Source organism: Candidatus Arthromitus sp. SFB-turkey (assembly GCF_001655775.1).
GTDB lineage: Bacteria > Bacillota > Clostridia > Clostridiales > Clostridiaceae > Dwaynesavagella > Dwaynesavagella gallinarum.
Genome location: NZ_LXFF01000030.1, coordinates 1,593 through 59,263, shown reverse-complemented (window position 1 = coordinate 59,263; position 57,671 = coordinate 1,593). Strand labels below are relative to the sequence as shown.

At 25.9% G+C, this 57,671-nt stretch carries 49 protein-coding genes, 1 other RNA gene and 1 pseudogene (1 of these 51 only partly in view); 43 read left to right on the top strand and 8 right to left on the bottom strand.

Annotated features, from left to right (window positions below):
- From A6P36_RS05995 to ssrA, 16 genes are all read left to right on the top strand, one after another.
- Nucleotides 1–205, top strand: partial view of an ABC transporter permease gene (locus A6P36_RS05995; protein WP_066761964.1) — the end only. It extends 875 nt beyond the left edge of the window; 205 of the gene's 1,080 nt are visible here — the last part of the coding sequence; its start codon lies beyond the left edge, outside the window; its stop codon occupies nt 203–205.
- The gene (locus tag A6P36_RS05990; RefSeq protein ID WP_066761962.1) at nt 205–1,140 is read left to right on the top strand and encodes an ABC transporter permease; all 936 of its coding nucleotides are present in this window, start codon (nt 205–207) and stop codon (nt 1,138–1,140) included. The genes A6P36_RS05995 and A6P36_RS05990 overlap by 1 nt, the downstream gene beginning before the upstream one ends.
- Nucleotides 1,141–1,163: 23 nt before the next feature.
- Nucleotides 1,164–2,105, top strand: a complete 942-nt coding sequence (locus A6P36_RS05985; protein WP_066761960.1) for a hypothetical protein — start codon at nt 1,164–1,166, stop codon at nt 2,103–2,105.
- A 425-nt stretch (nt 2,106–2,530) separates the two neighbouring features.
- On the top strand, nt 2,531–3,538 hold the full coding sequence (gap, locus tag A6P36_RS05980; RefSeq protein WP_066761959.1) for a type I glyceraldehyde-3-phosphate dehydrogenase: 1,008 nt from the start codon (nt 2,531–2,533) through the stop codon (nt 3,536–3,538).
- A gap of 77 nt (nt 3,539–3,615) precedes the next feature.
- Entirely contained in the window at nt 3,616–4,809 is a 1,194-nt protein-coding gene (locus tag A6P36_RS05975; RefSeq protein WP_066761958.1) for a phosphoglycerate kinase, read from the top strand.
- Between the two features lie 17 nt (nt 4,810–4,826).
- Complete coding sequence (gene tpiA / locus A6P36_RS05970) at nt 4,827–5,573, top strand: triose-phosphate isomerase (RefSeq protein ID WP_066761957.1); 747 nt, start codon at nt 4,827–4,829, stop codon at nt 5,571–5,573.
- A 12-nt stretch (nt 5,574–5,585) separates the two neighbouring features.
- Entirely contained in the window at nt 5,586–7,118 is a 1,533-nt protein-coding gene (gene gpmI, locus A6P36_RS05965; protein WP_066761955.1) for a 2,3-bisphosphoglycerate-independent phosphoglycerate mutase, read from the top strand.
- A gap of 38 nt (nt 7,119–7,156) precedes the next feature.
- On the top strand, nt 7,157–8,452 hold the full coding sequence (gene eno / locus A6P36_RS05960) for a phosphopyruvate hydratase (protein WP_066761953.1): 1,296 nt from the start codon (nt 7,157–7,159) through the stop codon (nt 8,450–8,452).
- A 108-nt stretch (nt 8,453–8,560) separates the two neighbouring features.
- Nucleotides 8,561–9,031 carry a PTS sugar transporter subunit IIA gene (locus A6P36_RS05955; RefSeq protein WP_066761951.1) on the top strand — a complete coding sequence of 157 codons (471 nt, stop codon included), beginning with the start codon at nt 8,561–8,563 and terminating at the stop codon, nt 9,029–9,031.
- 193 nt (nt 9,032–9,224) lie between these two features.
- Nucleotides 9,225–10,061, top strand: coding sequence for a shikimate dehydrogenase family protein (locus A6P36_RS05950; RefSeq protein WP_066761949.1), 837 nt, complete (start codon nt 9,225–9,227; stop codon nt 10,059–10,061).
- Entirely contained in the window at nt 10,062–10,502 is a 441-nt protein-coding gene (gene aroQ / locus A6P36_RS05945; protein WP_066761948.1) for a type II 3-dehydroquinate dehydratase, read from the top strand.
- A 1-nt stretch (nt 10,503) separates the two neighbouring features.
- Nucleotides 10,504–11,283: a shikimate kinase gene (locus A6P36_RS05940; protein WP_066761947.1), complete on the top strand. Its 780-nt coding sequence runs from the start codon at nt 10,504–10,506 to the stop codon at nt 11,281–11,283.
- A 15-nt stretch (nt 11,284–11,298) separates the two neighbouring features.
- Entirely contained in the window at nt 11,299–11,529 is a 231-nt protein-coding gene (gene secG, locus A6P36_RS05935; RefSeq protein ID WP_066761944.1) for a preprotein translocase subunit SecG, read from the top strand.
- A gap of 111 nt (nt 11,530–11,640) precedes the next feature.
- Nucleotides 11,641–13,716 carry a ribonuclease R gene (gene rnr / locus A6P36_RS05930; RefSeq protein WP_066761942.1) on the top strand — a complete coding sequence of 692 codons (2,076 nt, stop codon included), beginning with the start codon at nt 11,641–11,643 and terminating at the stop codon, nt 13,714–13,716.
- An 11-nt stretch (nt 13,717–13,727) separates the two neighbouring features.
- Nucleotides 13,728–14,195 (top strand): SsrA-binding protein SmpB, encoded by a 468-nt coding sequence (smpB, locus tag A6P36_RS05925; protein ID WP_066761940.1) that lies wholly within the window; start codon nt 13,728–13,730, stop codon nt 14,193–14,195.
- Nucleotides 14,196–14,294: 99 nt separating this feature from the next.
- Nucleotides 14,295–14,654: a transfer-messenger RNA gene (gene ssrA / locus A6P36_RS05920) on the top strand.
- 59 nt (nt 14,655–14,713) lie between these two features.
- Here ssrA and A6P36_RS05915 read toward each other — a convergent pair.
- Nucleotides 14,714–15,433, bottom strand: coding sequence for a flavodoxin family protein (locus A6P36_RS05915; RefSeq protein WP_255363898.1), 720 nt, complete (start codon nt 15,431–15,433; stop codon nt 14,714–14,716).
- 488 nt (nt 15,434–15,921) lie between these two features.
- On the opposite strand from A6P36_RS05915, the gene A6P36_RS05910 reads away from it, so the two are divergent.
- The 15 genes from A6P36_RS05910 (at nt 15,922) to A6P36_RS05840 (ending at nt 37,441) form a co-directional block, all read left to right on the top strand.
- Nucleotides 15,922–21,645, top strand: a complete 5,724-nt coding sequence (locus tag A6P36_RS05910) for a DUF4214 domain-containing protein (protein WP_242861674.1) — start codon at nt 15,922–15,924, stop codon at nt 21,643–21,645.
- Between the two features lie 97 nt (nt 21,646–21,742).
- Nucleotides 21,743–22,264: a dihydrofolate reductase family protein gene (locus A6P36_RS05905; protein WP_066761935.1), complete on the top strand. Its 522-nt coding sequence runs from the start codon at nt 21,743–21,745 to the stop codon at nt 22,262–22,264.
- A 218-nt stretch (nt 22,265–22,482) separates the two neighbouring features.
- A complete protein-coding gene (locus A6P36_RS05900) occupies nt 22,483–23,934 on the top strand; it encodes an amino acid permease (protein WP_066761933.1) in 1,452 nt (483 codons plus the stop codon).
- A gap of 116 nt (nt 23,935–24,050) precedes the next feature.
- Nucleotides 24,051–24,545: a GNAT family N-acetyltransferase gene (locus tag A6P36_RS05895; protein ID WP_066761931.1), complete on the top strand. Its 495-nt coding sequence runs from the start codon at nt 24,051–24,053 to the stop codon at nt 24,543–24,545.
- 68 nt (nt 24,546–24,613) lie between these two features.
- Nucleotides 24,614–25,354 carry a DUF4097 family beta strand repeat-containing protein gene (locus A6P36_RS05890; RefSeq protein ID WP_066761929.1) on the top strand — a complete coding sequence of 247 codons (741 nt, stop codon included), beginning with the start codon at nt 24,614–24,616 and terminating at the stop codon, nt 25,352–25,354.
- 81 nt (nt 25,355–25,435) lie between these two features.
- The gene (locus tag A6P36_RS05885; RefSeq protein ID WP_066761927.1) at nt 25,436–25,975 is read left to right on the top strand and encodes an NAD(P)H-dependent oxidoreductase; all 540 of its coding nucleotides are present in this window, start codon (nt 25,436–25,438) and stop codon (nt 25,973–25,975) included.
- 17 nt (nt 25,976–25,992) lie between these two features.
- Nucleotides 25,993–26,790, top strand: coding sequence for an aldo/keto reductase (locus A6P36_RS05880; protein ID WP_066761925.1), 798 nt, complete (start codon nt 25,993–25,995; stop codon nt 26,788–26,790).
- 146 nt (nt 26,791–26,936) lie between these two features.
- Nucleotides 26,937–28,799 carry a PTS mannitol transporter subunit IICBA gene (locus A6P36_RS05875; protein ID WP_066761923.1) on the top strand — a complete coding sequence of 621 codons (1,863 nt, stop codon included), beginning with the start codon at nt 26,937–26,939 and terminating at the stop codon, nt 28,797–28,799.
- Between the two features lie 6 nt (nt 28,800–28,805).
- Nucleotides 28,806–30,923 (top strand): BglG family transcription antiterminator, encoded by a 2,118-nt coding sequence (locus A6P36_RS05870; protein WP_066761921.1) that lies wholly within the window; start codon nt 28,806–28,808, stop codon nt 30,921–30,923.
- Complete coding sequence (locus A6P36_RS05865; protein ID WP_066761919.1) at nt 30,924–32,069, top strand: mannitol-1-phosphate 5-dehydrogenase; 1,146 nt, start codon at nt 30,924–30,926, stop codon at nt 32,067–32,069.
- 155 nt (nt 32,070–32,224) lie between these two features.
- On the top strand, nt 32,225–32,854 hold the full coding sequence (locus A6P36_RS05860; protein WP_242861673.1) for an N-acetylmuramoyl-L-alanine amidase family protein: 630 nt from the start codon (nt 32,225–32,227) through the stop codon (nt 32,852–32,854).
- 8 nt (nt 32,855–32,862) lie between these two features.
- Nucleotides 32,863–34,203 carry an MATE family efflux transporter gene (locus tag A6P36_RS05855; protein ID WP_066761915.1) on the top strand — a complete coding sequence of 447 codons (1,341 nt, stop codon included), beginning with the start codon at nt 32,863–32,865 and terminating at the stop codon, nt 34,201–34,203.
- 239 nt (nt 34,204–34,442) lie between these two features.
- Nucleotides 34,443–34,727 carry an ArsR/SmtB family transcription factor gene (locus A6P36_RS05850; RefSeq protein ID WP_066761914.1) on the top strand — a complete coding sequence of 95 codons (285 nt, stop codon included), beginning with the start codon at nt 34,443–34,445 and terminating at the stop codon, nt 34,725–34,727.
- 325 nt (nt 34,728–35,052) lie between these two features.
- Complete coding sequence (locus tag A6P36_RS05845; RefSeq protein WP_066761913.1) at nt 35,053–35,760, top strand: hypothetical protein; 708 nt, start codon at nt 35,053–35,055, stop codon at nt 35,758–35,760.
- 22 nt (nt 35,761–35,782) lie between these two features.
- The gene (locus tag A6P36_RS05840) at nt 35,783–37,441 is read left to right on the top strand and encodes a hypothetical protein (RefSeq protein ID WP_066761912.1); all 1,659 of its coding nucleotides are present in this window, start codon (nt 35,783–35,785) and stop codon (nt 37,439–37,441) included.
- A 33-nt stretch (nt 37,442–37,474) separates the two neighbouring features.
- On the opposite strand, the gene A6P36_RS05835 is transcribed toward A6P36_RS05840, so the two are convergent.
- Nucleotides 37,475–37,882, bottom strand: a complete 408-nt coding sequence (locus A6P36_RS05835; protein ID WP_066761910.1) for a carboxypeptidase-like regulatory domain-containing protein — start codon at nt 37,880–37,882, stop codon at nt 37,475–37,477.
- Between the two features lie 162 nt (nt 37,883–38,044).
- Nucleotides 38,045–39,946: an NAD(+) synthase gene (locus tag A6P36_RS05830; protein WP_066761907.1), complete on the bottom strand. Its 1,902-nt coding sequence runs from the start codon at nt 39,944–39,946 to the stop codon at nt 38,045–38,047.
- Nucleotides 39,947–40,060: 114 nt separating this feature from the next.
- Here A6P36_RS05830 and A6P36_RS05825 point away from each other — a divergent pair, with 114 nt between their 5' ends.
- From A6P36_RS05825 to A6P36_RS05790, 8 genes are all read left to right on the top strand, one after another.
- The gene (locus tag A6P36_RS05825; RefSeq protein WP_369815434.1) at nt 40,061–40,729 is read left to right on the top strand and encodes a uracil-DNA glycosylase; all 669 of its coding nucleotides are present in this window, start codon (nt 40,061–40,063) and stop codon (nt 40,727–40,729) included.
- A gap of 66 nt (nt 40,730–40,795) precedes the next feature.
- Nucleotides 40,796–41,851: an alanine racemase gene (locus tag A6P36_RS05820; RefSeq protein ID WP_066761904.1), complete on the top strand. Its 1,056-nt coding sequence runs from the start codon at nt 40,796–40,798 to the stop codon at nt 41,849–41,851.
- 3 nt (nt 41,852–41,854) lie between these two features.
- Complete coding sequence (locus A6P36_RS05815) at nt 41,855–42,478, top strand: hypothetical protein (protein WP_242861672.1); 624 nt, start codon at nt 41,855–41,857, stop codon at nt 42,476–42,478.
- Nucleotides 42,479–42,558: 80 nt separating this feature from the next.
- The gene (gene dapF, locus A6P36_RS05810; protein ID WP_066761902.1) at nt 42,559–43,395 is read left to right on the top strand and encodes a diaminopimelate epimerase; all 837 of its coding nucleotides are present in this window, start codon (nt 42,559–42,561) and stop codon (nt 43,393–43,395) included.
- Nucleotides 43,395–44,141, top strand: coding sequence for an SDR family NAD(P)-dependent oxidoreductase (locus A6P36_RS05805; protein WP_066761898.1), 747 nt, complete (start codon nt 43,395–43,397; stop codon nt 44,139–44,141). Before dapF ends, A6P36_RS05805 begins: the two co-directional genes overlap by 1 nt.
- A gap of 124 nt (nt 44,142–44,265) precedes the next feature.
- Nucleotides 44,266–44,970 (top strand): TraX family protein, encoded by a 705-nt coding sequence (locus tag A6P36_RS05800; RefSeq protein WP_066761896.1) that lies wholly within the window; start codon nt 44,266–44,268, stop codon nt 44,968–44,970.
- An 89-nt stretch (nt 44,971–45,059) separates the two neighbouring features.
- Nucleotides 45,060–46,313, top strand: coding sequence for an AAA family ATPase (locus tag A6P36_RS05795; protein WP_066761894.1), 1,254 nt, complete (start codon nt 45,060–45,062; stop codon nt 46,311–46,313).
- A gap of 156 nt (nt 46,314–46,469) precedes the next feature.
- Nucleotides 46,470–49,196, top strand: coding sequence for a hypothetical protein (locus A6P36_RS05790; protein WP_066761892.1), 2,727 nt, complete (start codon nt 46,470–46,472; stop codon nt 49,194–49,196).
- A gap of 39 nt (nt 49,197–49,235) precedes the next feature.
- Here A6P36_RS05790 and A6P36_RS05785 read toward each other — a convergent pair whose 3' ends face one another.
- A complete protein-coding gene (locus tag A6P36_RS05785; protein WP_066761890.1) occupies nt 49,236–50,621 on the bottom strand; it encodes an aldehyde dehydrogenase family protein in 1,386 nt (461 codons plus the stop codon).
- Nucleotides 50,622–50,762: 141 nt separating this feature from the next.
- On the opposite strand from A6P36_RS05785, the gene A6P36_RS05780 reads away from it, so the two are divergent.
- The 4 genes from A6P36_RS05780 (at nt 50,763) to A6P36_RS05765 (ending at nt 55,264) form a co-directional block, all read left to right on the top strand.
- Complete coding sequence (locus A6P36_RS05780) at nt 50,763–52,577, top strand: glycoside hydrolase family 10 protein (protein ID WP_066761888.1); 1,815 nt, start codon at nt 50,763–50,765, stop codon at nt 52,575–52,577.
- Nucleotides 52,578–52,645: 68 nt separating this feature from the next.
- The gene (locus tag A6P36_RS05775) at nt 52,646–53,377 is read left to right on the top strand and encodes a glucosamine-6-phosphate deaminase (protein ID WP_066761886.1); all 732 of its coding nucleotides are present in this window, start codon (nt 52,646–52,648) and stop codon (nt 53,375–53,377) included.
- Between the two features lie 139 nt (nt 53,378–53,516).
- A complete protein-coding gene (locus A6P36_RS05770) occupies nt 53,517–53,915 on the top strand; it encodes a hypothetical protein (RefSeq protein ID WP_066761885.1) in 399 nt (132 codons plus the stop codon).
- Nucleotides 53,916–54,070: 155 nt separating this feature from the next.
- Nucleotides 54,071–55,264, top strand: a complete 1,194-nt coding sequence (locus tag A6P36_RS05765) for an Ig-like domain-containing protein (protein WP_066761883.1) — start codon at nt 54,071–54,073, stop codon at nt 55,262–55,264.
- A 309-nt stretch (nt 55,265–55,573) separates the two neighbouring features.
- Here A6P36_RS05765 and A6P36_RS07975 read toward each other — a convergent pair whose 3' ends face one another.
- From A6P36_RS07975 to A6P36_RS05750, 4 genes and pseudogenes are all read right to left on the bottom strand, one after another.
- On the bottom strand, nt 55,574–55,912 hold the full coding sequence (locus tag A6P36_RS07975; RefSeq protein WP_197487226.1) for a hypothetical protein: 339 nt from the start codon (nt 55,910–55,912) through the stop codon (nt 55,574–55,576).
- A 21-nt stretch (nt 55,913–55,933) separates the two neighbouring features.
- Nucleotides 55,934–56,134, bottom strand: a pseudogene (locus A6P36_RS08505) (hypothetical protein); the annotation flags it as partial.
- A gap of 2 nt (nt 56,135–56,136) precedes the next feature.
- Nucleotides 56,137–56,425 (bottom strand): TetR/AcrR family transcriptional regulator (locus A6P36_RS08255; protein ID WP_207644324.1); only part of this gene is annotated, 289 nt, incomplete at its 3' end.
- A 10-nt stretch (nt 56,426–56,435) separates the two neighbouring features.
- Nucleotides 56,436–57,671, bottom strand: a 1,236-nt coding sequence (locus tag A6P36_RS05750) for an ABC transporter permease (protein ID WP_207644323.1), incomplete at its 5' end; no start/stop codon positions are given.

The following is a 57,671-nucleotide window of genomic DNA, read 5'->3' as shown; positions in this document are numbered from 1 at the left end:
TTTAGTTGCTAGAAATAATCCTATTTTTATAATTATTACCTCTATTTTGTTTGGAGCGCTTAATGCATCTTCTTTAGAACTTCAATTTAATGGAATTCCTAAGGATATAGTTTTTTTAGTTCAAGCAGTTATAATCATATTTATATCAGGTGAATATTTATTTAAATACGTTCTAGATAAATTTAGAAAAGGAGGTAGTAAATAGTGGAAAATACATTTTTATCAGAAATAGCGTTTATTTTAGCTACTACATCAAGATTTGCTACTCCGCTTATATATGCATCTATAGGAGGTGTTTTTTCAGAAAAATCCGGTGTTATAAATATAGGACTGGAAGGTATGATGATAATGGGAGCGTTTTTTGGAGTTTGGGGAACATATATATCTAATAGTTCTTTGGTTGGACTTATATTTGCTATTATATTTGCAGGATTAACAGCAGTTATACATGCTATATTAAGTGTATTTCTTAGAGCTAATCAAGTAATATCAGGTATTGGTATAAATTTATTTTCTACTTCTTTGACTAGCTATTTAATACAAAAATTTTTTGGAAGTCAAGGTCAAACTAGTATAGTTAAGGTAGCTCCTTATCCTAAAGAATTATTTAGTAAAATTCCTATAGTTGGTACATTTTTATCAGAGATTAACTGGTTTGTGTTGGGAGCTTTATTGTTAGTTGTAGTTTCATGGTTTGTTTTATATAAAACAAGTATAGGATATAGAATAAGGGCTGTAGGTGAACATCCTAAAGCAGCTGATACACTTGGGATTAATGTTTATATAACTAGATTTTTGTGTGTGTTGTTATCGGGAGTTTTAGCAGGTATTGGAGGAGCTTCTTTATCTATTGCAAATGTTAATCTTTTTAGAGTTGGAATGGTTAGTGGAAGAGGATATATAGCTCTTGCAGCTATGATTTTTGGAAATTGGAAACCTCATACTACATTTTTAGCGTGTTTGATTTTTTCATTATCTCAAACATTTGAAATTGTGTCTCAAAAATTTGGATTCAATATACCAACAGAAATTTATTTTATGATGCCTTATATACTTACTATGTTAGCACTTGCTTTTTTTGTTAGAAAAAGTAATTCTCCTTTGTTTCTTGGAGAGTATTATGATAAAGGTAAAAGATAATAGTATTTTAGGAAAGGTTAATTATGAAAAAAATATATGTGGTTATTTTTGTTATTTTACTTTTTAGTATGAAATCTTGTATAAGTACAGAACATGAAGTTATATTTTTACGTAATGAAAAATTAAGTACAATAAGAGAAAGTTCGCTTATAAACAGCATTCAAGATTCAAAATTTAAATTTAAGAGTGTTGTTTTAAATAGTGAAGAAGAATTTGGTGAATATGTAAAAGAGAATTTAGAATCGAAAAAAATTAGAAGTAAAACCTTTATTATTTCAGAGGAATTTTCAAATCTTGTCAATATTAACGATGAATCTATTTATTCAAATCTAGTATACATAAATGGTGTTGAAGAAGGTAGAATTAATTTAAAAATTGATCAAAGACATTTAAGTTATATATTTGGTGTTATTAGTGGTATGTTAACTAGAACAAATAACGTAGCTATTATATATGAAAGTGAATTAAAGGATTCTTTTGAAAATGTTTTATCTTTTGTTGCTGGTGTTAAAAATGTAAATTTAAGAGCTTATGATTTGCTTTTAAATGGTGAAAATGTTTTAAATTTAAATTCATCATCGGAAGAAGATAAGATTTTAAATTTGGAAAGTTTTATAAAGAATAATAAAAGTGATGTAATATTTTATTTAGATAATCAGCTTATAGATAATGCTGTTAATATTTCTGAGGAAGTGTCAAAAACTTTATTTACATTGAATGAGTTTCAAGAAGAGTTATTTGTAAGTGTTTCTTATTTATATGAAGATATACTTAGTGGAATTATAAGTAGTAATGTAGAATTTAGAACGTATAATGTTAATATTTTAGATAATACGATAGACATTAACATAGATAATTTACCTGAAGAGATAAATCAAGTTGTTAGAAATACTTTGGATAGGATGAAAAATGGAAATGTTACATTTCCTTCCACTTGGGAAGAATTGAAAATTATATCAAATTAATTTAATATGATGATTTAAAAAAGTCTTTAAACTTAAAGTTTAAAGACTTTTTTATTATAAAATTAAAATAAGTTTAATTATAAAGTGCAAAATAAGTGTTTAAAAATTTTGTTTTATGTTTTATAATGTACCTGTTAGTTTAAAATATAACAAACTTTTAGAATTCAGGTTTATTTTTATTAAAATTTTAGTTGAGATTTATTTAAAGTAAGTTTGTTTTACACAAATTTGTAATAATTATATTGTTTTTAAATTTTTACGATTGTTATAGAATTATTTCGTAATGTTTGTATTAGTTTAAAATATTTTAATTGTTTTAATGTAAATAAATAGTGTTAATAAATATTAAATAGTTAAGAATATTTTTAACAAATTCGTTAAAAATATTATTATATTTTAGTGATAATATTTTGGGAGGATTTTTAATGGTTAAAATAGGGATTAATGGTTTTGGAAGAATAGGTAGAAATGTGTTTAAGGCTATATTAGAGAATTATGGTAATGAGTTACAAATAGTAGCGATAAATGATTTGACTGATGCAAAAACACTTGCACATTTATTAAAATACGATTCTCTTTTTGGAAAATTTGACGGAAGTGTTGAAGTAAAAGGTGATTCAATAGTTGTTAACGGAAATGAAATTAAAATATTTGCTGAAAGAGATGCGGCAAGTATTCCTTGGTCAAGTGTTGGGTGTGAAATTGTAATAGAATCAACAGGATTCTATACAGATGGTAATAAAGCAAAAGCACATATTTCTGGAACTGTAAAGAAAGTGTTAATTTCTGCACCAGCAACAAATGAAGATATAACAATTGTTATGGGAGTTAACCATGATAAATATGACGCATCAAAGCACAATATTATATCTAATGCGTCTTGTACAACTAACTGTTTGGCACCGTTTGCTAAGGTTTTACATGAAAAATTTGGTATTGTAAAAGGCCTTATGACCACAGTTCATTCATATACAAATGATCAAAAGATTTTGGATGCTCCACATAAAGATTTAAGAAGAGCTAGAGCGGCTGCAGAATCTATGATACCTACTACTACTGGAGCTGCTAAGGCTGTTGCATTAGTGTTACCAGAGCTTAAAGGAAAACTTAATGGATTTGCTTTAAGAGTTCCAACTCCTACAGTTTCTTGTACTGATTTAGTTGCTGAAGTTTCTAGAAGTGTAACTGTTGAAGAGGTTAACGCAGCGCTTAAAGAGGCAGCAGAGAATAATTTAAAAGGTATTCTTGGATATGAAGAAGAACCATTAGTTTCAATGGACTATAGACAAGATAAGAGAAGTTCTATAGTGGATGCTTTATGCACGATGGTTATTGAAGGAAATATGGTTAAAGTTGTTTCTTGGTATGATAATGAATGGGGATATTCAAATAGATTAGCTGATTTAACAAGTATGGTTGGTAAAAGTTTATAAAAATTATCTTTAAAAAGGCTGATTTTGAAATATTAAGATCAGCCTTTAGTTGATATTAGTTTTTAGGGGTGTGTTTTATGACTTTTAATAAAAAAAGTATAGAGGATGTTTCTTTAAAAGGAAAAAGAGTACTTATACGTTGTGATTTTAATGTGCCTATAGTAGATGGTAAAATAACTGATGAAAATAGATTGGTTGGAGCTCTTGATACTATTAAATATGCTGTTAAAAATGGTGGTAAGGTTATACTTTGTTCCCATTTAGGGAAAGCTAAAGGCCCTGATGAAACAAAAAGTTTAAGAATAGTTGGTGAGAGATTATCTCAGCTTTTAGGTATGAATGTTAAATTTGTTCCAAGTGATTTAGTTGTAGATGATAATGTAAGAAAAGAAATAAGCATGATGAATGATGGAGAAGTAATTCTTATTGAAAATACAAGATTTAGACCAGAAGAAGGAAAGTGTGGAGAGGAGTTTTCTAAAGATTTAGCTTCAATATGTGATGTTTATGTAAATGATGCTTTTGGAACTGCTCATAGAGCTCACTGTTCAACTGTTGGTGTTACTAAATTTGTAGATGAAAGTGTATGTGGATACTTAATTCAAAAAGAGTTGAAATTTTTAGGAGATACTATTTCAAAACCAAGTAGACCTTTTGTTGCTGTTTTAGGAGGGGCAAAGGTTTCAGATAAAATAAATGTTATTAACAATCTTTTAGATAAGGTTGATACTTTAATAATTGGTGGTGGGATGGCTTATACTTTTTTAAAAGCTCAAAGTTATTCCATAGGAACAAGTTTAGTTGAAGAAGATAAATTAGATTATTCAAGAGAAATGGTTGAAAAAGCAAAACAAAAAGGTGTAAACTTGCTTTTACCAGTTGATCATGTTATAGGTGATAAATTTGATAATAATGCTGTAAGAAAAGAAACTATTGATCAAAATATAGAAGATGGATTTATGGGATTGGATATTGGAAGTAAAACTTGTAAATTATTTTCTGATGTTTTGAAAAAAGCTAAAACTATTATATGGAATGGTCCTATGGGAGTTTTTGAATTTTCTAATTTTAATAAGGGAACAATTGAAGTTGCTAAAGCTATGGCAGAAGCTGACGCTACAACAATAATAGGTGGTGGAGATTCTGCTGCGGCTGTTAATATTTTAGGTTTTGGTGATAAAATGACTCATATATCTACAGGTGGTGGAGCTTCTCTTGAGTTTTTAGAAGGTAAAGTTTTACCAGGGATAGATGCGCTTAATAATAAATAAAAATAGGAGTTTTATTTATGAGAAAAAACATTATAGCTGGAAATTGGAAAATGCATTTTTCAAGTGAGGAAACTAAAAAGTTTTTAAATGAACTAGTTCCTAAAGTAAGTGATGCTAAGTGCGAAGTTGTGGTGTGTCCACCTTTTACTTCTCTTCAAGTGGCTAGTGATATTTTGAAAAATTCAAATATAAAATTAGGAGCTCAAAACATTCATTTTGAAGAAAAGGGAGCTTTTACTGGGGAAATTTCAGCTGATATGCTTAAAAGTTTCAATGTAAGTTATGTTATAGTTGGTCATAGTGAAAGAAGAAGTTATTTTAATGAAACAGATGAAGATATTAATAAAAAAATATTTACGTGTTTGAAGAATGACTTTGTTCCAATATTTTGTGTTGGAGAAACTCTTGAAGAGAGAGAAGCTGGAAAAATGAAAAGTGTTTTGGAATCTCAAATTAAAAATGCTTTTTTAGGAGTTTCAAAGGAAGATGTTAAAAAAATAGTTGTAGCTTATGAGCCTGTTTGGGCTATTGGAACTGGAAAAACTGCAACAAGTGAAGATGCTAATAATGTAATTGGTTTTATTAGAAATGTTGTTGAAAATATTTATGATAAAGAAGTATCTGAAAATATAGTTATTTTATATGGAGGTTCGGTAAAACCTAATACTATAAAAGAACAAATGTCTATGGAGAATATAGATGGGGCACTTGTTGGAGGAGCAAGTATTGTTGTTAGTGATTTTGAATCAATTGTTAAATTTTAGGAGGAAAAACTTATGGCAAAAAATGCCTGTGTTTTGTTAATATTAGATGGTTATGGGATGTCTCCTCAAAAAGAAGGAAATTCTATTGAAAAAGCTAATACTCCCAATATGGATAGAATTTTAAATGTATATCCTAATACTACTTTACATGCGAGTGGTTTGAAAGTTGGACTTCCTGAAGGGCAAATGGGAAATTCAGAAGTTGGACATTTAAATATTGGTACTGGAAGAATTGTTTATCAAGAATTAACAAGGATAACAAAAGCAATTGAAGAAGGAGAGTTTTTTAATAATGATTCTTTAAATTTTGCTGTTGAGAATTGTAAAAAAAATAATTCTGATTTGCATGTAATGGGTTTATTATCTGATGGTGGTGTACATGCGCACATTGATCATTTAAAAGCGTTATTAAAATTTGCTAAAGAAAAAGGGGTTAAACAAACTTATATTCATGGATTTATGGATGGAAGAGATGTTTCACCAACTTCTGGAGTAAATTATGTAAAAGATTTACTTAAATATATGGAAGATATTTCTTATGGAGTTATTTCAACATTATCTGGAAGATATTACTCTATGGATAGAGATAAGAGATGGGATAGAGTTGAAAAGGCATATAATATCATTGTTAGAGGTGAAGGTGAAAAGGCTTTAGGCAGTGATCCAGTAGAATTTATAAAAAAATCTTATGATAATGGCATAACTGATGAGTTTATTGTTCCAACTGTATTTATAGATAATGGAAATTTAAAAACTGGTGATTCATGTATATTTTTTAATTTTAGACCTGATAGAGCTAGGGAATTGACTCATGCAATAGTAAATAAAAAATTTGATGGTTTTAATGTTTGTGACATTGATGTAGTTTTTGTATGTATGACTTTGTATGATAAATCTTTAGAAGGTTGTTTGGTGGCATTTAAACCGGAGAGTTATCCTAATACTTTTGGGGAATATTTAAGTAAAAATGGGAAAACTCAGCTTAGAATAGCTGAAACTGAAAAGTATGCTCATGTAACATTTTTCTTTAATGGAGGAGTTGAATTGTCTTACGAGGGAGAGGATAGAATTTTAATTCCTTCACCTAATGTTAAAACCTATGATTTAAAACCGGAAATGAGTTTACCTGAGCTTACAGATACTCTTGTTAAACAAATTGAATCTAGAAAATATGATTTTATTGTTTGTAACATAGCTAATCCTGACATGGTTGGTCATACTGGAAATTTTGATGCTGCTGTTAAGGCTATTGAGGCTGTTGACCTTGCTATTGGGAAAATTGAAAGCAAAGTGATAGAATTTGGAGATAATATGTTTATAACAGCGGACCATGGTAATGCTGAAGTTATGGTTGATGAAAAAGGAGGACCAATGACTGCGCATACATGTAATAAGGTTCCATTTATTTATATATCTAAAAACTGTGAGAGTATAAAATTAAAAGATAATGGTAAACTTGCAGATATAGCACCTACTATTTTAAATGTTATGGGATTAGATGTTCCACAGGAAATTAGTGGAGATAATTTACTTTATAGGGTTTAATAAAAAATTTTTATATATAAAAATGGAGGGTTTATTTAATGAAAAATTTTGTAAAAATAGTTAATGTTCATGCTAGACAAATTCTTGACTCAAGAGCGTTTCCAACTGTTGAGGTTGAGGTTACACTTGAAGACGGTACTGTTGGAAGAGCAGCTGTTCCTTCAGGAGCTTCTACAGGTGAATATGAAGCAGTTGAACTTAGAGATGGAGATAAATCATACTACAACGGTAAGAGTGTTTTAAATGCAGTTACTAATGTAAATGTAACTATTGCTCAAGCTTTGGAAGGTTTAAATATATTTGATCAAGTTAAAATAGATACAACTATGATTGAACTTGATGGTAGTGATAATAAAGGTAATTTAGGGGCTAATGCAACTCTTGGTGTTTCTTTAGCTTGTGCACAAGCAGCAGCTAATTATTTAGGATTATCTTTATACCAATATATTGGAGGATGTAACGCAAAAGTTTTACCTGTTCCTATGATGAACATAATAAATGGTGGAAAGCATGCTGATAATAATGTAGATTTACAAGAATTTATGATAATGCCAGTTGGAGCAGATTCTTTTTCTGAAGGTTTAAGAATGTGTTCTGAAATTTATCATTCTTTGAAAAAATTATTACATGATAAAGGATTATCAACAGCTGTAGGAGATGAAGGTGGATTTGCTCCAGATTTAAAATCTAATGAAGAAGCTATTCAAATTATTTTAGAAGCAACTACAAATGCTGGATATAAGCCAGGAGAAGAAATATTTATAGCGCTTGATCCTGCTTCATCTGAGTTTTATGAAGATGGAAAATATAATTTATCAGGAGAAGGTAGAGTTTTAACTCCAGCTGAAATGGCAGATTTTTATGTTGATTTAGCTAATAAATATCCAATTATATCTATTGAAGATGGTATGGCTGAAAATGATTGGGAAGGATGGAGTATATTAACTGAGAAGTTAGGAGATAGAGTTCAACTTGTTGGTGATGATTTGTTTGTTACAAATGTTAGCAGATTGTCTATGGGAATTGAAAGAAGAGTTGGTAACTCAATACTTATAAAAGTTAACCAAATTGGTACTTTAACTGAAACTTTAAATTCTATTGAAATGGCTCAAAGAGCAGGATATACTGCTGTAGTTTCTCACAGATCAGGTGAAACTGAAGATACAACTATTGCGGATTTAGTTGTTGCAGTAAATGCTGGTCAAATTAAAACTGGTGCTCCAGCAAGAAGTGAGCGTGTTGCAAAATATAATCAGCTTTTAAGAATTGAGCAAGAATTAGGATCAATGGCTGAATATAGAGGAGTAGGAGCCTTTTATAATTTAAGAAAGTAAGTTTAAATTTTTATTTTGTGGGGTATGCAAATGCCCCACCTTTTTATTTATGGTATAATTGAAAAATATATATTAGATATAAAAATTATTTGGATAGGAGTAATATAAATGGGGTTATTTAGTTTTAAAAATAAAAAATCAGTTGTTGTTTGTCCTGTAAATGGAGAAGTTTTACCTATAACTTCAAGTGAAGATAAGGTTTTTGCAGAAAAAATGATGGGAGATGGATTTGTAGTAAAGCCTAAGAGTGGAGAATTTTTTTCTCCTGTAAACGGTAAAGTTTCAATGGTATTTGAAACTAAACATGCTATAGCTTTTACAACAAATGACGGATTTGATGTTTTAGTTCATATTGGAATGGATACTGTTAAACTAAATGGAGAGGGATATGAAGTATTAGTTAGTGCTGGTGATAAGGTTAAGATTGGTCAAAAAATTGCAAATGTTGATTTAGATGTTATAAGGAAAAAAGGATATTTAACAGATACGCCTGTTGTAATAACAAATCTAGATGGAAAAGAAATTTCTCTTTTAAAAACTGGAGAATGTAATGTTTCAGATGAAATTATAAATTTATAATATTTAGGATATGTTTTAATGCATATCCTTTTTATTTGTATAAAAATTATTTAAAAAAGTTATACTTTTTATAAGTATTAGAAAAATTTAATTGAAATTTAAATGTTATTTATTTTAATTTATATTTGTGATATTATCTTTATTAAGGAAGTATTTTGGAAAAATTTATAATAATGTTTTCAAGGAGATTATAATGAGTTTTATGATTGATTTTGAGCAATACTCTGTTATAGGAGATCCAGTATATCATAGCCTTTCTCCTTTTTTACATAAAATTATTTTTGATTATTTTGGTGAAAAAAATAAAATATATTCAAAACTTAAAATTACTTGTGATGGTCTTGTTTATAATTTTAGTTTGCTTAAAAGTAATTTTAAAGGTTTTAATGTAACAGCTCCACATAAGATTAATATAAAAAAATATTTAGATGAGTTAGACGATTTTTCTAAAAAAGTTGGTAGTGTTAATACGGTGAAAATTTTAAATGGAAAATCTTTTGGATATAACACAGATTCTTATGGATTTTTAAAGGGACTTAAGCATTTTAAAGATGAGATTAAGGGAAAAAATATTTTAGTTTTTGGAAGTGGAGCTACTTCTAGAGTTGTTATAAATGTGTTAATTGATTTGGGTGCAAATGTAACTGTTGCAGCTAGAGATTTTGAGAAATTAATGGATTTAAAGCAGTTTATATGTGATACTTGTGGAGGATATAATATAGATATTTTGTCTTTAGATAAAGTACAAGGTGATTATTTTGGAATTGTAAATACTACAAGTGCAGTGAGTAATTTTAATATTAGTAGTTTAAGAATTTCAGATTTTGTTTACGATGTAAACTATGATAAAGATGGAGTTACGGATTTTTTATATAGGTTTTTGAATATGGATGTTGATGTAATAGATGGAAAGGATATGCTTTTTTATCAAGCAATAAAGTCACAAGAAATTTGGAGAGATGAAATTATTAAAGAAGAAGATGTTTTAAATATTTATAGTGAATTTAAGAAGGTTTTTTCGGAGGAATAGTTGAAAAAAGTACTTGTAATAAATGGTGCGAATTTAAATTTTTTAGGTGAGCGTCAGAAACATATTTATGGAAATGAAAGTTTAGACGATATTAATGAGTATATAAAATCTGAAGGTAATAAGATTTCTATTTGCGTGGATTTTTATCAAAGTAATTGTGAAGGAAGTATAATTGATAAAATACAGAGTGAATATAAAAATTATGATGGATTTGTAATAAATGCTGGAGCTTTTACTCATTATAGTTATGCTATATATGATGCTATACTTTCTGTTGATAGAAAATTTGTTGAAGTTCATTTGTCAAATATATTTAAGAGAGAAGAATTTAGGAAGAAAAGCGTTATATCAGGAGCTTGTGTAGGGCATATATGTGGTTTTGGAAAATATTCTTATGTGCTTGCACTTTATGCTTTGAGACAAATATTTTTAGAGGTTTAGCATGGATTTAGATAATTACAGAAGTAAGATTATTAGTTGTGATTATAAAATATTAAGAATTTTAGAGCAAAGATATAATTGTGTGCTTAAAGTTTCTAATTATAAACAAAGGAATAGGAAACCAATTTTAGATAAAAAAAGAGAAGAAGAAGTTAGAGAAAATTTTTTAAATAATATGAATCATACATATTTTAAAAAATATCATGAATCAGAATTTTTAGATATAATAAATTCTATAACTGATGTTAGTCGAAATATACAGTATAGAAAAATTTATAGAAAAAATATAGTGTTAATTGGTTTTATGGGATGTGGTAAAACTACTATTGGAAGAATTTTAGCTAAAAAAATTGGAGTTAAATTTTTAGATACGGACTATCAAATTGAAAAAAGAGTTATGATGAAAATAGGTGATATTTTTGATAAACTTGGAGAAGAATATTTTAGGAAAGTTGAAAGTGATGTAATCAAAAATATAACTGAAAAATTTTGTGGTGTAATTTCAACAGGTGGAGGAAGTGTTTTAAATAAAGTAAATGTTAAAAATTTAAAATCTTCTGGGAAACTTATATATTTAAAATCTTCTGCAGAGAATATTTTATATAATTTAAAGAGAAGTACAAAGGTAAGACCTATGCTTCGTCAAAACCTTAATATAAATTACATACAAAAATTTATAAAATCTCGTAGTGAGATTTATAACAGGGTTAAAGATTTTGAGATAAATGTTGATGATTTATCCATAGATCAAATTATTAATGTTATAATTAAGTTAATGTGAGGAGGTTTGTAGTATATGAAAACTATTTTATATACAATACAGTTTATAGTTGTAATTGGACTATTGATTCTTATATTAATGCAGCCAAGTAAGGCAGATGGTCTTAAAGGTTTTATGACTGGAACTCAAGAGACTTTTTTCAATAAAAATAAGTCAAAGACGAGAGAAGCAAAGCTTGTAAAATGGACTGTAATATTTACTATTTTATTTGCACTAAATACGATTTTAATAGGTGTATTATTATAAATTTTTATTTTTTAGATTAAACTTTATTTAGATTTTTGAATTTAAATAAAGTTTTTGATTTTTTTAATTTTGAAGGAGTTTAAATAGCTTAGGTTATTTTAAAAATGTGTTATGATAGAACAAATATTAAAAAATATTTATATAGATAATTGTGAGTTAACTTATAAAGAAATGATTAAGTATTTTAATATTTCTAATAAAAAATCCTTTAATAAAGATTTAGATAAGCTTCAGAAAGAAAAAATTATTTTAAAAGATTTAAATGGTAAGTTTGTTAAATCTAAAGATGAAAATATTTATTTTGGAGTTTATGAGGCATCAAGAAAAGGTTTTGGATTTCTTTTAATGGATGAAGAGAAAGACATTTTTATTGGTAGAGATTATTTAAAAAGTGCTATGGATTCAGATAAGGTAATTGTAAAATTAATAAATGAAAAGTGCACTGAGAGAAGAAAAGTTGGAGAAATTGTTTACGTTGTTGAAAGAAATAATAAAGAAATTATAGGGGAGTTTCAAAATTCTAATTCTTTTGGTTTTGTTATACCGAAAAATTATAATATAAATTATGATATTTATATTCCAAATAAATATAAATTAAGGGCTAAAGATGGAGATATAGTTGTTGTTAATATTTATAAATGGCCTAATAAAAATAAAAATCCTGAAGGTAGAATTGTAGAAATTTTAGGAAAAAAAGATAGTAATAATATAAATATTTTAACCTTAATGAAAAAATATAAATTAAGTAGGGATTTTCCAAATAAAGTTCAAAAGGATTTAGAAAAAATTGATTTTGAAATACAAGAAAATGTTGTTAAAAAAAGAAGAGATTTAAGAAATTTAAGTATAGTTACAATAGATGGAAAAGATGCGAAAGATTTAGATGATGCAGTTTATGTAGAAAAACAAGGAGAAAATTATAAATTAGGAGTTCATATAGCAGATGTTACTCATTATGTGAAATATGGAACAGCTTTAGATAAAGAAGCATTTAAGAGAGGAACTTCAATTTATTTAATTAATAATGTAATACCAATGCTTCCAAAAGAGTTGTCTAATAATTTATGCTCTCTTAACCCTAATACTGATAAATTAACTTTAAGTTGTGAAATGGTAATTGATAAGAATGGAAAAGTTATTAGTTATGATATTTTTGAGAGCGTTATAAATACAAAGTATAGACTAACTTATGATGATGTACAAAATATAATTGATTACAAAATACATAATTTTAAAGATATTGAAGACATGATTTTTCATATGAAAGATTTAGCAGAAATTCTTAAAAATAAACGTATTAAAAGGGGAGCAATTAATTTAGATTTTACAGAATGTAAAATACTTTTAAATGAAAATAATAATGTTGTTGATGTTTTACCTTTTAATAGGAGTTTTTCACATCAAATAATTGAAGAGTTTATGCTTGTATGTAATGAAACTATTGCTGAACATATGTTTTTTTTAAATTATCCATTTGCATATAGAATTCATGAAGAACCTGATATGGAAAAAATCTTTAATTTATCAGAGATTCTCAATAATTTAAATTATAGTTTAAAAATTAAAGATAAGATTTATTCCAATCAACTACAAAAGGTTTTAGATTATTTTAAAGGAAAAGATGAGGAAATATTTTTAAGTAAATTTATACTTAGAAGTATGGCAAAAGCTAAGTATTCTCCAAATTGTGTTGGACATTTTGGACTCTCAACAAAATATTATTGTCATTTTACATCTCCAATTAGAAGGTATCCAGATTTAATAATTCATAGAATTTTAAAGCTAGTTATAAAGGGAAAATTAACAGAAAAATTGATTCCTAAAATAAAAGAAGAGGTAGTTTTAGCTTGTGAAAATTCATCTTTAAAAGAAAGAGAAGCTGAGGAAATAGAGAGAGAAGTTTACGATATTAAAAAGGCTGAATTTATGAAAGATAAAATTGGAGAAGAGTATTTAGGAATTATATCTTCTGTAACGAGTTTTGGTTTTTTTGTTGAATTAATAAATACTGTTAGAGGTCTTGTACATATTAAAGATTTAAGTGATGATATTTATTATTTTGATGATAAAAATATGTGTTTAATTGGACAAAACACTAAAAATATATTTAGAATTGGTATGAAAGTAAATGTTAAGGTAGATAATGTTATACTTGATAATAGTGAGATTTACTTTACATTATTATAGGGGGTGAGAATTTGGGAGTAAAAAAGTCTTCTTCAACAATTGCACAAAATAAAAAGGCTTTTCATGATTATTTTATAGAGGAAAATTATGAGGCAGGAATTGTTTTAGTTGGTACAGAGGTTAAATCAATTAGAAATGGAAAAGTAAATTTAAAAGATAGTTACGGAGTATTTAAAAATGGAGAGCTTTTTCTAATTAATATGCATATAAGTCCCTACGAAAAAGGAAACATATTTAATAGAGATCCTCTTCGTGATAGAAAACTTCTTCTTAATAAAAAGGAGCTTTCAAAACTTTTTGGTAAAAAAAATCAGGAAAGATATGCCTTAATTCCAACAAGTTTATATTTGAAAAATGGAAGAATAAAAGTGAATTTAGCTTTAGCTAAAGGAAAGAAAAATTACGATAAAAGAGATTCTATGCTTGAAAAAGAGCATAAAAGAGATATTGCGCGTGCTATGAAGGAAAAATATAGATAAATTATTAAAAATTTTGGAAAAAATTCGAAGATATATTCTATGGATTGAAAAATAATTTGTTAAGTGGTATACTTTTACTTTAGTGTAAGTCGTTTATATGGGGGCGTATTTTGGTTTCGACGGGGGTAATGGAGTCTTTAAATAGCGAGTAAAGTTTTCGTAGATTCTTTTAAAAAATTTACGGAAAAAAGTAAACGACAAAGATTATTCTTTACAAGCTGCTTAATTAATCGCAGCTTCATTCTTTCTGTGAGTCCTACGGCATAGATAAGAGTGTTAAATTTTAGTAGGGAAACGAGCCTTGATAAGCTTTGCTCAGGGAACGGGATTTTATGAAGCTACTTTAAATAAATTTTGTTTATGGAAGGTATTTAAGGGAAATTAAATCATAAACTGCACTCGGAGAAGTTTAAGGATGACTGCTTTCGGACAGGGGTTCAACTCCCCTCGCCTCCACCAAAAATTATAAAAGGCATTAGCTTATAAGCTGATGCCTTTTTACGTTCATAAAGTTGCATTTAATTTTCAATTGGTTTTATAACTTTACATAGAAATTTATAGAGAGCATTTCCGTAAAATTTTTTAATAAGGTTTATTTTAGCACTTTTAAAGTAAACACTATCTATTAAATTATTTTCTTCCCAATATTTTTTATCAACAGGAAAAACATTAGTTGCTAAAGTTCTCTGAACATTATAAGTATATATTTCTTTAAAACTTGGAATATATTCATATCCATTTAGGTTTACTGAGGTAATAAAATTTTTAAGTTCATGTCGTTTAATTGGTTTATTAAAATTTCTTCCATTTCTTGAAATACTACCTGTTAAACAAACTCCCCATTGAATCATAACTTCTTTAACTGAATTAAGAGTTTTTTTAATTCCAGATCCTTGAGTGTTTGCAAGAAGAAGAGTTGGCTTTTGAGAAACGGGAGTTCTATGAAACCAACTACAAGTTCTATCAAAAAAGTTTTTTAAAACTCCACTCATATTATTTAAATAAACAGGAGTCCCTATTATTAATCCATCACATTCAATTACTTTTTTCATAATTTCGCTGCATTTATCATTTATAAAGCAACCATCTTTTAAGATACAAACTTCACATCTAGTACAAAATTCTAGTTTTTCTTTATAAAGATTAATTATTTCCGTTTCAAAATTTTCATTTATTAAAATTTCTTCAATTGATTTTAAGAGATAATAAGTGTTTTTTTTTCTTCCACTTCCATTTATAAGTAATATTTTTTCATGAAATCCTCCTAAAATTATTAATGAACTTTAAAAATTTCTAACTATATGAGTATGAGTTTATTTTATTATTTAATTGATTATATAGAGTTGTTTTATTAATACATAATAGTTTAAAAAAGCGTAAGTTTAATATTAATTTGAAAAAATTCAATTTTTATAAATTAGTATAATTTTACAATTTCATAGACCTTTCAAAGTTCAATTTTAATAATTGAACTTTTTATTTTTTTTTAATTAATAAAGGATTATAAATATTAATTAATCATGAATAAAAGAAATAAAAACAACAATACTAATAACTGTTGACCCAGAAATTTAAAAAAATTTAATTTTACATAACAATAAAAAGTTATGTTTCGTAATTGTTTAAAGCTTAAGGAGTAGTTATATATTTAACATGATTGGGGGATTTGTTCGGATAAGATTTTTAAGAAAATTTATCAAAAATGGGGAAAAAGGAGGAGAAAAATTTGTTTGATAAATTTAAAAATTTAGCTAGATTATTGAGCTTTGTTTTCATTTTTAATTTTCTAGTCTTAAATTTCGGTATAAAGCCTAAGGAAGTTAAGGCTGCAGAGATAAGTTCTATAAAAACTATAATTTATGATGTTAAGGTAATTGATAATTATATTGTATTTGATTTTTCTAAATATTTATCCGAAGGTGACAGTATAGAAGAATTAAGTTTATTGAAAGGAAATACTGGGATTGAAATACAAGCAAGTGATTCTAGTAAAAAATCTTGGCGTACTAGAGAAGTATTAATAAATGGAACTACTTATCAGCTAAATATTAAAGCTAATATAGGTGGAGATGTAAGAAAGTTGGTATCTACTTTTGTTTATAATGATTATGATATAAGTTTCAAACCAACTATGGCTATTTCAGGAAATAATATAGAGTGCGATTTAAAGACTTGGGCTGCAAAATTTCCTGAGGATTTAGATATTGATGTTGATATTTTATTAACTAGTGGAAGTGTTGCTATAGAAAAGGTTACTAAGACTATAAAATATGCTAAATCAAACAAAATAGTATTTGAAAATAAAAAGTCTTCTCTCGATACTAGGGGATATGTTGTTAGAGCTAGAGTTGCTGGAAGAGAATACCTTAGTAAGTTTTATTATAGTGGTAAGTGGGCTAAAAATTTAAATGTGGAATTAGTTTCAGGTGAGTCAAAAGGAAATAATTTATTTAATATAAAACTTAAGATTAATATGGGATTATCAAATGGAGATACTTTAAGGTTATATGCAGGAGGAAATAGACATAATGAAGGAGTTCATGAAGGAAATAATGTTTATAAATTTGAAAATGTTGAGATGAGTTTTAATCGTGATTATCATATAAGAGTTGAATCTCAAGATAGAGAGAGAATTAGGGAATCTATGTTTAGTTTTTGTTCTCTATCTAAAATTGAAAAATTAGGATGTAAAGCTGATTTATCAGGTGATTCAAGTTTAAATTTTGATTTATCAACTTTGGATAAATTTTTATCCATACAATCTACAAATAATAAGATTTATGTTTATGAGTTAGGTGATAATTTTTCAAAAGGTACTAAAATTGGAGAGAAGGTTGGAGGGTTAACAGCTTCAAATAATAATGTTGTTAATTTAAATAATGGAGTTTCTCTCTCAACAAGTAAAAATTATTTAGTTGAATTAACTAATGGTTCTAATACCATAAGTACACCTTTTTTACATGTTACAATGAGTACATCTGGTACAGAAGTTAAAGAGACTTCTGTAAAAATAAATTGGATTTATCCTACTGGATATACTCCAGAGTCAGGACATAAGGTTGAAATATATTTAAGAGATAAGCAAAATAGTAAAAGTTATTCAGCTATACCAGATGCTGCGTTAGTTCATGGTACTGGTAGTGGTAAAGTTGATTTAAATAAGACAACATCTACTCTATTAACAGGTCTTGCACCGGGTACAAATTATGAAGCTAAAATTATTTTGAATAACCAAAGGGGTTCGGTAATAAGTTTTACAAATTTTACAACTAAAACATTTGTATTAACTGGACCAATAGAAATTAAAGATGCAAATGTTGGAAATGATAATTTTAGGTTGGTTTATCCAAGAAGTAGAACAATTACTATTCAATGGGATTTTGAGCCTAGTAATATGGAATTTTCATCTGGTGATAAGTTAGAAATTTTTGTAAAGCCTAATACTTCAAGTGAATTTTCTGGTTATCCTAAAACAGATAAATATACTAATCCTCTGTTTATTAAGACAGAAAATTTAAATTCTATTAAAAGTGCAACTGTGAGTATTCCCAGCTGGATGGTGAATTTTCATGTTGATTTGATTTATACAATAGGTGGAAAAAAAGTAATAACTAGTAAAAAGAGTGGAGAACAGGGAGAGGTTGCTTATAATAGACGTACAGTTAATGCTAAAGTTAATAAACCTAAATTAGAAGTTACAGATATAACTCAAACTACTGCTAAAGTTAAGTGGGAGTATGATAGAGATCATAGTGGAACTAAGAAGTATGAACCTGAGAATGGTCAAGTTATTGAAGTAAATTTAAAGAAAATTAATTCATTAAATGACAGGACAACAGGTGGATTTGTAGAAAGTAATAGAGTATTATGGTTTGAACATGGTTCAAGTGGTGAAAATATGGGAGATTTATTAACTAAAAAAGAGTTTGATTTAACGGGACTTGAAGTTGGTCAACATTATAGAGTTCGTGTGAGACACATATTACAAAAGGGTGGATTTGATGGTACATGGAAATTTGTAGAAGAATTTTATAATTTTCAAACAGGTGCATTTACTATTGAAAATTTAAAAGCAGAACAACAAACTGAAGATAGTAGACAAATAAAACTTACATGGGGAACAAATGGTACTCCAAATTTTGGAGAAGGTGGAGAAGATGAAAATATAAAGGTTTATTTAAAAGAGAGTAATACATCAGATTATCCTCAAAATCCAGAAACAGTTACTATACAACCTTATAGTGCTAAAAATTCTATACAAAGAAATGACGATACACAAATATTTACTCCAACCAAACAATGTATTATAAATCTTCCAAAGTATAATACTCCTTATACAGCGAAGGTTGAGTATAATCTTAGAGGTAAAAAAATAGAGGAGCATGTTTTAATTGAAGCTAGAGGAGATATTAGTCTTAATATTAGTAATATAACTATAGCAGGAGCTACTGTAACTTGTAATTTGCCATCAGGATATAAGAAAAAAGATACTGATAAGGTTAAAATAACTGTTAATAAAGAGTTAGAAAAATCTAATGTGATTAACGATATTGATATGATTATAAGTGATAAGAATGCAACTTATGATATAAATAGCAATGTTTCTCAAAATGATATTTGTAATGTAGTTGTTAAATTTGAAAATAGTGGTAAAATAGTGGGAAATGCTAATGGGAGTTTTAAAGCAACAACCGATTTTCAAATTACAGATATAAATGTATCTGATATTAAAGCTAATACAGCAAAGCTAAATTGGGATTTCACACCATCGGGTAAGTTAGATAGTGCCGTACAAGATGAAAAAGTAGAGATATATTTAAAACGTAATGATAATAAAAAATCTTCTGATCCAGATGATGCTTTAACAGAGTTTACTAAGATATACACATTAAAACAATCTTCTTTAAGTCGTTCTTATGAAGAACAAGAAAATGAAGTTTTTGTACGTTCAGCAGATCAAATTCATAGTCAACATAAAGAAGAAGAAGGTAATATAAAAGATTTTAAGAAATTGGATTTAAAGAATTTAAAAGTTGGATCAGACTATTCAATTAAAGTTAAATATGTAGCAGATACAACCTTATCGACTGATACTAATGCAAAAAAAGAAGCAGAGTTTAGATTTAAAACAGTATCGGATGTATTTAAAGCAACGGTATTTACGTCTAATCAAACGACAGCTACTTATGGTTGGGAATATCCACCAGGATATGAACTTCAAAAAGGGGATAAAGTTGATATATTTATTAAAGAACTTAAGGAAGATGGTCAGAGTAATGCAGAAACTCAACCTGACGGATTGGGATATACTAATCCATTATTAACTTTAGTTCATGGTATAGAAGAAGGAAAGTATAATTTAAATGAAGTGACTCGTGTTGATGTATCGGGACTTACTCCAGAGAAAAAATACAAGTCTAAAATTAAATTTACTATGAGTGGTGGCCATGAAACAGAAACAGAAGTTGACATTTCCACAAAATCATTTGAGATAAAATCCTTTGAAGTAGATAGTTATGAAGAGTATGATATTTTAGTTAAATGGGAAATAGAACCTGAAAATATGATATTTAATCCAGCTGATAAGGCAGAAATATTTGTAAAATTAGCAAGTAGTGATGCTTATCCAGAAGAACCATCTTATAGATTAACATCAGATGGGGAGAATAATATTTCAAATACTTTTAGTGACTATGTTCTTGCAGAGTCTATTGGAGTAGAACAAAATATGAAGCTTGTTTATACTGTTGGAGATAAAAAATATGAAAAAGAACTTACATTTAAAAATAGCATAGACCCACTTAAGGCGAAAGTTTTTTCAGTTAATGAAACAAGGGCTTTAATAGAAGTTGAAACACCATCAAACTATGAGTTTGTTAATGGTGATGCACTTCTTATTTATGCAAAAGATGAGTTTTCTGATGGAAATGTACAAAGTGATGGTTTTTTAGTGTTTGAAGGTGTTCAGTCAGATACTTTAAGTATAGCTGATGATATGAAACTTATAGAGCTTAGTTATTTACTTCCAGAAGCTAAGTATGATATTGTAGTTGCACTTGATTTAGAGGATGGAACTGTAGAGCCAGTAAAATTAGAATTATTTACAGAAGCATTACCAATTACAGATATTAAATTAGAATCTATAAATTATGATGGTAGTACAATTTCTTGGGATTATGGAGAAAATCCTATAGACTTTTATAAAGATGAAAATGATGATTTTACAGATAAACTTCTTGTAGGAGTTAAAGAAAGTGATGGTACTCCTATACCAGATGATTTTAATGCCATTAAACAAATAGCTGTTGAAGAGCATTCAGGTAAAGATATAGCAAATGTCAAGAATGCAAAAATAAAGGTAGAAGATAAAACAAAGGATTACGAAGTAGCTATTTGTTGTGATATTGGAGGATTATCATATATTAAGAAAACTAAATTATCATTTTTATCAGTTTCAGTTGATGAAACTTCTGTATTAAGTGATACAGCAAAAGTTATTTGGAAATATCCATCTAATATAACTTTTGGTGATAGTGATAAGACTGAAGTTTTTGTAAGAAAGAAAGATGAATCTAATTATCCGGAGTCTCCAGCATTTAGTTCTACAGGTTCAGGTACTACTTCTTATGATTTAACAGGTTTAGAAGGAAGTACAGAATATATAGTTAAAGTTCAAATTACAAAAGAAGGATTAACAATTGATCCAGTTGAAGCTGAATTTACTACAAAAGGTGCAGCATCTTCTGAGGTGGTAGTTGATCAGCCAGAATACGAAATAACAGGAACAGCAGCAGAAATTGCTATACCTAATGCAGAGGAACTTGATATAGATTTAGAGCAACCTATAGGACTTGTGATGGGTGATGAGGCATTTACAGGATTTAGTATTAAATTTAACGAAAGTGGAACAGGATTTACAATAGAGCCAACAATACCTAAGAAAAAATATGAAAATATAGAAGTTGAAATACCTTTAAAAGATGGAACAACATTTAAAATGTCTATAAAAGAATTTACAACACAGCCTGCTGATACAGCACAAGATTGGCTAAGTAATGCTTATTGGTTCGCTTTTGAAAGATTCCCAGATGAAGAAGGATATAATTATTGGTATGCTCACAGAATATTACCTAAAACTTTAAATGGTGAGTATTTCCTCAATAATTTATTATTTGCTGAAAATGAATTTACAAATAGAAACTTACAAGATAAAGAGCTTATAGCAGCATTATATCAAATAGTTGTTAATAGAGAATATGATGAGGAAGGTTTAAATTTCTGGGTAGGAATTTATAATGAAAATTTACAAAATGCTCAAGGAGATAAGAAGCTAGCTCAAGAAGTTCTTGTTGATAGAATGGCTCATGAGCCAGAGTTTGGAAAGCTTTGTGAAAGAGTTGGAATATTCTGGAGACAGTCAGACCAAGATGCAGCAGGAGTTCCTTCTTAAAAATTAATTTTAAGTTAAGTGGTAAATCTATTTTACCACTTAATTTTTTTATGTTAATATTGTTTATTGTAAAATTTAAATTTTGGGAGAAACTTTTATGAAAGGGAAAATTATACTCAATTTAGCTATGAGTATTGATGGATATATTGCCGATGTAGATGGAAATTATCATTGGATAAAGGGAGATGGAAATACAAATTTAGATACTTTTGAAAAATGGGATTTTGATTTATTTTTAAAAGATATTGATATTATTTTAATGGGAAAAAATTGTTATGATGAAGGTTTTCATAAAGAATTTGAAAATAAAAAGGTTTTTGTTGCAACTAATAAAAAATTAAAAAATTATGATAATATAAATTTTATAAATGAGAATATTGAATCTATTTTAATTGATGAAAAAAATAAAGGTAAAAATATTTATTTATTTGGTGGAGGAGTTACAGTTGCTCCTTTTATAGAGAAAAATTTAATAGATGAGTATATTATAGGAATAATACCAATAATTTTGGGAGACGGGAAAAAACTTTTTGTATCACAAAATAATTTGGTACAATTAAAATTAACTAAATATTTAGTTAATGAGGGAGTAGTTATTTTAAATTATGTTAGAAGATAAGTAGTTTTACTTATCTTTTATTTTTATGCATTTTAAAAACGATTACATTAAAAAATTATACAAAATTGTGAATTATATCTTTTAATATTTAACATAAGGTTATAAAATTATTCTTAGTGTGAAGTTTAAAGTATTATTTAGAGTTGTAGATTTTAGATTATACGGGAAAATTATTTTAACTATAATAAAATTAAAATTTTAAAAGGAGAATATTAAACATGATAGAAAATAGAAGAAAGATAACTTCCTTGTCATTACTTTTAATGACTTTTTCAGCGGTGTTTTCTTTCCCTAATATAATTAATAATAGTATACAAATTGGACTTAGAACAATACCTGCATTTTTATTTGGTTCTATATTTTACTTTTTGCCTTTTGCTCTTATGGTTGGGGAATTTGCATCAGCGAATTCTGAAAGTGAATCTGGAATACATAGTTGGATTAGAAATTCTTTGGGAGAAAAGTGGGCATTTTTAGGAGCGTGGTCTTATTTTTTTGTTAATATGCTCTTTTCAATATCATTAGTTCCCAGTACTTTAATTTATACATCTTATACTTTTTTTGGAGGAAATGTATTTGGAGGAAATAAAGGAACTTTAGTTATATCAATTTTAAGTGTTATTGTTTTTTGGATAATAACTTATATTGGCATGAAAGGTATAAGTTGGATGTCAAAGGTTACAAATGTTGCTGGTGTTGCAAAGATATTTATGGGAATAGTTTTTATAATCTTAGCTTTTGTAATTGTATATGGTTTTAAAAATCTTCCGGCACAAGAGTTTACTTATAAAAATATAACTCCAAATGTTAATTGGACTTTTTTTATGACTATGGCATGGATACTTCAAGCTTTTGCTGGAAATGAAAGTATTGGAGTTTATGTGTCTAATGTTAAGGGAGGAAATAGGGTTTTTATAAAAACCATGATAATTTCAACTATTGTAATTGGGGGGCTTTATGTTCTAGGATGTATTGCTGTAGGATTTATAGTACCAGATGAGGTACTTCATAATAATTTTTCAAATGGTATATTTGATGTGTTTTCAATTTTAGGTGGTCATTTTGGAGTTAGTAAACAAATTATAACTAGAATAGTTGGACTTATTTTAATGTTATCAAATTTAGGCTCTCTTGTTATTTGGTCATCAATTCCTGTTAAAGTTTTATTTTCTGAAATTCCTGAAGGAATTTTTGGAAAATGGATTACTAAAACAAATAAAGAGGGAAATCCTAAGAATGCATTAATTGTACAGGCTACTGTTGCTACAATATTTTTGTTGATTCCTGCTTTGGGAATAGGATCATTAGATAATTTTTTAGAAACTCTTATAAATATGACAGCGTCAACTACATTAATACCCACACTTTTTTTAATTATAGCTTATATTGTTTTAAGATATAAAAAAGATAATATGAAAAGAAGTTTTAAGATGGGAAGTAGAAAGTTTGGAATATTTGTAGGAGTAGTAATGCTTTTATTATTTTTGTTTGTATTTTTTATGTCAACAGTTCCAGATCCAGTTTTAATTCTTCAAGCATTAAATGGAACACTTCCAGAAGGTGAAGGAAATCCGATTTTAATATTTTTATATAATGTTTCAGGACTTGTTATATTTTTAGGTTTTGCTCTTGTTTGTTGGAATAAACATGTGAGGAAACTTTCAAATTAAAGAGCATTTTAAAAGTGAAATTTGGGAACACTTTATAAAAAAAGGATAACCAAAAATTTTATGAAAATTTTAATTAATATAATGAAGAAATGATTTAATAAGGAGTAAGTAAAAAGGTGTTAAGAAGAGCTGCTATTCAAGATTTAGATAAGATAATGTATATTGTAGATGAAGTTAAAGAAGAAATGAGGCAAGAGGGTAGTGATCAGTTTGATGATACTTATCCAACAGAAGAGCATTTTCGTGATGATATAGAAAATGGACACTTGTATATAAGAAGTATTGGAACTAATATAGCAGGGATTATTTGTATAAATAATAAGGAAATTTCAAATTCATCTCATTTAAATTGGAGTAAGTGCACTCCTTGCACAGCATTTTATAGATTAATTGTAAATAAATTATATAGAAGAAGTGGAATTGGAAAAGAGCTTGTGCTTCTTGCAGAAGATATTTCAAGAAGACATAGACTTAATTATGTAAAAGCTGCTACATATGAACTTAACAAATCTATGATTTCTTTATTTGAAAAACTTAATTATAGGTTTGTTGGTAAAATTAATGTTGAAACAAGAAAGTATCCATTTTATTGTTATGAAAAACTTTTGTAAATCCTATTGAATTTTTTCAATAGGGTTTTTTATTATGATAAAATATATTTAATTAAAGGAGGGAGATTATGATTTTAGGAATTATTCTACTAGTATTAATTTTGATTTTAATTTTTAGAGACATTGTAGTTAAATTAATTAAAGGGAAAAAATTGAGTTTTTTAAGGGCTAAAAAAATTATAACTAAAGAATATAAAATACATGATGTTACAAACAAGAAATTAGTTATAGATGTGCTTGATACAGATGTGAAAATATTATTTGATAAACATATAAATGAGATAAATATTAAAACCATGTATTTAATTGAGGAATTTTCTTATGATGTAAGTTATGATAGGGAAAATATAAGTATTGAGAGAAATGATAGAGAAAATTATAAAAAGTTAGGAAATAGTGGAAGAATTTTAATAAAAATCCCTGAGAAAAGTATAATAAATGATTTGAATATTTTAATTACAAATGGAGATGTTGAAATTTATGATACGAATATTAACAATATGGTAATTAAAGGTGATAATGGAGTAGTAAAAATTGATTCTTTAAATGCAAAAAATATTAATATATTTAAATCCCATGGAGAAGTTAATTTAAGTCATGTAAATTTAAATACTTTGAAATTGGATATTAAAGATGGTAATGGGGATTTTGTTGATGTTTATGGAGAAAATATAAATGTAAAAGTAGTAAATGGAGATTTTGTATTTGCAAATGTTTGTGAGGAAGATTATAAAATTGACTTTTTAAAAGTAAATACATTAAATGGTAAACAAAAGATAAATGTAAATGCTAATGTTTTGTGTGAATAAATAAAATTTAAAATTTATCTAGTAAATGTAAAAATAAAGGTTTAAAATTAAATTATAAAGTATATAAAGGGGGTATTTTTTATGAAAATATTAGTGGTTTTAGCGCATCCACATATAGATAATTCTAGAATAAATAGGACTTGGAAAGAAAGATTACTTAAAGAAGATAATGTTACAGTAGTAGATTTATATGAGCTTTATAGCGATAAAGAGGTTGATGTTGAATTAGAACAAAAGAAATTAGTAGAGCATGATAGAATAGTTTTTCAATTTCCAATTCATTGGTATACTAGTCCAATACTTCTTAAAAAATATATAGATTCAATTCTAACTTATGGTTTTGCATTTGGTGAAGGTGGAGACAAATTAGAAAATAAAGAGTTTTTACTTGCAGTTTCAACAGGTGGAGAAGAAGAAACATATAGAGCTGGTGGATACAATAATTACACAATGAGTGAAATTTTAAGACCATTTCAAGCCATATCAAACTTTGTTAGAATGAAATTTCTTCCAACTTTTGTTCTTCACGGAGCTGTTGGTAAAAGTGATGAACAAATAAAAGAAAGTGCTGAACAGTATGTAAAGCACGTTAATAGAGATTTTTCAAATAAAAAATATTAAGATAATGGAGAAAAATTATGAAAGATAAAGTAATAAAGCTTAGTAATGGTGTTGATATACCTGTTTTAGGTTTTGGAACTTATAAAATGGAGAATGGAAAAGAAGCTTTTGAAAGTATTTCTTATGCTTTAGAAGTTGGATATCGTCATATTGATACTGCTAAAATATATGAAAATGAAGAAACTGTTGGGGAAGCTATTAATAAAAGCGGTATTAATAGAGAAGAAATATTTTTAACAACTAAGGTGTGGGATACTGATAGAGGATATGATAATACTTTAAAAGCATTTGAAACATCACTTAAAAAACTTAATACAGATTATATAGATTTGTATTTAATTCATTGGCCTAAAGACTTAAATGTAGAAACATGGAGGGCTTTAGAGAGGCTTTATAAAGAAAAGAAAGTTCGGGCAATAGGAGTTAGTAATTTTAAAGAACATCATTTAGAGGAAATATTTGAAAATTGTGAAATTACTCCTATGATAAATCAAGTGGAATTTCATCCAGAACTTACTCAACCAGAACTTTATGAATTTTGTAATTCAAGAAATATAGTTCTTGAAGCTTGGTCTCCACTTATGAAAGGTAAAATATTTTCTATAGATTTATTAAAAGAATTAAGTGAAATTTATAACAAAACTATTCCTCAAATAGTTTTAAGGTGGAATATACAACTTGGAGTTGTAACAATTCCAAAGTCAGTAACTAAGGAGAGAATTAGAGAAAATTTTAATGTATTTGATTTTGAATTGTCAAAAGAGCATATGGAAAAGATTAGTTCTTTAAATAAAAATTTGAGTGTTGGTTTTTAAATTTTAAAGTAGCTTTAAGCTACTTTTTTTATTTGTAAAAATGTCATTAATATATGTTGACATTTTTACAATTTGTTTTAATTGTAAACCTTTAAATTTACTCGATATAATTAACATATAAGATAAACGTTTTAGGAGGGGAGATTATGCTTACTTTTAAAGATAGAGTTCAGAAATTTGGTAAATTTTTAAGTGGAATGGTAATGCCAAATATTGGAGCATTTATTGCTTGGGGATTAATAACGGCACTTTTTATACCTACTGGATGGTTTCCAAATGAAACTTTTGGAACGTTAGTTGATCCTATGATAAAATATCTTTTACCACTTCTTATAGGATTTACTGGAGGAAAAATAGTAGGTGGTGTTCGTGGAGGAGTTATTGGAGCTGTTGCAACAACAGGTGTTATAGTTGGATCAGATATTCCAATGTTTATAGGAGCTATGATTGTTGGTCCTATTAGTGGTTATATAATTAAAAAATTTGATGAATATGTTGAAGATAAAATACCTTCAGGATTTGAAATGCTTGTAAATAATTTTTCTATAGGTATTTTAGGATTAATTTTATCAATTATTGCTCTTTTAGTTGTAGGTCCTGTAATCACAACTATAACAGGTTTTTTATCTATTGGAGTTGCTTTTATTATAAGTAAAGGTTTATTACCACTTGTTTCGATTTTTATAGAGCCTGCTAAGGTTTTATTTTTAAATAATGCAATAAATCATGGTATACTTGGACCAATTGGAATTGAGCAAGTTCAAGAAGCTGGAAAATCTGTTTTGTTTTTATTAGAATCAAATCCAGGACCTGGACTTGGAGTTATTTTAGCTTATTTTTTCTTTAGTAAGGGTATGGTAAAACAGTCAGCAACAGGTGCAGCTATAATACATTTTTTTGGAGGAATTCATGAAATTTATTTTCCTTATATTTTGATGAATCCAATACTTATACTTAGTGTAATTTTAGGTGGAGCAGCTGGAGTTTTTGTATTTTCATTATTTTCAGTTGGACTTGTGGCAACGCCTTCTCCGGGAAGTATATTTGCTATACTTGCATTGGCTTATAAGGGAGATGCTTTAAAAATACTTTTAGGAATTGTTGTTTCAACTATTGTTAGTTTTGTAGTTTCATCATTTTTCATGAAAAGAAATAGTTTAAGTGAAGAAGATTTTAATAATGCAAAAGATACTATGAAAAATTTGAAACAATCTAAAGAAAATAATAGTTATGAACATGTGAAAAAAATTGTTTTTGCTTGTGATGCTGGAATGGGTTCTAGTGCTATGGGAGCTTCTAAATTTAAAAATAGGTTGAAAAAACAAGGAATTGATATTAATGTATCTTATTCTTCAGTTGATAATATTGAAGGTGATACACAAATTGTTGTAACTCATGAAAATCTTAAATCAAGGGTTATTTCTAATAATAAAAATGTTAGAGTTATAGGAATACAGAATTTTTTAAATGATGTTAATATAGAGAATTTATTTAATGAGATTATAGAATTTTATAAAAGTAGTGAAAAAAGTTATGATATAAAAGAGGAGCAAAATTTTAAGGAGCATTCTTATAATAATGAAATTTTTAACGAGAATAATATAATTTTAGATGTTAAAGTTTCATCTAAAGAAGAAGCTATAAAAGTTGCTGGAGAGTTATTGTTTAAAAATGGGTATGTTGAAGAAAAATATATATCTGGAATGCTCGAGAGAGAAAAATTAATTTCAACTTACATTGGTATGGGAGTTGCTATACCTCATGGTGAAAATAATGTTAAAGATAGTGTTAAAAAATCTGGAATAGTATTACTTCAAGTAAGAGATGGTGTGTATTTTGATAATGAGAAAGCTTATTTAATTTTTGGAATAGCTGGAATTGGAAATGATCATATAAAAATACTTTCAAATATTGCATCTATTGTTGAAGATGAAAATAGTGTTAAAAAATTAATAGAGACAAATGATAAAAAAGAGATAATAGATATAATTTTGAAAAATGTTAATTGAGGATAAATGAGTAGAATAAAAGTTACATTTAGACAAAAACAAATAATTTTAATGCTTATTGAAAACGGTAATGTACCTAAAACAATTAAGGATATATCAATTGAATTGAATGTAAGTTCTCGAACTATTGTGAGAGAACTTCCTTTTATTGAAAAATTTTTATTTGAAAATGATTTTAAATTTATTAAAAAAAGTGGAGTTGGAATTTTTATAGATGAGAGTTATGATAAATTAAATTTTTTAAAAGAATTGTTAGAAAATGAGTACTCAGTAAATAAGCTTTCAAAAAACAATAGAATTACATATATTTTAGAAAGTATTTTAGAAAGTAATTCTCCTATAAAAAGCGCTTATTTCTTAAATAAGTTTAAAATTTCATATTCAACTTTTATTAAAGATTTAAATTCTCTAAAAAGTATATTGAAAAAGTTTGATCTTTTATTAATTCAAAAAAAAGGATTTGGAATTTATATAAAAGGAACAGAGGAAAAAATACGTGAAATATTATCATATTTGATTTATGAAAAATTTTCAGATGAGAATTTATTTTTAAATATAAAAAATGTTTTGACTTATAATTACGGAAATGAAGGAATTTTAAAATTTATAGATGAAGATACAATTGAATTATGTGATTTAATTGTAAATAAGGCTTTTGATAATTTTAAATTATGTTTCTCAGAAAAAGTATATGTTTCTCTTATTATTCACTTATCTTTAAGTGTAGAAAGAATTAAGAAGAAATTATATTGTGATTTTAAAGAAGAGGTTTTAAATAAATTTAAAAAATATTTTGAGTTTGATGTATCAAAATTTATAATGAATGAAGTTAAAAAAGAATTTTTAGTTGATATAAACGATAGCGATATATGTTATATTGCTATGCATTTAAGAGCACATAAAATTTGTGAAAATAATTTTAAAGATAGTGAAGATTTTGATTTTAAAAATTTAGATAAAATAAAAATAGCTGGAGATATAGTTAGTAAAGTTGAAAAAATTTTAAATATATATCTTGGGGATTGTGAAGGATTAATTAAAAATTTAAGCACTCATGTAGGACCTGCAATAAGTAGGCTTGTAATGAAAATGAATATTAGAAATCCATTTTTACACATGATGAAAACTCAATATAAAGAAATATTTGATGCTACATATTTAGCTTGTGAAGTTTTAGAAAATATAGTTTTGTGTAAAGTTCCAGAGTCAGAGGTTGCTTATATTACTATGCATATAGTTGCAGCCTATGAAAGTAAAATGAGGTTAAAATTTAAGTTTAGAGTTTTAGTTTGTTGTGAAACGGGAGTTAGGGTTTCTAGATTTTTAAGTAATAAAATTATGAAAGAATTTCCAAATATTTTAGTTGTTGGAATTATACCTTCTTCTAATGTTATTTATGAAGTGAAAAATAAGATGGTGGATTTTATTATATCCACAGTTGATATTGAAAATTATGATAACTATATAAAGATTAATCCTAAATTTACTCTTAAAGATATTTTAGTAATAAATAATAAGTTAGAAGAAATTTTTAAAATAAAGAGTAAGATTAAGAACACTTGTTATGAAAAAAATAAATTTATTGATATTGATTGCATAAATGAAATGGGAAATATTATTAAATTTATTGAAAAAGAGTTTCAAGTTAAAAGATTGCATGTTAATGGGGATCTTAAGGATTTAATTAGGGAGTTTGTAAATAATACAGTTGATGTTTATAGAGATGAAATTTACAATGAAGTTTTAAATAGAGAACTTTTATCAAGTACATTTGTTAAAGAGTTAGGAATTATACTTCTTCATACTGTTAGTGAATTTTCGGAAAATATATTCATAGGAAGTTACTTTTTAAAATGTAATTTAAATATTTACGATGGAGAAGTTGAGATTGTATTTTATTTTATTATTCCTAAAAAGTTAAATACAAAAACTTTAAGAAACATAATTGGAGAGCTTACATCTAGTTTGGTTAAGGATAATAATTTTATAAATTTAATAAAAAGTCAAAATATTTATAATGTGAGAAAGCACATTCAAAATATTTTATTTAATTATTATGTAAATGAGCTTAAAGAGCATATAAAAAACTTTGAAAATGTTATTTCTTTTGAGGAGGAGTTTTAAATGAAAAATGCAATTCAGTTTGGAGCTGGAAATATAGGAAGAGGCTTTATAGGAGCTGTACTTAGAAAATCTTCTTATAATGTTTTGTTTTGTGATGTAAATAGGGAAATTATAGATAAAATAAATGAAAAGAAAGGTTATAAATTATTTATAAAAGATAGTGAATCTAGAGAGGAAATTATAGATAATGTAAGGGGTATATATGCAGATGATAATAATTTAATTAATGAAATAGCTCAAAGTGATATTATAACAACTGCTGTTGGAGTTCTTGTTTTACCTAAAATTTCTAAAAGTATAGCAGAGGGTATAAAAAATAAAATTAAATTAAATGACAAAAAGTATTTAAATATAATAGCCTGTGAAAATGCGATTAATGCAACTGAGATATTAAAAAATGAGGTTTTAAAATATTTAAATGATTGTGAAAAAGAATTTTGTGAAAAGTTTGTTGGATTTGCTAATTGTTCAGTTGATAGGATTGTTCCACCCTGTGATGTAAATTCAATTGATGTTTTTGTAGAAGAATTTTATGAATGGAATGTTCAAAAAGATCAAGTATTAGGTAATTTAAATATTGATGGAATGAATTTAGTTGATAATTTATCTTCTTATATTGAAAGGAAGTTATTTACATTAAATACAGGTCATACAATGACTGCATATTTAGGATTTTTAAAAGGATATGAAACAATTTATGATAGTATAAATGATAAATTTATATATGATAATGTAAAAGAAGCTATGATTGAAAGTGGAGAAGGGCTTATACAAAAGTATTCTTTTAATAGAGAGAGTCATTTAAACTACATTGATAAAATAATTAATAGGTTTAAGAATCCACATTTAATTGATAATGTGTTAAGAGTTGGTAGAGAACCTATGAGAAAACTTTCTAAAGATGATAGATTTGTAAAACCTATTTTAACTGCTTATAATTATGGTAAAAAAATTGAAAAACTTTGTTTAGGAGCAGCGTGTGCTTTAAAATTTAATTCACCTAAAGATGATAGTAGTTTAAAAATGCAGGAAATAATAAAGGAAAAAGGTGTTTTAAATGCTTTTAGAGAGATTTCAGGAATTAGTGAAGAGGAGATTTTAAATAAAGTTGTAAAATATTTTAATGAAATTAAAGACATTGTTTAAAAATGGAAATTATATAAATAATTTCCATTTTATTTTTGCGTTTAAAGGTATATTTGTAGTATTATGAGGTAATCAATATATTTTACAAATGGTGATTTATGAAAATACTAAAGATATTAATTTTTTTAAGTTTATTTGTTATGGGAATAATATTTATGAATTTCTTAATTTCTAAAGAAAAAAGAGAAGTTGTTTCAATAAATGAAGAGATTTATAGTGGAATTATTGTTATAGATCCAGGTCATGGTGGAGAAGATACTGGTGCTATTAGTCAAAATAATGTTAATGAGAAAGACGTTGTTCTTGATATATCTTTAAAATTAGGAGAAAAACTTGAGGAAAATAATTTTAAGGTTTATTTTACAAGGAAAAGTGATAAGGCTCTTGGAAATACTGTAAGAAGTGATATAATTAACAGGGCAAAATTTATAAATGCACGAAATGCAGATATATTTTTATCTATTCATTTAAATGGATCAGATGTAGAAAGTGCAAAAGGAGTTGAAAGTTACAGTAGATTTTTAGATGATAAAAGTTATTTATTAGCTGAAAGCATACAAGATGAATTATCTTCTATTGAATACACAAAAGATAGAGGAATTAAAGAGACTAATGAAAAAAGTTTAGGAATTTTAAGATACACAAACATAACAGGAGTTTTATTAGAGCTAGGTTTTATTACAAATAGTGAAGATGAAAAATATTTGATTTCGGAGGAAGGACAAGATATTATAGTTTATTGTATATTAAATGGAATTTTAAATTATTTTAATGAAATTAAGTAGAGGTTAATATGAAAAAAATTGATTTATTAAGAGATGACTTAAGAAAAATATTTATTAGATATTTAATTCCAGGTGTTTTATCGTCTATTGCAATATCTTTATATATATTTGTTGATACTATGTTTGTTGGAGTTGGAGTAGGAAGATATGGTCTTGCAGCACTAAATATTTCAGTTCCACTTTTTACTTTATTTACATCACTTTTTTTGTGTATTGGTATTGGAGGATCAAATATACTTTCCATAAATCGATCTGAGAAAAATGGTGAAGATGGAAATAAAATTTTTACTAATGCTATGGTCTTTACTCTTGTTTTAGGAATTATAATTTCTATTTTAGGGGTAATATTTGTTGATGAAATAGGAGTTCTTTTAGGAACAAGTGAAGAAATAAAGGGTTTATTTCGTGAATATTTTTCGATTCTTGTAGGTTTTACTTGGGCTTTTTTAATTGCTGGAGTTTTAGGATGTTTTATAAGAAATGATAAAAATCCAAAGCTTGCTATGATTGCAACTATTGTTGCTAATCTTGTTAATGTAATTTTTGATTATATTTTTATATTTGAATTTAATTTAGGCATGAGAGGAGCTGTTATGGCTACTGTTATGTCTCCTATAGTAAATATATTAATTCTTTTGATTCATTTTAAAACAAAAAATAATTCTCTTAAACTTTGTAAAATAAGATTTGATTTTAGGCTTATTAAAAAAATTTTAGGTAATGGATTTGGAACTTTTATACTAGAGTTTTGTCGTGGAATTACCATATTTTTGTTTAACAATGTGTTAGTTAGATTAGGTGGAAATACTTATGTTGCAGCTTATGGAATTTTATTAAATGTATCATATGTTTTAATTTGTATATTTTCAGGAATTGCACAAAGTATTCAGCCTATAGTAAGTTTAAATTATGGTGCAAACATGTTAAAGAGAGCTAAAAAATCATTTGTGTATGGATTTTCAACTTCAGTTATATTTGGAATTTTATCTTATATTTTTGTTTATATATTTGCAGAAAATTTATCAAAACTTTTTACAAAAGATGATATTGAATTAATAAATATAACAGCTCATGGAATGAGAGTTTATTTTATAGGATGTATGTTCATGGCTTTTAATATTGTTACAATATATTTTTTTCAGTCTGTAAATAAAGCTAAAAAATCAATTCTTATATCTATGTCATCTGGAATAGTATTTGTTATTTTAGGATTTTTAATTTTAGTTCCTAAACTTAATATTTTAGGTGTTTGGCTTGTATTTCCGTTTGCAGAGATGTTAGGATTTTTAGTTTGTATAATTGTTATTTTTAGGAATAATTTAAAAAATAAAGAAGAGTTAATCGTATAGATTAACTCTTTTTGTTTAAAAAATTAATTTATGTAAAAGATAAATGATATAAATAAAAATTATGGTAAAAAATTCAAATTTTAGTAATTATTTTTTAAAAAATAAAATAGTAAATCATGAATTTAAGTAAATAATTTGTTTTTATGAATATATATTCATTTACAAACATACGTTTTAATATTATATTATATAGTAATAAGTTTCAAGAATTATAAAAATGAAAGAGGATTAAATGCTTTATGATGATTGCAAATGTTAAAGAAGTAGCAGAAATTTTAAGGGTTTTATCGAATGAAAATAGACTAAATATAGTTTGTTATCTTTTAGAGAGACCTATGACAGTAAGTGAGCTTCATAGTAGGCTTAATCATGTAACCCAATCAGCACTATCTCAACATTTATCAACGTTAAAGGCCCATAAGATATTAGTTTCTCATAAATCAGGATTGGCTATTACATATTCTATAAATGATAAAAATTTAGGGAAACTAATAGAAGTTTTAAAGGAAAATTATGGGTATTAAAATGAATTAGTGTTCATTTTTGTTTCGTAACAATTTAAGAGGTTATAATTTAGTTTTATATAGATTTTATATATATAGATTTATTAGTTAATTTTAGTAAATATTTAAATTGAATTAAGCATGTATTTAAACTTTTTAAGAGTTTATTTCCATGCTTTTTTTGTTTTTTAGGTTAATTTAAAAAAAGTTGACAAAAAATTTTATTTTATTTAGACTATAGTTCAGATATTTTAACTAAATGTGAATTATTTTTAAATTTTTAAAATATTTGAATTTAAGATTCACATATTTATATTTTGTATGTTGTGGGGATGTTAGTGAAATTATGTTGAAAAGTGTTTTTGATAAAAAAATGTTAACATTTTCAGCTTGTTTAGGTTCTGCTTTAATTTTGGGAAGTAAATATGGTGCAAGTGCGGTTATTAAGAAAACTGTAACATCAGGTGTGAGTACATATAGTAGTTATGTGGTTAAAAGAATGGCTTTAAAAAATTCATCAAAAAATTTGAATCCTTTAAATCTCAGTAATGGAGATTTTGGTAATGTTGCTCATAAAATAGGTGAATTTCAAGTGCCAGGCGGTAAAAGTGTAAGGTTGCCAATTTATACTCGCAAAAATTCTGAAGGATTAACTATTAATTTTACAAAGGTTGAAGAAGGCGATGAAGAAATTTTAGTTACAAACTTAGGAAATGGTAGTTATTCAAAGACGTTGTCTGTTCCAGAAATGAAAATTTTTGACAGAATAAATCATGGTGTTTTACAGACAGCTATTGATAAGTTGGGTAATGAAAGAGTTGTTTTTGTTTTAAGTGGAGACAGTGGGTCTGTGGCTGTTGATGTTGGAAATGGTATTTTACGTGACGTATTACCAGTTGGTGGTAGAAATAATACTAAATATTATTTGGGACATCAAATAGATGAAAATTCTATTTCAATTGATTTAAAAAATAAAGTTAGTGAATTGAAGCAAGAAGTTTTTAATTACGCGGCACCTGTTGTTTCAAGTATTAAAGCTAAAGTTATTGATTGAAATTTATGAGGTTAAGATATATATGAGAAATAAAAAAAATATGAATTTTAAAAAGTCTGCAGTAGTTTCATTATTGTCTGGAGCATCAATATTATTTTTACAAAGTCATGAGTCTAAAGCTATGTTCGGAAAGAAGTCATTGACATCTATATTTGGTTCTTCATCTAAGACTTCAGGAAAGTCAGGTAGATTAAGTAATATTACTAGCGTTAAGTGGGATTCTCCTAAGGAATTAGGTAAAAGGAATAGTTTGTTGAGTAGTTTGGAAAATCAAGTAAGTATTAGTGATAGGAAAATACCTATGCAACCTATTGTTGATTTGTTAAAATATGAACCGGATAAATATAAGAGAAACACTCAAACTGGAGAAAAAATTTATACTCATAGGAGTGAAGGAAATGATTTTAAAGTTAAGGTTAATATGGATGGCAATACAGGTGAAATTCATAAAGTTCAATTAAAAATTAGTGGTAGGAAAATTGATTTTAATAAAACTAGAGGGAATTATATATTTAATGATGGAGAACAAACACTTCCTAAAACTAGTACTATAAAAACTGGTGTGCCGGAGTCATCTGCTGGAGGTGACCCTGCTGTAAGGAAAAAAGTTCCTTTGAAACAATCTTATAAAGTTCAAGAGGATAGTCAAGAATTAATAGATTTAGTTCATAAGACCAAAGGGTTGAATCACGAAATTTTGTTTGAGGCACTAGATAAATATGATGCCGATATTCAGGGGGATGGATTGGAAAAAATTTTTGTATTTACTGGGGAAAAAGGTAATTTAATGCAAGCGTTTTTATCAAATGATAATGAGTTAAAATCTGTTATGGTTTATAATAAAGGTTCTAGGTTAGATAAGCGATATCATGATGTTATTTATTATAAGAAATCTGCTTCAATTGTAGAAAAAATAGATCTTAATCCTCAGACAGATAGTCAAGAGTTAATAGATAAAGTTTTTAAAACTAAGGGTTCAAATAAAAAAATATTACTCGATGCGGTAAGAGATTATAGTGGAGATGTTGAAATTACTGGAGTTGAAGATATTTATAGGTTTAATGGAGACGGAGAAAATCAGTTGTCAATATATATGAATGAATTTGGTGACATAACTAGTATTAAACTTAGGAATAATGGTGAAAAAATTGAAAGATCTTATCAAGGTAATACTATATATACTTTTTATAAAACAGGATATTTTGAAACAGAAGGAATTAAGGAAGTAATTGAGAAACCTGTATATAAATATATAAGTGATACAGGAGAAGAAAAATTTGCAGTTTTAGAAAAAGATGGAGAGTATCGTAATGTTTTAGAAAAAGGAGGAAATATGTTTGCTTATATTTTATCTAGAGAGCAAGCATCAATATATAGAAAAATTAATATTGTTGAAGCTAAGAATAAATGGGGTGAGACTAAAAGAGTTATACTTGAAGAAATAGAAATTAATGGTAAATCTCAAACAGTGGCATATCAATTAGATGATGGTATTTGGAGAGGGGTAACTAAGTCTAAAGCAGGGGTGCTATGGTTAGGAGATGTTATAAAATATGAAAATTTAGTTTCAGAAGTTGCATCAAAACTTAGAAAGGCAGCTAAGTTGTATAGTAGATATGCAGCACCAGTTGTAAGTGGTGTTTCAAGTATGAGTAAGACGTTATCTGGATTGAGTAAATAAAAAAGAGACTTTATATAAAGTCTCTTTAATTTTTTAGTCATTGCAAGGACAATCTGAACATGGATCATATGATGCTTGTGATGTAGGACAGTTTCCTGAGTTGTGCATTGTTAGTTCTGCACCTGCATTTGATTTAGATGCGAGTATTTTGTATTCAGCACCATCATCTGGACATAAATCAAATTGATAAAATCCTTGACAGTCTGCTGTTGTGTGTGCAATTCCGCAGTAATCATTTCCATTTGTAGATTTAACTAATTTTAGTAAAGCATATGGAATTGGGTTTCCAGCAGAATCTCTTACCTGTCCCCAAAGACGAATTGATCTGTATTGGCTAACTGGTATATCAGCTCTTATTTCAGAGTAATTTCTTGTTATATTATCTGTTAATTTTACATCAATAGAATTACCAAGTACATTTTGAAGATTACTATTTTTCATAGTAAGAAGTCCTCCTTAAGATCTTAAACATAATTTATTTAAGTTAGTTTTTTATAATTTTTTTAATTTGTTTATAATGCATAATATTCATTTTTTATAATTTGTGATAAAAAATTTTTTTATTTTATAAAAAATAAAAAGTTATACTTAAAGCATAACTTTTTAAATAAATGAATTGTATGAAGAGTCTGAACTCATTTTTAAATCTCCTCTTGGAGATAAGGAAATTTCTGTAATTTTAGGGCCGTCTGGCATTGATGATCTTTTAAATTGGTTTTGAAAAAACTTCTTAATAAATACATTTAGAGAAGCTTCTATAAGTTTTTCATTATAAATTCCATTGAAACCATTAAGAGCTAAAAATTTAATTTTTTCAAAAGATAGGTTATTTTTAATGAAATGGTAAAGAAAGAAGTCATGTAGTTCATAGGGACCTATTATTTTTTCTGTTTTTTGAAGTATATTATTGTTTTCATCAGTTGGAAGAAGTTCAGGAGATATTGGAGTATTTATTATATCAATTAATATATTTTGAACAATTGTAGATTCATTATAATTTTCATAGTAATGTTTTAAAAGATGTTTAATCAGTGTTTTTGGTATGGAACAATTTATATTGTACATACTCATGTGGTCGCCATTATAAGTTGAGAATCCTAAAGCTATTTCTGATAAATCTCCAGTACCAATTAAAAGTGCATTTTCTTTATTAGCAAGATCCATAAGTATTTGAGTTCTTTCACGGGCTTGTGAATTTTCGTATGTTGTATCAAATAAATTTTCATCTTGATCTATATCTAGAAAATGTTGTTTTATTGCTTTTGTAATGTCTATTGATTTTAAAGTTACATTTAACTCATTACAAAGATTTATTGCATTATTTTTTGTTCTTGAAGATGTTCCAAGACCTGGCATAGTTATAGCTAATATGTTTTTACTTTCAATGTTCATAATTTTAAATGCATTATGGCATGAAATTAGTGCAAGAGTTGAATCAAGTCCTCCACTTATACCTAAAATTATTTTATCTTGTTTTATGTGATTTAATCTTTTTCTTAGAGAAGCAGCCTGCATTAAAAATATTTCTTCAAATATTTCAAAATTTTTGTTTTCATCTTCATGTAAGAAAGGAGTTATATTTATTTTTTTGTCAAAAACTCCAAAGTCCATGTTTTCAAAATCCACTTCAATTACTTTCATGTCCCTTTCGTAATATTTAAATGAATCCCTGAAAGTTATGTTGTTTACTCTGTGAGTGTTTAAAGAATCAATATCTATTAGTCCAGTTATAAGAACATTTTCATCGCTAAATCTATCTGATTCAGAAATCATTTTTCCATCTTCATATATACATGCGTAAGAAGAGAAAATTAAATCTGTAGTTGATTCAGTTGAATTTGAATTTGAATAAATATAGGCACAATTTAATTTGTCGCTTTGAAATCTAATTAGGTTTTTTCTTGAGTCATGTTTAAAGTTCGTTTCATTTGATGCTGATAGATTACATATTATGTTTGCACCATTTATTGATAAGTAAGAACTTTTAGGTATTGGCGCCCACAAATCCTCACATATTTCCACTCCAATTTTAATGTCTTTATAGCTAAATAAAATATCTGTTCCAAAATAAGTTTCTTCATTTAAAAATTTAACTTTAGTTAATTTAATAAAGCCTTCTGTGAAATACCTTTTTTCATAAAATTCTTGATAATTTGGAAGATAAGTTTTTGGAGTAATTCCGAGAACTCTTCCTTTATGTATTATAAAAGCTGAATTGAAAAGTGAATTGTTGTACTCAAATATTCCACCTAAAATTATTAAAATATCTTTTGATTTTGAAAATTCTAAAATATTTTTTATTCCCTCATAACTTTTTTCAAGGGTAGTTCTTTTTAAAAATAAGTCGAAACATGTATAAGAAGTTATAGATAATTCAGGGAAAACAACAATTTTAGATTTTTTATTTAAAGCTTCATTTATACATTTTTTTATGTTTAAAACGTTAAATTCTATATCGCAAATATTAGTTTTTGGGCTTGCAGCACTAACTCTTATAAAATTCATTTAATTCTCTCCTTGTAATTCATAAGTATAGTTTTTATACTAAATATGTAGAAAAAAATTTTTTTAAAAACATAAATTAGAGGTAAGTTTGTGGATTTATTAAAGGAATTTGATATTTTTAATATACATGAAAAATTTAGACAAATTATTTTAGATGAATATAATCAAAAATATTTTAGAGAAATATTTCAAACTTTAAATGAGGAATATAAGAATTTTAAAATTTTTCCTTCTAAAGATCAGGTATTTAATTCATTTAAATATAAAGATTTTGATGAAATTAAGGTTGTAATACTTGGACAAGATCCTTATCATGGTGAAAATCAAGCTCATGGTCTTTCTTTTTCTGTTTTGAAAAATTCTAGTATTCCCAGTTCTCTTAAAAATATTTTTAAAGAGTTAAAAACAGATATTAACATTAATATCCCTAATCATGGTAATTTAAGTTCATGGGCAAATCAAGGGGTACTTCTTTTAAATTCTGTTTTAACAGTTAGGAAAAGTTGTGCTAATTCTCATAAATCAATTGGATGGAGTAGGTTTACAGATAAAGTTATAAGTTTACTTTCTTGTGAAAGAGAAAATTTAGTTTTCATTTTATGGGGTAATTTTGCTATAAAAAAGGAAAATTTAATAGATAAAAATAAACATTTAATTATAAAATCCTCTCATCCAAGTGGTCTTTCTGCTCATAGAGGATTTTTTTCATCTAAACCTTTTTCAAAAACAAATGAATATTTGAAGAGTAATTCAATAGAGGAAATTAATTGGGAAATTGTTTAAAGTATAAAAACTTTATAAGATGATATAACTTTAAAAAATTTTTATTATTAGGAGTTATGATTTTAAGTGGAAAATTTATATTTAAAAGTTAATTTGAGTAAGATTGAGAAAAATATTAGTATAATTAGAAATATTTTGGGGAATAAAAAAATTATAGCAGTTGTAAAAGGCGATGCTTACGGACTTGGACTTCAAAAAATTTGTGATTTTTTAGAAGATAAAGTTGATATGTTTGGAGTATCAAATTTAGAAGAAGCAATTAAACTTTACGAAATGGGAATACAAAATGAAATCATGATACTGACTCCTATTATAAGTGAGGATTATTTTCAAAATGAATTTATAGAAAAATTTACTATAACTATAGATAATTTTGAAATACTTTCTTCAATTCCTAAAGATTTAAATATAAATGTTCACATTTATGTTTGTACTGGAATGAACAGAAAAGGAATAAAATTAAAAGAATTACATAATTTTATAAATTATATAGAAAATGAATATAAAAACATAAATATAAAAGGTATATATACTCATTTACATAATGTGAAAGATGAAGAATACACATTAAATCAAATACATAATTTTCATGAAAGCATAAAAGTTTATGAGGATAAATATTTTATACATATTTTAAACTCTGGTGGATTTATAAATGAAAAAATAAGAAATAAAGCTAGTTTTTCCCATGGTGTAAGAGTTGGAAATTTAATTTATGGATATGATGGATTAAATATTGGAATTGAGCAATCCTTTAGTTATTATGCAAAGGTTTTGGGGTTATATGATGTAAAAAAAGGTGAAAATGTTGGATATGGAAACAAGGTTAAACTTAAAAATGATATGAAAATTGGAATACTAGAAATTGGAAATATACAACATTTTGGATTTTATAGAGAGTATAGAAAAAGTTTTTTATATGATGTTTTAAAATTTGTTTATAGGTATTTTGTTAAAGCTTATGAAATATATAAAGATGATATGGGGATAAAAATTATTGGCAGAAGTAATATGAATTTAACACTTATAGATGGGAATAATTTGTGTGTAGGTGATTATGTAAAAATAAATATATCTCCTATACTTGGAGATAGTTCTATATATAAAAAATACATATATTAGGGAGTGATTTATTTGTCTACATATTTGTTTAATAATAAAAGAGATCAAGAAACTAATAAGTTAATGGGAGTAGTTATATTTTTAATTTTATCTTTAGTATTTACAATAGTTATATCTGTTTCAGTTTTTTTAGTATATTTTGATGATTATATGAGTATACAGAAACAATATAAATTACTTGAGGAAAAGCTTCAAAAAATAAGTGTTGAAAATTATGAAAAAAATAGTGATAATACACGTCTTAATGTTGAGTTAAATCAGGTTAAGAATGAAGTTAATAAACTTAATTTAGAGAAAGAAGTTTCAGATAAAAATATTAAACTTGTTGAGGATTTTATTGAGTCTGTAAATAGTGGAAATATAAAAGAAAGCAATAAATTTTTAGATCCTGATAGAGAAAGCGAGTTTTTAATTGAGGAAGATCAAAAATTTCCAGATGAAATGGCATCAGGGGATTTTGTATTAAATGATAATTTAGAAAGTGGAACTGTTACATATTTTCACACTGAGGATAATAGTAGAACTGAAAGATATGTATTTAATATGGTTTTAAAAGATGAAGATTGGTTTATATCTGATTTAGAAATTTTTGAGTATACAGGGGAACCTGAAGCTTTGTTAAATTAAAAAATTTAGATTACCATTATAAAATTTATAATGGTAATTTTTTTTGTTATAATTTTAAAAGTTAAAGGAGGATTTTGTTTATGACTAAAATTTTTAAATATGAAGCACTTGGAAATGATTATTTAGTAATTGATCCAAATTTTTGTAGTGTTGAGATGAGTAAGGATAATATAGTTAAAATTTGTCATAGAAATTTTGGTTGTGGTTCTGATGGGATTTTATATGGTCCTATATTAAGTGAAGGAAATAATATTTATTTTAAAATTTTTAATCCAGATGGAAGTGAAGCAGAAAAAAGCGGTAATGGAATAAGAATTTTTTCAAAATATTTGAAAGATTATGGATATGTAAAACAAAGTGAATTTAAACTTTTAACTAAAGGTGGGGAAGTTTTTGTTAAATATTTAAATGAAGAAGCCACTCTTATAAAAGTTTCTATGGGAAAAGTTTCTTTTAATTCAAAAGAAATTGGAGTTAAAGGTGAAGAGAGGGAAGTTATTAATGAAAGAATTTATGTATTAGATAGGGAATTTTTAATAACTTCTCTTACAATTGGAAACCCACACACTGTTTCTATTTTTGAAAAATTGGATGAGGATAGTATACATAAATATGGACCTTATATTGAAAATCATGATTTGTTTTTAAATAGAACAAATGTTCAATTTGTAGAGGTTTTAGATAGAAATACAATTAAAATAAAAATTTATGAAAGAGGTGCTGGATATACTTTAGCATCTGGTTCAAGTAGTTGCTCTGCTGCTTCTGTTTGTTATAAGCTTGGCCTTACTGATTCTAATATTTTGGTAAAATGCGACGGGGGAGATATAAAAATCGAAATTGATGAACATGGAAATGTATTTATGACAGGTGAAGTTTATCAGGTTTATGAAGGAGTTCTTAAAATAAATTTATAATGAATTTTAATTTTAAAAATAAAACTGTTTTAATTACAGGTGGAGCTAGAGGGATAGGTTTAAGTACTGCAAAAATGTATTTAACTCATGGAGCTGAAGTTATTATAACTTATAATGAAAGTTTAAATAATGCAGAAGAACTTTTAAAATGGAGCAGGGAAAAATCATATAAATTGAAAATATTTAAACTAAATTTAAATGATTTGGAGAACGTGTATAGTTTTTTAAAGCTTATAAATAAAGAAAAAATATATAACATTGATATTTTGATTAATAACTCTGGAATAGATGATATAAATCCATTAATTTTTCAGGAAGATGATAAAATATTATCTTTAATAAATGTTAATTTTTCTAATTCTTTAATACTTACAAAATATATTTTAAAAAATTTTATGAAAGAAAATTCTAGTATAATAAATATTTCATCAGTATGGGGAAATGTTGGAGCATCTTGCGAGGTAGTTTATTCTTCAACTAAAGGGGCAATTAATTTATTTACAAAATCTCTTTCAAAAGAAATGAAGTTTAAGGGAATCAAAATTATTGGAATTGCACCTGGAATTATAGAAACAGATATGAACAAACATTTAGAAACACATGAAAAAAATGAAATTGTAAAAGAAATTCCATTAAATAGAATTGGAAATGTTAACGATGTGGTAAATGCTATAAAATTTTTTTCAAGTGATTATATAAATATAAGTGGAGAAATTATTAATATTGATGGTGGGTGGATGATGTAAAGACTTATAAATTTATAAGTCTTTATTTAGTTTTTAAATATTAAATACGATAAAAAACTAATGCAATATAAGAATAAAATGTTAAAATTATATAAATATAATTTTAAAATTGAGGGGTATTTAAATGAGTGCGTTTACACTAAAACTTATAGCGTTTATTTTAATGGTACTAGATCATGTATATTATTACATAGCGGACACACCAATATGGTTTACTTATATTGGACGTATTGTTGCTCCTATTTACTTTTTTTTGCTTGTTGAGAGTTTTTTTCATACGAGAGACCGTAAAAAATTTATGATGAGACTTTTTGGGTTTGCATTTATTACTTTTTTAATACTTAATTTGATGTTTAGACAACCTTTGAATATTTTTGCATCTATGGCTATGGGAATTTTAATGCTTAATATTATTGAATTTATAAAGAGTAATAAAGAAAATATTTTTAAAAAGTTAATTGGGTGTATTGGAGTAATTATAGTTGGTATTTTGTCTTTATATACTGAAGCATCTTATTATGGTGTGGGAATGATTTTAATATTTTATTTCTTAAGACAAAAGAAATTTTTAATGAGTATTGTTTATATAATTTTTTCATTGTGTGAAATTTCCTTTGTATTTGGAACAAAATATTTTTTAGAAGAATTACTGCTTGGAAATTATCAATGGATGATGGTTTTTTCAATAATTCCTATTCTTTTATATAATGGAAAGCCTGGTTATAGGAGTAAATTTTTTAAATATTTCTTTTATATAGCTTATCCAGTTCATGTAATTATTCTTTTAATAGTTGGAAATACATTTAATCCTACGTGGTATGAGTTTTAATTAAAATTTAAATTTAAATAACTTGAGTTATATGATACAATAACTTCTAAGAAATTTAAATTTGAATTTACGAAAGGATTTTGTTAAGTATGAAGCAGAGATATATTATTAATATGCAAAATGTAGATAACCTAGATAATGTACAAATTGAAGTATCACCTTTTACTATTTTTACAGGTGATAATAATAGTGGGAAAACGGTTGTTATGAATATAATTTATGGATTGTCAAGGTTATCTAGACAAATAATACAAAATGGAGATAAAACTTCAAAAGAGTATTTTATTTGTAGAGATTTTGTTAAGAATTTAAAGAATAATAAAGAAGGATATATTGATAACGAAGTTGGAAATATTTTTTGTGATTTTTTTAATATATCGTTGCTTCAAAATAAGGATTATTTTTTCAATGAAATATTTAATGTGAGTATTGAAAATAATTATAAGAGATTTGAAAATACTCAAATTTTTTTATCAAAATATAGAATTTTTCCAAAAGTATTTCTTGTTGTAGATGATTTTTGTGATGAAATAATTATAGAGGGAGATTTTGTAAAAATTCCTAGTGAATTTTTTGATAATGAAGATTATGTGTTAGAACTTATTTGTCATAAAATAATAGATGATGGGTTTAGCGATGTTTGTTTATCAAAACCTGTTTTTATGCCATCTGGAAGAAGTTCTTTTTTATGTTATTCAGATGTTTTTAAGAATTTAAAATATCAAAATTTAAGTATAGGGGATTTTATAAAAAATATTGAAAACTTAGAATTTACAGATAATGGAGTTTATTCAAGTATACATAATTTTATAGAAGATGATGTGGTTAAGGGAAGTTTTACAAAAGATTCCTATAGATGTCATTTAAATGATATAGAAATTCCAATTAGTATGGCGTCAGATTTTGTACGTGAAATTGCACCACTTGTTTTGTTTTTAAAATCTAAAGAAAGATTCACTTCATTTTTTATAGAGGAAATTGAAACTCATTTAAATTTGAAATTACAAAGAAGTATAGTTAGTGCTCTTATTAGAATTATAAATTCTGGAACATCTATTTTTATGTCTACAAATAGTAGTGTTATATTAGATCAAATTTGTAATTTTTTATTGTTAAATAATTTGAATAGAAGTAAAATAGCTGGATTTGGTTATATAATAAATGACGTATTAAATGTTGACGATATAAATATTTATGAATTTACATATGATAAAAATAAAGTATTAGTTAATAAATTACCTATAGATTATAGAGGATTTAAGGTTAATTTTAATGATGAAATACTTGGAGAAATATCTAGAGAAAATTTACAATTAAAAATTGAAATGTTTGAAAATAATTAGAGAAATCTACCTAGTTTTTAGGTAGATTTTATTTTTTTAAAAATATTTTATATGTATTAAATAATAGAAAAAAAAATTAATATATGATAAAATTTATTAACAAATGTATTTTTAAAAATGGAAATTAAATAATGGATTTTATGGGGATAACTTATTATGAAAAAAAATAATTTGAAATTATTTCAGAATAAAGGAGATAAGAATAATTTTAAAATATGTGACAAAAAAAATGAAAATATACTTTCAATAGGAGCGGCAGTTGAACTCAAAAACAATAAAATATGTATTTCATATAAAGAAATTGAAATAAAGAAATGCGGTTTTGATAAAATTAAAAAAATCGAAATATACAAAGGGTCAAAACTTATTTGTTATGAAAATAAAATTTCAAATTTTTATGTTGAGTTTCCATATTTTTCATCAGAGGGTATATACGAAATAAGAACTACAATTGTAAATTTAAATGATGATTCTCAAACTTGTGTTATAAATACATTTGAGTTTTTTGATTATAAAAAGAAGGTTATATGTGAAAATTTTAATATAAACCTTAGTAAGGTAAATAAAAATTTATGTGTAAATTTTAATAAGAAATTTGGGGAATTAGATTTATCTGAGATTAGTTTATCTAATATTAATTTGTTTGACTCTAAAAATAATCAAATAAAAAATATTGCGTGTAAAATATATACGAAGATTAATAGTATAGATTTTGTAATTTTAGATGTGTTTGATGATAATAACATAAATAAATTAATTCCAAATGAAGTTTATATTTTAAGGATAAATATTAAGGATAAAGAAATATTTTCTTCATTTTCTTTTGAGTACGATAATATTGAAATAAACGCTTATAGAGTTATTGAAGATGTTAGTTATGATATTTTATCTAACATTTCAGATGAAGCTATTTCATTAAAATTGTATTTTAAAATTAATTCATTTATAAATATTGATGATTATGATTATTTTATTTCTAATATTAGGAATAAATTTTTATATTTTAAATCTTCTCAAGGGGAAAAAGAAGATACGGTTGTTTTTGAATGCGTGATTAAAAATGAAAAAAATTATTTTGAATTAAGCATATGTAAAGGTAGTAGCGTTAACATAATAAAATTTGATTATGATTTTAGTTCGGGAAATAGTGTAATTACTCAAAGGAGTTATTTTGAAATTCCATGTATAAATAAAAGTTTAAATAAATACACAGTTGAAGTTAAATCTAAAAATTTAGATATAGATTTAAATAAAGCACCATTTTTAGGTATATCAGATAAATTTGGACAATTAGGTATAAGTTTTACTAGTAAAAATTTCGTTGAAAAAGGTAATATTGTTTTAGATGACCAAGGAACTACTAGTATTATTTTTGAAAATATTAGTATTTTGAATAAATTTAGTGAAGTTTATACTGTGGAATTAGATTATGAAATAAAGGAAAGTTTTGTATTTTCACCTTCTATAGGAGTAAAGTTTAATCAAATAAAGTATAATACAAAATTTGATGGTGTAAATAAAAATTTAAAGATTCAATTTTTAAGAGATAATTGTGATTTAATAGGTAAGTATACTTATGATAAAAATAAGGAATATAAGCTTAATATATTAAATAATTCATGTAGTTTTCAAGTGGAAAATTTTGATGTATTAAGGTTTATATATTTGAAAATTTATGATGATAAAAATAGATTTTATTTTGAGACAATTGTTTTAAATTATATTGAAACAGATCCGTATATTAAAATTTCCCATAGTGAAAAATTTTTATTAGATTCATTAAATTATTTAACTATTATTGATAAAAATGTGTTTGATGATTTTAAGAAGGATTTTGGAGTATGTGTTTTATCAGAAGATAAACATGTTATTCAAGAAATTAAAGTACATAGTTTTGATAAGAAATTTAAAATTAATTTTGATAATATTCAAATAAATAATTCGGGAATGTATTATATTAAATTTCAAAAGGGAAATATGTATAAAATTTGTTCATTTTTTGTGAGCAAAATAACAGATCCTAAAAATTTGTTTATTAAAAATATTGATAAATCAGGGATTGACATAGTTCTTTCAAATTTTAAATTTGTTCCGTCTATGAAAGGATTTTTAAAGGTAAATATATTTTTGTTAATTGATAATATAAGGCATTCTTTTATAGAGCAAAGTTTTTCCATATCATCTCAAAATATAAGAATAGATTTTCTTCAAAATGTTTTAATTAATAATACTGAGTATTTAGCTTATTTTGAATTTGATAAAAACAAGAAAAAGAGCATTTCTTTTACATATTTAGGAGATAGTGCGTGTGTAGGAGATATTGAAGATAATATAAATGAATTAAGTGAAATGCTTTCTTATAATTTAGATGATTATGAGGAGCCACATTATGAAACTAGTTTAATTATAGAAAAGATAAATAAAATATCAGAAGAAAGCCCTATTGATGATTATTATTTAGATGAAAATAATAGCTATGAAGCTAAAAGTTTTGATGAAGGCAATTTAGATGATATAGGTATAATAATTAAAAAAGCATATGAAATATTTTTAGGTGTTAATATAGAGGCGAGTAATAGGGAAGTTATTTTGTGGAAAAAACTTATAAAAGATAAGAAGGTTGATTTAAAATATTTTATAGAAGTTTTTGTTGTTGAATATATTTTGAAATTTAAGCCACTTATTGGTAGTGACTTAAAAAGATATAATGAACTAGTAAGTAAGATTTGGAAATTTTTAAATATTGAGCAGAATTTAGAAGATAATTTTATTGAAAATATTGAAGTTTTATCTAAGGATAGTTTTATTAAAGAAGTTTTTGAAAATATATGTGAAACTAATGAGTATAAAAATGTTGAATATATTTTGGAAAATTATAAATAAAAAATTAAAGAACTACAATTTAAAATTGTAGTTCTTTTTTTATTGGGTTTTAACTTTAAATATAGATTTTAATTTTTTAAGAGTGTAGTTTTTATTGTTTGGATATCTTGAATTAATTTCTATTTGAGTTGACTTCATTAAGATGCTTTTTTTGTGAGTAAATGTATCAAAGGAATGTTTACCGTGATAATTTCCAATTCCACTATTTTTAAAACCTCCAAAAGGAAGACCTTGTTCCGATACGTGAAGAAGAGTGTCGTTTACACATCCCCCTCCAAAAGGTATTTCAAGACATTTATTGATTAATGCTTTATTTTCTGAAAATAAATATAAAGCAAGAGAAGGCTCTGTATGTTTTAGAGAATAAATAACATCATCTACCATTTCATAAGATTTTATTTGAAGTATTGGGCCAAATATTTCCCCTTCTAATAATTCAGAATTTAAATCATCTATATCGATTATTGTTGGAGAAATTTTTAAAGAATCTTTGTTATACTTTCCTCCAAAAATAATTTTATCTTTTAGTGAATCTATAATATTTGTTAATCTATTAAAGTTTAGTTCGTTTATTATTTTAGAATAATATTTGCAGTTTAGTGGATCTTTAGTGTACATTTCTTCTATTGTTTCAATTAAAGTTTTTATAAATTCATCTTTTATATTATGATGAACCCAAATATAATCTGTGGCTAAACAAGTTTGACCTACATTTAAAAATTTTCCATGTACAATTCGTTTGCAGGCTAATTTTATATTTGCATCATTGTGAACTATGCAAGGATTTTTTCCTCCAAGTTCTAAAGTTACAGGTATTAGTTTTTCAGCAGCTTTTGAGTATACATATTTTCCAATATTTGGACTTCCTGTTGCAAACATATAATCAAAATTAAATTCAAGTAAAGAATCCAGTACTTCTTTATCTCCATCTATGGATTTTACATAGCATTGTTCAAATGTGCTTGATAATATTTTGTTTATTATTTCATTTGTGTGTTTTGAAAAAGGGTGAAGTTTTAATATACAAGTGTTTCCAGCAGCTAATGCACCTATCATAGGCACTAAAGATAAAAGTAATGGATAATTCCAAGTGGATACTATTAAACACACTCCAAAAGGTTTTTTATAAATGTATCCTTTGCTTTTGAAATTTGATAGAGATGTTTTAATTTTTTCAGGTTTTGATAATAAGTTTAAATTTTTAAGGAAAAAATCAATTTCTTTTATGCAAGGAGCAAATTCTGACACGAAAGCATCTTCTTTTGATTTTCCTAAATCTTTATACATGGCTTTATATATTTCATTTTCATTTTCTAGTAAAGCTTTTTTAAATTTTGATAAATGAATTAGTCTAAAATTTATTGGAATTGTTGTATCTGCGTAAAAAAAATCTTTTTGAGATTTAAATATATTTTTTAGATTCATATTATACACCTCGCATTTTTATAAATATAATTCAATTTTACTTTATATAAAAAATAATTAAAAGATAGTTATATTATAGAATAATTATTTCCAATTTAGAAAAAACTATGGTTACAAATTTTGTTATTGATGGGAGATAATATGGATAAATTTATAAATATTTTTTTTATGTTGTGTTTATCTTTTTTTATAGTTATTTCTAATTATGGTTATGCTTTTGAAAATTTAGATGAAATAAATAGTTTATACGATGATTTTTTATATAAGTTTGATAAATTGAATGAAAATGGAGATGTTTTATATGATAAAAAATCTCCTATTATAGTTGATGGGAAAAAGATAAGAGTAAAAAAAATATATGATTCAAATAAGGAAATGTTTAGAGGAACTTGGATTGCAACTATTTCAAATATAAATTTTCCCAAAGAAAAAGGGTGTTCTTTTGATGAGCTTGTGAAAGAATTTAATGTTATTTTAGATAGAGTTGAGAAACTTAATTTAAATGCAATATTTTTTCAAGTTAGTCCAGAGCTTGATGCTTTTTATGAATCAAAATTTAGACCTTGGTCTAAATATTTAACTGGAGATCAGGGAGTAGAACCTTTATACTATAAAGAAGGTAAAGATTTTTTAAAATATGCAATAAATGAAACAAGAAGACGTGGAATTGAATTTCATGCTTGGTTTAATCCTTATAGAGTTACGAAAGATCCTTATTTAAATAAAACAAAAGATCAAATAATAGGTATGCTTTCTGAAAATAATTTTGCACGTCAAAATAGTAATTTAGTTTATTTATTTTCAGGAAAATTATTTTTAGATCCAGGACGTCAAGAGGTAGTAGATTTTATTAAAAATACAGTACATGAATTTATAAGTAAATATGATGTTGATGGAATACATTTTGATGATTATTTTTATCCGTATGGATCTCAAAACATAAAAGGTACTAATTATAAATTTGGAGATATGAAAGAGGATTTTGAATCTTTTCAAATAAATTCAAGAGGAATAAGTGATATAAATGATTGGAGAAGAGATAATGTAAATATTTTAATAAAGGAAGTAAAATCTATAATATCTCATTACAATTATATGAATGAAAAAAGTATACAGTGGGGAGTTTCACCTTTTGGAATTTATGCTCATAAAGGGGAAGAGATTAAAAATGGTTCAAAAACTGGAAATTTATTAAATGGTTCAAATACTCCTTATGGTTCTCTTTCAAGTTATAGGGATATTTATGCAGATACTTTATATTGGATTGATAATGAATTAATTGATTATGTAATTCCTCAAATATATTGGACTTTTGGTAAGAAGGAAGCTCCTTATGAGGAACTTGTAAATTTTTGGAGTGGAGCTGTTAGAGATAAAAGATGTCAATTGTACATAGGTCATGGAAATTATAGTATTAGAGAAGTAAGAGGAGATAGTAGTTGGAATAATCCTTATGAAATTACAAATCAAATTAAATTTAATTCTAATTATGATAATGTATTTGGAAGTGTATTTTTTAGCGTTGAAGACTTATATGAATCTTTAGAAGAAGGAAATAGTAGAAGTAGTGTTTATGAAAAATATATAAAATCTTTAGAAAATGATATTTTAAATTGTAAATCTCTTATTCCTTCAAAACCATGGTTAGATTTTAAAAATACATCTGAAATATTTGATTTAAGGATTTTAAATGGAGATGATAAGTATTATTTATTTTTTAAAGATAAAATAGGAAATGATAGTAAATTTTATGTAGTATATGGGTTTAAAGATGAAAATCATATTAATTATGACGATAGTAAAAATATTTTAGGAGTTTATGGAAGGGATTATAGTAAGGAATTTCAAAGTATAGTTTTAAATAATTTGCCAAATGATATAAAATGTTTCGTTATAACTATTAAAGATTTTTCTGGAGTAGAAACTAAGGGAGTTAAACATGTTTTTAAAATTTAATGTATTTTTATAATTTTATGCTAAAATTTATTTTGAAGTAAAATTTTTTTAGATATGGAGGAAAAGTTATGGAAGTTATAGTTTTAAAAAATTCTGATGAAGTATGTAAGAAAGCAAGTGATATAATAGGAGATGTTGTTAAAAAAAATAAAAATGCATTTTTAGGATTAGCTACAGGAGGAAGTGCTGAAAAAGTTTATAATTATTTAGTTGAAGATTATAATAAAGGAATTTTAGATTTTTCGGGATGTAGTAGTATTAATTTAGATGAGTATGTTGGTCTTTCTCCAGATCATGTACAAAGTTATAGAAGATATATGGATGATAGATTTTTTAATAAAGTTAATATAAATAAGGAAAATACATATGTCCCTATAACTATAGGTGATATAGATAGTGAACTTTTAAAAATTAGAAAGTTAATTGAAGAAAAAGGTGGTATAGACGTACAATTACTTGGGGTTGGAAGTAATGGACATATTGCTTTTAATGAACCTAATGAGTACTTAAATGCTAGTGCTAATGTTGTTGATCTTAATGAGGAAACTATAAAGGCAAATTCTAGATTTTTTGAAAGTATAGATGATGTTCCAAAACAAGCTGTAAGTTTGGGAATAGGAGATATTTTAAAATCTAAAAAAATTGTTTTAATTGCTTTTGGTAAAGATAAAAAATATGCAATAGAGGAACTTTTGACAAATGATTATATAACTACAAAAGTTCCATGTACTCTACTAAAAGCTCATAGAGATGTAACCGTTATTATAGATGAGAGTTTAAGTCAAGAAATAGGATTATAATATTATTTAAATATTTTTAAAAAGAACTTAGATATTATTTCTAAGTTTTTTTTGTGGGATTATTTTAAAAAATTTGGTTTAAACTTTTTGAAAATGTAAATAATTAACATATACAATATTTATTGGGGGTTAAATTTAAATGTTTTTATCATTATTTACAGATAGGGAGAGGGAGTTGTTTTATACATTATCTTTTCATTTAGTTGAAAGCGATGGTGTTATAACAGGTGAGGAGAAAACTCTTCTTGAAAGTTTTAAACTTGAAAGCGGTGGTCAGGTTTTAGAAAAAATAGATGAGACTCCTAATGAAATTATAAATGAGCTTAGTTTAAGTGATGATAAAATTAAAAATTGTATTTTATTAGAACTTATATCTGTTGCACTTGTTGATAATCATTATACAGAAAATGAAAAATCTATAATTTCTAAAGTTGTTGAGGAATTTAATATATCTAATCAAAAATTTCAAGAAATTTTCGATTGGGTAGTTAATCTTAAAGAAATGTATTCTAAGATTGTTGAGTTAGTTGAAATATAGAGGTGGCTATTTGCTACCTTTTTTTGTTTTTTAAAATTATTTTTGTGAATTTTATTGTAATTACTCATAAATTACTAAAATTTGAGCAAAATAGAATTAACATGAAATGAATGAGTAAAGATTTTCTAAATATTTCACAATTTGGAGGTAAGCTTATGGGTATTTTTAGAATATGCAAACTTAAATTTAGTTTATTTGTTTTATTTAGTTTAGTTAGTTTTAAAGCTCAAGCTATAGAAGTGTTCAATGATGTAAAGCATACAAATAATATGGATAAATTTGTATTTAAAGAGATTGATGAATTTAAAGACAATAGCAACGAATTATATGGAAGTATTTTGATAGATAAGATTACCAATGATAAAAATATGATTAAGGGAAAAAGTTTTAAAAATTCTTTGGTTAAATTTTTAATTAATGATATTGAATATATTTCAAGTACAGACGATGAGGGTAATTTTATTTTATTACTTGAAGAAGGTTTACTTGTTGATGTTGATCAAGTAAACGTTCGAGTGTGTGATTATTTAGGTAATGAATTATCAAATGTATCTTTTGTTGTACATGATATTTTGCCACCTATTGATCCTAAAATTGAAGATGTGGTTAATAATTCAGATAATGTTATAAGAGGATATGGAGAACCTAATTCTTCTATAAGAGTACTTATAGGAGATAAGGAATTTACGGGATATACTCTTACAAATGGTAGTTTTGAGATACAAGTTGGAGATTCTTTAAGAGATGCTGAGAGCTTTAAAATAATTTCTTATGATTGTTTTAATAATTATTCAAATCTTGTTGAAAAACAAGTAAACGATGTGATTGCACCGTATAAACCAAGTATAAATGTTGTTGACTGTGATAATAATTTTGTACATGGAAGTGGTGAAGCTAATTGTGAGGTTGTTGTGAGTTTTGATGATAAGAAATATAAATCGTACATAGATGAGAATGGAAATTTTTATGTTTATGATGATGAAGGTTCTATAGAAAATACTGACCTTATAAAGGTAAAAGTGGTTGATTTAAGTGGAAATAGTTCGGAAGAAGTTTTATTTAAGGTTGAGAAGAAAAATGTTGGTAGAGTTGTTTTAAAGAGTTTAGATGTAAATAATAAAATAATAAAAGATGCAATGATTAAAGTTAATGGTATGGATGATTGTTTATTAAATGAAGATAAGATTTTTAATTTAAATAGTGATGGAAATTTATTTTTAGAAGATTTACCATTTGGAAATTATGAATTAGTTATAAGATATAGAACTAGTGATCACAAATTAGAAGAAAATGTTTTGAGTATTAGTCTTGATGAAAGAAATTCAGAAGTTGAAGTTTTAATTGATTAATTTTTATTTTTGTAAAGTAAAACTGCCTATATTTATAGGCAGTTTTAATATTAGGGGAAGTGATTAAATGAATATTTATAAGGGGATTTTATGTTTATTTATATGTTGTTTAATAACATTTAAAGTTTGTTCTCATAATGTTTATTCTCATGCTCAAAAAGTTAATAAACAAAATAATTTTTATGATATGGATGATGACTATATATATAGATTGAGTGATTCAGGGATTCAAATTATAAAAATTAATAATTATAATGATATGGAAATTAAAAGTACCATAGTTGAAGAAGACATTTGTAATGGCAATATTTATTTATGTGGAGATAAACTTTTTATAAGTGGAATTAAAAACGAAAAGGATAAAACTTTTTTAAATATCTTTCCTCTTAATCTGGCACCCATTTTTTGTGCTTGAGTAGAAGCAAAATATACATTTCCTGCTGCTGCAAAAATGCCGACTAAAGTCAGGCCCAGCATTTGAAGACCTATTTGCCAAATATATCCTACATTTCCTTTAGCTACTCCGTTATTTATTAAGTTAGATGTCAAATTAGGTAAGCTTAAATCACAAACCACTTGAAATCCTAAAAAGATAGTAGCAGTAATAATTGCCCACCAATCTAAATTTCGTCGCATCAACTTTACCATTTTGTTCCTCTTTTCTATTTATTATTTAGAAAAACCATACTCAATAAACTCTAATTTGTGTAAATATTCTTGCTTTTTTTCTTCAATATCTATTTTAGGAATGTCTGATTCATGCTTCATTTGCAAGAATGTATCGGTTATTACTATGATAAATGGGGTAATTAAAATTCTGATAAACATATCAAAGTCACTTCGACTTTTTATTTTTAATTTTTCTTTATCNNGTTTTGGAAAGACTATTTTTACAGTCGCAAAAATATCTCCATTTTGTTCATCTAATTCTTTAAAAAAGTCATCCCTAAAGTTTTGCATAATTTTTTGAGTAATATAGAGATATAGATCTCTTTTATCTTCAAAATATTGATAAAAACTTCCCCGAGGGATTTTGGCTAATTTTATAACTTCATTAATTGAAGAATCGTTATAGTTATGACTCGAGAATACCTTAATTGCCGCTTGAATTATGCGATTCTGCTTTTCTTTATCAATTCCAAAAAATGTTTCTTTTGGCATAAAATCTCCCCTATTCCTTGCGTAAAGCTTCTACTGGATCTAGCTTAGATGCTCTATTGGATGGTAAAATTCCGGCAATCATACTGATAACAACACTAATAACTATTCCAGCTATTGCATATTTAGTAGTCATGGAAACAACATTTACTTCGAAAGCCGCTTTCGTAAAGTTATTAATGAAGAAACCTAGAACATAAGTTACAACTACGCCAATTACTCCTGATGTAATTCCAATTAAAAATGCCTCAGAAGCAAATATTCTTCTAATATCTTTTCTTCTAGCACCTAGAGCTTTAAGTACACCTATTTCTTTTGTACGTTCAACTACAGAAATATTTAAAACTACCAATATCATAATTGCTGAAACCACTAATGAAACAGCAGCGATAGCAGTTAATACCCAAGTAATAATATTCAACATTTTCGTAAACATTTCCGTCATTTGTTCTTGCATTGAACCTGTATAACCAAGATCTTTTACTTTGTCCTTAATCATCTTAGTGTTGTCTTTGTTAGCTGTATGTAGATATACTACATTTGGCAATAATTTTTCTTGGTTTGTCTTATATAGGTCTTGTAAACCTACATAAGTAAAGAAAACTGTACTTGAACTTTGACTTTGTGATTCATATAAACCTGTTACTTTAAAGTTTTGTGTAATTGTCTTTTCACCTATCTTCAAAGTCAAAGTAACCTCTTTATCTAAAATATTCTTTCCTAGTAAATCTGCAGTAGCTCTATCTAACATTATTTCATGATTATTCTTAGGAGCTTTTCCTTCCACAATGCTTGATTTAGAAATACTATCAGACATTGTTTGCAACATCATTAAACTAGCTTGCTTATTATTATATTTAACTGTATTAGTTCCTAGTGAAAATGAACTATAACCTTTTTGATATCTATCTACATGTTTTATCTTACTTAACTTTTCTATATCCTTTTTTGTAAAACCTGTATTAGTTCCTGACCCCGTTAAAGCAGCCATATTCTCTTGCTGTTGTTTAGCTATCTCTTCACGACTCATATTTTGTGGATTTTTTGTCGTTTGTTGAGTACTACTCTTCTTATGAACTTCAGTAATATTAGGGTTAGTATATGATTTCATAGTACTACTTACATAACTTGTTACACCTTTACCTAAAGCCAGCATCAATACTACTGACATAATTCCTATACTAGATCCAAGCGCTACTAGTAAATTTCTTCCTAACTTGGCTTTCATATTTAGAAATGCTAGCTTAAT

What these genes read in the sequence shown, in the direction of transcription:
- A6P36_RS05985 (WP_066761960.1), top strand. Translation starts at nt 1,164, where the DNA reads ATGAAAAAAATATATGTGGTTATTTTTGTTATTTTACTTTTTAGTATG.
- gap (WP_066761959.1), top strand. Translation starts at nt 2,531, where the DNA reads ATGGTTAAAATAGGGATTAATGGTTTTGGAAGAATAGGTAGAAATGTG.
- A6P36_RS05975 (WP_066761958.1), top strand. Translation starts at nt 3,616, where the DNA reads ATGACTTTTAATAAAAAAAGTATAGAGGATGTTTCTTTAAAAGGAAAA.
- tpiA (WP_066761957.1), top strand. Translation starts at nt 4,827, where the DNA reads ATGAGAAAAAACATTATAGCTGGAAATTGGAAAATGCATTTTTCAAGT.
- gpmI (WP_066761955.1), top strand. Translation starts at nt 5,586, where the DNA reads ATGGCAAAAAATGCCTGTGTTTTGTTAATATTAGATGGTTATGGGATG.
- eno (WP_066761953.1), top strand. Translation starts at nt 7,157, where the DNA reads ATGAAAAATTTTGTAAAAATAGTTAATGTTCATGCTAGACAAATTCTT.
- A6P36_RS05955 (WP_066761951.1), top strand. Translation starts at nt 8,561, where the DNA reads ATGGGGTTATTTAGTTTTAAAAATAAAAAATCAGTTGTTGTTTGTCCT.
- A6P36_RS05950 (WP_066761949.1), top strand. Translation starts at nt 9,225, where the DNA reads ATGAGTTTTATGATTGATTTTGAGCAATACTCTGTTATAGGAGATCCA.
- A6P36_RS05940 (WP_066761947.1), top strand. Translation starts at nt 10,504, where the DNA reads ATGGATTTAGATAATTACAGAAGTAAGATTATTAGTTGTGATTATAAA.
- secG (WP_066761944.1), top strand. Translation starts at nt 11,299, where the DNA reads ATGAAAACTATTTTATATACAATACAGTTTATAGTTGTAATTGGACTA.
- rnr (WP_066761942.1), top strand. Translation starts at nt 11,641, where the DNA reads ATGATAGAACAAATATTAAAAAATATTTATATAGATAATTGTGAGTTA.
- A6P36_RS05905 (WP_066761935.1), top strand. Translation starts at nt 21,743, where the DNA reads ATGAAAGGGAAAATTATACTCAATTTAGCTATGAGTATTGATGGATAT.
- A6P36_RS05900 (WP_066761933.1), top strand. Translation starts at nt 22,483, where the DNA reads ATGATAGAAAATAGAAGAAAGATAACTTCCTTGTCATTACTTTTAATG.
- A6P36_RS05890 (WP_066761929.1), top strand. Translation starts at nt 24,614, where the DNA reads ATGATTTTAGGAATTATTCTACTAGTATTAATTTTGATTTTAATTTTT.
- A6P36_RS05885 (WP_066761927.1), top strand. Translation starts at nt 25,436, where the DNA reads ATGAAAATATTAGTGGTTTTAGCGCATCCACATATAGATAATTCTAGA.
- A6P36_RS05880 (WP_066761925.1), top strand. Translation starts at nt 25,993, where the DNA reads ATGAAAGATAAAGTAATAAAGCTTAGTAATGGTGTTGATATACCTGTT.
- A6P36_RS05875 (WP_066761923.1), top strand. Translation starts at nt 26,937, where the DNA reads ATGCTTACTTTTAAAGATAGAGTTCAGAAATTTGGTAAATTTTTAAGT.
- A6P36_RS05870 (WP_066761921.1), top strand. Translation starts at nt 28,806, where the DNA reads ATGAGTAGAATAAAAGTTACATTTAGACAAAAACAAATAATTTTAATG.
- A6P36_RS05865 (WP_066761919.1), top strand. Translation starts at nt 30,924, where the DNA reads ATGAAAAATGCAATTCAGTTTGGAGCTGGAAATATAGGAAGAGGCTTT.
- A6P36_RS05860 (WP_242861673.1), top strand. Translation starts at nt 32,225, where the DNA reads ATGAATTTCTTAATTTCTAAAGAAAAAAGAGAAGTTGTTTCAATAAAT.
- A6P36_RS05855 (WP_066761915.1), top strand. Translation starts at nt 32,863, where the DNA reads ATGAAAAAAATTGATTTATTAAGAGATGACTTAAGAAAAATATTTATT.
- A6P36_RS05850 (WP_066761914.1), top strand. Translation starts at nt 34,443, where the DNA reads ATGATGATTGCAAATGTTAAAGAAGTAGCAGAAATTTTAAGGGTTTTA.
- A6P36_RS05845 (WP_066761913.1), top strand. Translation starts at nt 35,053, where the DNA reads ATGTTGAAAAGTGTTTTTGATAAAAAAATGTTAACATTTTCAGCTTGT.
- A6P36_RS05840 (WP_066761912.1), top strand. Translation starts at nt 35,783, where the DNA reads ATGAGAAATAAAAAAAATATGAATTTTAAAAAGTCTGCAGTAGTTTCA.
- A6P36_RS05835 (WP_066761910.1), bottom strand. Translation starts at nt 37,882, where the DNA reads ATGAAAAATAGTAATCTTCAAAATGTACTTGGTAATTCTATTGATGTA.
- A6P36_RS05830 (WP_066761907.1), bottom strand. Translation starts at nt 39,946, where the DNA reads ATGAATTTTATAAGAGTTAGTGCTGCAAGCCCAAAAACTAATATTTGC.
- dapF (WP_066761902.1), top strand. Translation starts at nt 42,559, where the DNA reads ATGACTAAAATTTTTAAATATGAAGCACTTGGAAATGATTATTTAGTA.
- A6P36_RS05805 (WP_066761898.1), top strand. Translation starts at nt 43,395, where the DNA reads ATGAATTTTAATTTTAAAAATAAAACTGTTTTAATTACAGGTGGAGCT.
- A6P36_RS05800 (WP_066761896.1), top strand. Translation starts at nt 44,266, where the DNA reads ATGAGTGCGTTTACACTAAAACTTATAGCGTTTATTTTAATGGTACTA.
- A6P36_RS05795 (WP_066761894.1), top strand. Translation starts at nt 45,060, where the DNA reads ATGAAGCAGAGATATATTATTAATATGCAAAATGTAGATAACCTAGAT.
- A6P36_RS05790 (WP_066761892.1), top strand. Translation starts at nt 46,470, where the DNA reads ATGAAAAAAAATAATTTGAAATTATTTCAGAATAAAGGAGATAAGAAT.
- A6P36_RS05785 (WP_066761890.1), bottom strand. Translation starts at nt 50,621, where the DNA reads ATGAATCTAAAAAATATATTTAAATCTCAAAAAGATTTTTTTTACGCA.
- A6P36_RS05780 (WP_066761888.1), top strand. Translation starts at nt 50,763, where the DNA reads ATGGATAAATTTATAAATATTTTTTTTATGTTGTGTTTATCTTTTTTT.
- A6P36_RS05775 (WP_066761886.1), top strand. Translation starts at nt 52,646, where the DNA reads ATGGAAGTTATAGTTTTAAAAAATTCTGATGAAGTATGTAAGAAAGCA.
- A6P36_RS05770 (WP_066761885.1), top strand. Translation starts at nt 53,517, where the DNA reads ATGTTTTTATCATTATTTACAGATAGGGAGAGGGAGTTGTTTTATACA.
- A6P36_RS05765 (WP_066761883.1), top strand. Translation starts at nt 54,071, where the DNA reads ATGGGTATTTTTAGAATATGCAAACTTAAATTTAGTTTATTTGTTTTA.
- A6P36_RS07975 (WP_197487226.1), bottom strand. Translation starts at nt 55,912, where the DNA reads ATGGTAAAGTTGATGCGACGAAATTTAGATTGGTGGGCAATTATTACT.